Source organism: Rhodococcus sp. DMU2021 (assembly GCF_019641445.1).
In the GTDB taxonomy this organism is placed as follows: Bacteria; Actinomycetota; Actinomycetes; order Mycobacteriales; family Mycobacteriaceae; genus Rhodococcus; species Rhodococcus pyridinivorans.
In genome coordinates this window covers 115,343-172,856 of record NZ_JAIFKB010000005.1, presented here as the reverse complement: position 1 = coordinate 172,856, position 57,514 = coordinate 115,343, and the positions used below count along the sequence as shown (strand labels likewise).

The following is a 57,514-nucleotide window of genomic DNA, read 5'->3' as shown; positions in this document are numbered from 1 at the left end:
AGTGGTCGACGTACTAGCGGTAGTTGACGAACTGCAGGGCGATGTCGAGGTCGGCGTTCTTGAGCAGCGAGATGACGGCCTGCAGGTCGTCGCGCTTCTTGCTGCTCACGCGCAGCTCCTCGCCCTGGATCTGCGCCTTGACGCCCTTCGGGCCCTCGTCACGGATGAGCTTGGAGATCTTCTTGGCATTCTCCTGGCTGATGCCCTGCACCAGCGTGCCGGTGATCTTGTAGACCTTGCCGGACTGCGTCGGCTCGCCGGCGTCGAAGGACTTGAGGGACAGGTCGCGGCGGATCAGCTTCTCCTTGAAGACCTCGAGCGCGGCGAGCGCGCGGTCCTCGGTCTCGGCCGAGATCGTGATGGCCTCGTCGCCCGACCACTCGATGTGCGCCCCGGTGTTCCGGAAATCGAAGCGGTTGGCGATCTCCTTCGCCGCCTGGTTCAGCGCGTTGTCCACTTCCTGGCGGTCGACCTTGCTCACCACATCGAACGACGAATCAGCCACGTCTCACTCCACTTCGGGGTCGGTCTGTAAGGGTTCTGTCCACCCGACGCTATCGGGTCGCGCGGAGCTGTGACCACTCGGTTTGCGTTTCGGGGGGGTATGCGTTGTATTCTTCCAAACGCATCGAGGACGCGGTCCCGATCGCACCCCGGCAGGTTGCCCGAGCGGCCAATGGGAGCGGACTGTAAATCCGTCGGCTTACGCCTACGTAGGTTCGAATCCTACACCTGCCACCGGAACGGCCCCGGTTCTTCGGAACCGGGGCTTTTCTGCATTCCGGGGCCCTTCGGTGCGGGCTCCGGAGTGTGGGTCCTGCTCTCCCCGAGGTTCCGGGCGGCTCGGCACGCGGTGCCGTTCCGCCTCGCGCCCGATGCCTCCCGCCGGCCCGCCGCGCGCGTATGTGTGGGCACGGGTGGGTGCGGGTGGGCAGAGCTCGGAGAGGAGCGGCGTTTATGCGCCTCTACCAGCGGATTTTGCACCAGGACCGAGTGTGTGTAATCTTTTGGAGGCCGCAGCGAGCAGAGATGCTCCGGAGGCCACGCCCCCTTAGCTCAGTCGGCAGAGCGTTTCCATGGTAAGGAAAAGGTCGACGGTTCGATTCCGTCAGGGGGCTCGCTGGATTGAGGTGCCGCCTTCGTAGCGACACTCGGCACCGAGGCGGTGTAGCTCAGTTGGTAGAGCAAACGACTCATAATCGTTGCGTCGCCGGTTCAAGTCCGGTCACCGCTACCAAAAGTTCATTGATCCACCCTGATCGATACTGATCGGATTGACGCGAAAGAAGGCATCCCGTGGCCTCCTCTACTGACGTTCGGCCGAAGATCACCTTGGCCTGCGAGGTGTGCAAGCACCGCAACTACATCACGAAGAAGAACCGTCGCAACGACCCCGACCGGCTCGAGCTGAAGAAGTTCTGCCCGAACTGCGGTACGCACCAGTCGCACCGCGAGTCCAAGTAGCCGGTCGCAACGACGTCGACGCATAAGGTCTCCGCAATACCGACCGTGCCAGTTGGCGTCGTCGGAATTGCGGAGGTTTTGCGTATGACGAACATACTCGAGAACCAGGAATCGGTGGACGCGACCGAACAGGCCGGGATCCCGTTCGATGCCGCCGCGCACGCCAAGTCCATGGTCGGTCACAACTACCGGGTGGGCGACTACTACGAGGTCGGTCGCGAGAAGATCCGCGAGTACGCCCGTGCCGTGCGCGATTCGCATCCGGCCCATCACGACGACGACGCAGCCCGGGGGCTGGGATATGACGGAGTGATCGCGCCGCTGACCTTCGTCTCGATCGTCGGCATGATCGCGCAGCGCAAGCTGTTCGAAGAGGTCGTCACCGGCTACGACCTGAGCCAGATCATGCAGACCGACCAGCGGATGGTCTACCACCGCCCGATCCAGGCCGGCGACAGGCTGTTCTGCGACGTCTACCTCGACGATTTCCGGCAAGCTGCCGGCAGCGACATCATCACCACCAAGAACGTGATCACGGATCAGTACGACAATCTCGTGCTCACCTCCTGGACGACGCTCGTCGCCCGTTCCGGTGGCGAGGTCGACGACAACATCGCGCACGCGGTCAAGGATGTGGTGATGCACAGTGACACTCCGTAGCTTCGCGGATGTCGCGGTAGGGGACGAGCTTCCGTCGAAGGTCGTCACGCTCACGCGCGGAAATCTGGTCAACTATGCAGGTGTGTCGGGTGATCCCAACCCGATCCACTGGAGCGACAAGGTGGCCGAACTGGCCGGCTTGCGCGACGTCGTCGGGCACGGCATGCTCTCGATGGGCATCGCGGCCGGCTTCGTCACGGAGTGGCTGGGAGACCCCGGCGCGGTGACCGAATACAATGTTCGGTTCACCAGTCCGGTATATGTGGAGGCCGACAAGGCCGCCGAGATCGAGTTCACCGGCAAGATCAAGTCGGTGGACGCGGAGAGCAAGACAGCAGTGGTCGCTATCGTGGCGAAGTCCGACGGTCGTAAGATCTTCGGTCGCGCTACGGCAACGGTCCGTTTGGCCTGACGGCCGAGCGGATTGGGTTTGTCCCGGGGCAATGCAGTACACTTAGGCTTCTGGGATCGCATAGCAGCGCGCTGCTCTACGAAGGCCGTAACGGCCCGACGGGGTAGCGCGCGTGTCATGTGGTCGCAGATGGGTCGGTTCCGGACACTCGCTTCGTACGAGTGTGGATGTCCGACCAGAGGGGCGTAGCTCAATTGGCAGAGCAGCGGTCTCCAAAACCGCAGGTTGCAGGTTCAAGTCCTGTCGCCCCTGCCCCCGGACTGCCAGCGACCGAGAGGAACGATGTGAGCGAGGAGCGCGGTCAGCGCCACAGCGGCACCGCAGGGAACATTCCCGGCGACGCTGGAACGGCTACCGGCGCGACCCCCGACGGTTCTTCCGCGGCTGCTCGGCCGACCGGCAAGCGGGCCACCCGTCGTGGTGCAGCCGATCCCTCGGCATCCACGACGAGTGCGGTGTCCATGAAGAAGACGTCGCGTTCGGCCACGGCCGTGAGCGATCGTCCCGCCGCGAAGTCCGAGAACATCTTCAAGCGACTCGTGCGCTTCTTCCGTGAGGTCATCGCCGAGCTCCGCAAGGTGATCTGGCCCAACCGCAAGCAGTTGACCACCTACACGCTCGTGGTCCTTGCGTTCGTGACCGTCATGACGGCGTTCATCTTCGGATTGGATCTGGCGTTCGTACAGGGCGTCAGCTGGTTGTTCGGTTAGCGCCTGTCCGCGCGAGACGAAAAATGTGATCGACGAGAGGAAAGTGCCCGGTGAGCACCCCCGAGAACGACTCGTACGAGGCTTCGGCCGAGGAGCACGTTTCGGACGAGGCCTTGGTTGACGACGTGACGGCCGAGTCGGCGGATGCGGACACCGAGGTCTCCGAGTCCGACGCTGCTGTCGAGTCCGGCACCGATGCCGAGACCGATGTCGAGGTCTCCGACGCAGCGGAGGGCACCGACGACGCCGCCGCCGAAGAGGACGAGGTCGACCCGGCCGAGGCCCTCGAGAAGCAACTGCGGCGCGAGCCCGGCGACTGGTACGTCGTGCACTCCTACGCCGGCTACGAGAACAAGGTCAAGACCAACCTCGAAACCCGCGTCCAGAACCTCGACCTCACCGAGTACATCTTCCAGGTCGAGGTGCCGACCGAAGAGGTCACCGAGATCAAGAACGGTCAGCGCAAGCAGGTCAACCGCAAGGTCCTGCCCGGCTACATCCTCGTCCGGATGGAACTCAACGACGAGTCGTGGGGCGCCGTCCGGAACACCCCCGGCGTGACCGGCTTCGTCGGAGCCACGTCGCGTCCGTCGCCGCTGACGATCAAGGAGGTCGTGAAGTTCCTCCTCCCGCAGCAGGCGAAGAAGAAGCCGGCGGCCGGTGCTTCGACCGCAGGCGAGCAGGCTCCCGCCGCCGCTGCGAAGCCCGCCATCGAGGTGGACTTCGAGGTCGGCGAGTCGGTCACCGTGATGGACGGCCCGTTCGCGACGCTGCCCGCCTCCATCAGTGAGGTCAACGCCGAGCAGCAGAAGCTCAAGGTCCTGGTGTCGATCTTCGGCCGTGAGACTCCCGTGGAGTTGTCGTTCAACCAGGTGTCGAAGATCTGACGATCCCCAGGATCCGACGGCGCCGGCATCCGGCGCGCACAAGCTTGCAGTAGCAGTACGCAAGAACCACACCGAGCACGAAACTAGGAATAGAGATGCCCCCCAAGAAGAAGAAGATCGCCGGGCTCATCAAGCTCCAGATCCAGGCCGGCCAGGCCAACCCGGCTCCGCCGGTCGGCCCCGCGCTGGGTCAGCACGGCGTCAACATCATGGAGTTCTGCAAGGCGTACAACGCGGCGACCGAGTCGCAGCGTGGCAACGTCGTGCCGGTCGAGATCACGGTCTACGAGGACCGTTCGTTCGACTTCAAGCTGAAGACTCCGCCGGCCGCGAAGCTCCTGCTCAAGGCCGCAGGCGTGCAGAAGGGCTCCGGCGAGCCGCACAAGACCAAGGTCGCCAAGGTGACCATGGATCAGGTGCGCGAGATCGCCAAGACCAAGCAGGAAGACCTGAACGCCAACGACATCGAGGCTGCCGCGAAGATCATCGCCGGCACCGCTCGGTCGATGGGCATCACGGTCGAGGGCTGAGCCCCTCGCTGTTCCGGGGCTCCGTCCCCGGGCTTGCATAGCACTCGTGGGAGGGCCGGCCAGGCCCGCTACCACGCCCGAACCATTCACCTGCCGGTGAGAAGTTAGGAAAGAACATGGCAAAGCGCAGCAAGGCATACCTCGCCGCGGCCGAGAAGATCGACTCGGACAACCTGTACAGCCCCCTCGCAGCTGCGAAGCTCGCGAAGGAGACCAGCTCGAAGAACTACGACGCCACCGTCGAGGTCGCCATGCGACTCGGTGTGGATCCCCGCAAGGCGGACCAGATGGTGCGCGGCACGGTCAACCTGCCGCACGGCACGGGTAAGACCGCTCGCGTCATCGTCTTCGCGGTGGGCGAGAAGGCTGCCGAGGCCGAGGCCGCAGGTGCCGACGTCGTGGGCGCCGAGGATCTGATCGAGCGCATCCAGGGCGGCTGGCTGGACTTCGACGCCGCGATCGCGACCCCCGACCAGATGGCGAAGGTCGGTCGTATCGCCCGCATCCTCGGTCCCCGTGGTCTGATGCCGAACCCGAAGACGGGCACGGTCACCCCGGACGTCGCGAAGGCCGTCACCGACATCAAGGGTGGCAAGATCAGCTTCCGCGTCGACAAGAACGCCAACCTGCACTTCGTGATCGGCAAGGCCTCGTTCGACGAGACCAAGCTGGTCGAGAACTACGCTGCTGCTCTGGACGAGGTGCTCCGCGCCAAGCCGTCCAGCGCGAAGGGCCGCTACATCAAGAAGGTCACGATCGCTACGACCACCGGCCCGGGCATCCCGGTGGATCCGCAGCGCACCCGCAACCTCCTCGAGACCGCGGAGTAATTCGCACTGCACGCAGTGGATGTGCGTCCTGAAGCGGCCGGTACAGCATCGCTGTGCCGGCCGTTTTGCATCTCGTGCACATCGTCCGCTACAGTGGTGGGGTAGTTCGGCGTGCGCCGATCTTCACCCCGATCATGTTCTACCCAAGACCGTTGGTCACCGAATCCGCGTGCGGATCGGTTGAAGGTCCGGAGTTGTCCGGCGGCCCACGCAGGAGGACGAGGTTAGGGGAGATACGAACCGCGATGTGCCTTCCGGGTGCATTCGAGTTCCTCCTCCTTGTATGCCCCGTGTGCCCTGCGCCGGGGCGTTCGTCGTTTTCCGGTCCCGGCGGTCGTCCGGTGGGGCGTCCCACTCGGGACACCGGGAAAACGACTGTTACTGAGAGGAGGCGAAGTATGGCAAAGCCCGAGAAGGTTTCCGCAGTTGCGGAGATCACCGAGCAGTTCAAGACCTCCACCGCTGCCGTGATCACGGAATATCGTGGTCTGTCGGTGGGAAGTCTGACCGAGCTGCGTCGCGCTCTCGGAGAGGGTGCCACCTACTCCGTCGCCAAGAACACCCTGGTCAAGCGTGCCGCCGCTGAGGCGGGCGTCGAGGGTCTCGACGATCTGTTCGTCGGTCCGACCGCCATCGCGTTCGTCAAGGGCGAAGCGGTGGATGCTGCGAAGGCTCTGAAGAACTTCGCGAAGGACAACAAGGCTCTCGTCATCAAGGGCGGCTACATGGACGGCGCTGCGCTGTCCGTGGAGCAGGTCAACCAGATCGCGGACCTCGAGTCCCGCGAGGTGCTGTTGGCCAAGCTCGCCGGCGCGATGAAGGGCAACTTGGCAAAGGCCGCAGGCCTGTTCAACGCCCCCGCTTCGCAGGTGGCCCGCCTCGCGGCCGCTCTGCAGGAGAAGAAGGCGGGCGAAGAAGCCGCCTGACGCTGATCCGCATCACTGCGAATCTGCATCACCGCGAAAGATACATCCACGCGTGCTCCGGCACGCACCATCCCATCCGGTCGCGGATCAGCGACATGGGACTTATCAGGAAGGACCGCCACCATGGCGAAGCTCACCACCGAAGAGCTGCTCGACGCGTTCAAGGAACTGACCCTGCTCGAGCTCTCGGAGTTCGTCAAGGCATTCGAGGAGACCTTCGAGGTCACCGCTGCTGCTCCGGTTGCCGTCGCTGCCGCCGGTGCTCCGGCCGCTGCTGCCGAGGCCGAGTCCGAGCAGGACGAGTTCGACGTCATCCTCGAGGGTGCCGGCGAGAAGAAGATCCAGGTCATCAAGGTCGTTCGCGAGATCGTCTCCGGCCTGGGCCTGAAGGAAGCCAAGGACCTCGTCGAGGGTGCTCCGAAGCCGATCCTCGAGAAGGTCGCCAAGGATGCTGCCGACGCTGCCAAGGCCAAGCTCGAAGAGGCCGGCGCCAAGGTCACCGTCAAGTAAGACGGTTTCCGAACTTTCCGTCGAGCGTTCCGACGCTCTCCGGAACGGTTCCGCACAGGGCCGTTTCCGCGAATTCATTTCGCGGAAACGGCCCTTCTGCATCTCGGGCATGAATGCCGAGTGATATGTCCGTTATCGGCAGAAATCGACATCTACGCCGTGTTCATGCAGGTCATGGCGTAAGTCGAGATACGCGTACCCCCTTGTACAACGTCCTTACTCATGAGTAGGATCGCGTGTCACAGGTACCACTATCCATGCGATAGAGTGGCCCAACCCACACGGGGGCGACGGTATCGGACAGCGGAGGTGATCGTGGGAGTCGAGGTTTCCGTCGAGGGACTGACCAAGTCCTTCGGCTCGCAACGTATCTGGCAGGACGTGACGTTGACGTTGCCGGCCGGTGAGGTGTCCGCGTTGCTCGGGCCGTCGGGTACCGGTAAGTCGGTGTTCCTCAAGTCGTTGATCGGTCTGCTGCGCCCGGAGGAGGGCTCGATCGTCATCGACGGCACCGACATCCTGCAGTGCTCCTCGAAGGAGCTCTACGAGATCCGCAAGTTGTTCGGGGTGCTGTTCCAGGACGGTGCGTTGTTCGGGTCGATGAACCTCTACGACAATGTCGCCTTCCCGTTGCGTGAGCACACCCGCAAGTCCGAGTCGGAGATCCGGCAGATCGTGATGAGCAAGCTCGAGCTCGTCGGTCTGCTCGGCGCCGAGGACAAGTTGCCCGGGGAGATCTCCGGGGGGATGCGGAAGCGCGCCGGTCTGGCGCGGGCGTTGGTGTTGGATCCGGAGATCATTCTGGTGGACGAGCCGGATTCGGGTCTCGATCCGGTGCGCACGACCTATATTTCGCAGACGTTGATCGATATCAATGCGGAGATCGATGCGACGATCCTGATCGTGTCGCACAACATCAATCTGGCGCGCACGGTGCCGGACAACATCGGGATGTTGTTCCGCCGGCAGTTGGTGATGTTCGGTCCGCGTGAGGTGTTGCTGACTTCGGATGAGCCGGTGGTCAAGCAGTTCCTCAACGGCACGATGATCGGTCCGATCGGGATGTCGGAGGAGAAGGACGAGGCGACGATGGCGCACGAGCAGGCGCTCGTCGAGGCGGGTCATCATGCCGGTGGTGTGGACGACGTCGAGGGGATCGTGCCGCAGATGCAGGCGACTCCGGGGATGCCGGAGCGGCAGGCGGTGGCGCGTCGGCAGGAGCGGGTGCGGTCGATCCTGCACAACCTGCCCCCGGCCGCCCAGAGCGCCATCCTCGAGTCGCTCGATCACAACGGCGCGCCCCACACAGCCCGGGGCTATGCCGACGACGACACCCAGATCATTCCCGCCTATACCGGAGAGAGATACGAGCAGCAGGCCCAGCAGTAGCACCAGCCGCAGCAGTGGTACAGCGTCAGCAGTGGTACAGCCGCAGGCTGGAGAAGTAGGAGAGTAGATGGGGGCGGGCAGCTCGCTCGTGCGGCCGGTTCACGGCGCACTCACCCAGGCCGGCAACATCGTCGAACTGTTCGTCGACGTCGTGCGGAACACCTTCCGCCGACCGTTCCAGTTCCGGGAATTCATCGAACAGGCGTGGTTCATCGCCAGTGTCACGATTCTTCCGACGGCGCTCGTCGCGATCCCGTTCGGCGCCGTCGTGTCGCTGCAGACCGGCTCGCTGATCAAGCAGCTCGGCGCCGAATCGTTCACCGGTGCCGCGAGCGTCCTGGCGGTCATCCAGCAGGGCAGTCCGATCGTGACGGCTCTGCTGATCGCCGGTGCCGCCGGCTCCGCGGTCACCGCCGACCTCGGATCGCGGACGATCCGCGAGGAGATCGACGCGATGGAGGTGCTGGGCATCAATCCCATCCAGCGCCTCGTCGTCCCGCGAGTACTGGCGATGGTGCTCGTCGCGCTCCTGCTCAACGGTCTCGTCTCCGTGATCGGCATCGCCGGCGGCTACTTCTTCAACGTGGTGCTGCAGGGCGGTACCCCCGGCGCCTACCTCGCCTCCTTCTCCGCCCTGGCGCAGCTACCCGACCTCTACGTCGCCGAGCTCAAGGCTGCGATCTTCGGGTTGATCGCCGGCGTCGTCGCGTCCTACAAGGGGCTGCACCCCGGTGCAGGCCCGAAGGGCGTGGGGGAGGCCGTGAACCAGACTGTCGTCATCACGTTCCTGCTGCTCTTCTTCGCGAACCTGATCCTGACGATGGTGTACCTGCAGATCGTTCCTGCGAAGGGATCCTGACCAGATGACAGTCTCCAGAGGCCGCGGAGATCTCGTTCTTCTCCGGGGTCGCCGAGCGGTGCGCGCACCGCTGAACGTGCTCGACCGCGCGGGGGACCAGATGTCCTTCTACGCGCGCGCCGTCGCGTGGACCCCGCGAACCCTCACCCACTACCGCAAGGAAGTCCTGCGGTTGCTCGCCGAGGTCACCTTCGGCAGCGGTGCACTCGCCGTGATCGGTGGCACCATCGGCGTCATCGCGATGATGTCCGGCTTCACCGGCGTCGTCGTGGGTCTGCAGGGTTACGCCGCGCTCGAGCAGCTCGGCTCGTCGGTGCTCACCGGCTTCCTCTCGGCCTACGTCAACACCCGTGAACTGGCCCCGATCGTCGCGGCGCTCGCGTTGTCGGCGACCGTGGGCTGCGGCTTCACGGCACAGCTCGGTGCCATGAGGATCAGCGAGGAGATCGACGCCCTCGAGGTGATGGCCGTGCCGTCGCTGCCGTTCCTGGTGACCTCCCGGATGATCGCCGGCTTCGTCGCCGTGATCCCGCTGTACATCATCGGTCTCCTCGCGGCCTATCTCGCGACCCGCACGATCAGCACGCTGTTCAACGGCCAGTCGAGCGGATCGTACGACCACTACTTCTATCTGTTCCTCCCACCGGAGGATGTGTTGTATTCGTTCGCGAAAGTGCTGGTCTTCGCGTTCGTGGTCATCCTCATCCACTGCTACTACGGTTTCCACGCCAGCGGCGGTCCCGCCGGCGTCGGGGTGGCCGTGGGCCGCGCGGTGCGTACCGCGATCGTGACGATCGCGATCCTCGACTTCTTCCTCAGCCTCGCGATCTGGGGCACGACGACCACGGTGAGGGTGGCCGGATGAGCGACACGACCACTTCGCCCTTGCGTCGCCGCACCCTGGGATTGATCTTCTTCGTGGTGCTGGCGCTGTTCCTGTACGTCACGATCGCGATGTACAACAAGACGTTCACGAAGGTCGTGAAGGTCGACCTCCGCACCGACAGCATCGGCAACGCCCTGCCGCTCAACGCCGACGTCAAGGCACGCGGTGTGCTCGTCGGCGAGGTCCGCGGAACGAGCGCGGAAGGCGGCGACGTCACCGCGCATCTTGCGCTCGACCCCGACAAGGCCGAACTGATCCCGGTCAACGCCACCGCACAGCTGCTGCCGAAGACCCTCTTCGGTGAGCGCTACGTCTCGCTGATCATCCCCGACGATCCGGGGCGTCCCGTCACGAACGGCGATGTGCTGGTGCAGGACACGAGCGAGCGCACCGTCGAACTCGGCGACGTGCTCGACGGGCTGCTCCCGCTCCTCGAGGCCGTCCCGCCGCAGGACCTCGCCAACACGCTCGGCGCCCTGGCCCAGGGACTGAGCGGACGCGGCGAGAAGCTGGGACAGACGGTCGACGACCTCGAACAGATCTTCCGCGAGGTGAACGGCGAACTGCCCACACTGCAGGAGGATCTGCGCGGACTCGCCGATTTCTCGCAGACCTACTCCGAGGCCGCACCGGATCTCGTCGAGGCGCTGAACAACCTGCGCACGACGGGTGGCACGGTCGTCGAACAGCAGAACCAGATCCGCACGCTGCTTGCGAGCGCGACGGGAGCGTCGTCGCAGACGGCCGATTTCATCGAGCAGAACTCGAACTCGATCATCACGCTGTCCGCCGATTCGAAGGAGGCGCTGCAGCTGCTCGCCCGTTACTCGCCGTCCTTCCCGTGCACCTTCGAGGGATTCGCCGACGCGAAGCCGGCCGCCGTCGATCTGCTCGCGGCCGACGATCCGTTCCCGGGTGTGCGCGCGAACATCCAGTTCACGAACCCGAAGGGCCGCTACCTGCCGAACCAGGACGAACCGCGTCTGCTCGACGATCGCGGACCGGCCTGCTACGACGACGTGACCGCGCCCGGCCGCAACTTCCCGCAGTATCCGGGCGGTTCGATCAACGACGGTTCGTACCAGGTGCCGTCGCGTAATCCCGGCCCCGAGACCATCGATTTCTTCCCTGCCCCGGCAGGATCCGGCGTCCCCGACGACGTCGGTGAGATCATCGGCACCTCGGACGGCGGCGCGACTCCCGTCTCGTACGCCGGCTCGCGTCTGGAACAGGACACGCTCGACGTCATCTACGGACAGGCCACCGGTGTCGACCCCGAGGAGGTCCCGTCCTGGACCACCCGGCTCGGCGCTCCGGCGATCCGCGGTACGGAGGTGAGCTTCCAGTGAGAGGTCTCGCAGCACCCCTGATCAAACTCATCGTGTTCGCCGTGGTCACCGTCCTCGCGACCGGTGTCCTCGCCGCGACCATCGCCAATGTCGGCGGTGGGGGAGGAACGAAGTTCCACGCGATCTTTTCCGACGTCACCTCACTCAACAAGGGCGACGACATCCGCATCGCGGGTGTCCGCGTGGGGCAGGTCGAGGAGATCTCGGTCTTCGACGAACGGCAGGCGCGGGTCACCTTCTCGCTCGAGGAGCGCGACTGGCTCCCGGCCGGTGCCACCGCGACCATCCGGTTCCGCAATCTCGTCGGCCAGCGTTACATCGCGCTCGGTCAGGGTGAGGGCGCGCAGGGCGAGAAGATCACGGGCGGCGATACGATCCCGATCGAGCGTACGAAGCCGGCGGTGAACCTCACGACGCTCTTCGACGGCTTCCGGCCGTTGTTCCAGACGCTGAGCGCCGACGACGTCAACAAGCTCTCGTTCCAGATCATCCAGGTCTTCCAGGGTGAGGCCGGAACGATCGACGATCTGGTGCGCAGCACCGCGTCGCTGACCAACACCATCGCCGACAAGGACCGCGTGATCGGTGCGGTGATCGACAACCTCAACACCGTCCTGGCCACGATCGACCAGCGCGACGAGCAGCTCGATTCGCTGCTGGTCAACACGCAGGCACTCGTCAGCGGGTTGTCGGCCGACCGGGCGACCGTCGGTTCGGCCGTGGCGTCGATGGCGGGGCTGACCGACGCGGTCTCCGACGTCCTCGAGCCCACCCGCCCGTCGATCGCACAGTCGATCACGGCGCTCGAACAGGTCACTTCGAATCTCAACGCGAACCGCGACGAGGTCGACCGCGTCCTCGAGACGTTGCCGGTCAAGCTCGACAAGCTCGGGCGCGTGGCCAGCTCCGGTTCGTGGTTCCAGTTCTACCTGTGCGGTATCGACATCATCGCAGGTCCCGGTTCGGTCCCGTATCTGAATCTGCCGACGGGGCTGCCCACCGTGAACCAACCCATCTACACGAATGCGGCGAAGCGTTGCTCGCAAGAGGGGATGCAGGAGTTGCAGGGACGATGAGCAAACGTCGCAGTCCGGCCGCCGCCGGTGCCCTGGGCATCGTCGTGGTGCTGCTGGGGACACTGTCCGCCTTTTTCCTCGACGAACTGCCCATTATCGGGGCGGGCGCGACCTACGAGGCCGAGTTCAGCGAGGCCGCGGGTCTCAAACCCACCAACGAGGTGCGTATCGCCGGCGTGAAGGTCGGCAAGGTCACCGGAGTCGACCTCGAGGGCGACCGCGTGATCGTCTCGTTCAAGGTCCAGGACGCATGGGTCGGGAACGACACGGCGGCCTCCATCCAGATCAAGACGATCCTCGGACAGAAGTATCTGGCACTCGAGCCGCGGGGTACGGAGGTGCTCGACCCGGACGACCGGATCCCGCTCGACCGGACGGTCGCGCCGTACGACGTGATCGAAGCGTTCTCGTCGGCGGCCACGACCCTCGGCGAGATCGATTCCGAGCAGCTCGCGACCGGCTTCCAGACCCTGTCGGAGGCGTTCTCGGAGACACCCGACGACATCCGGGCCTCGCTCGACGGCATCAGCCGCCTGTCCGAGACCGTCGCGAGTCGTGACCAGGAGCTGGAGAAGCTCCTCGACGCGACCGGCAATGTCTCGAAGGTGCTCGCCGACCGCAACGCCGAGTTCAACCGGTTGCTCTCCGACGGTGCGCTGCTCGTCGCGGAACTGAACAATCGGCAGGAGGCGATCTCCCAGTTGCTCGATGGCACCAAGCGGTTGTCGGCCGAGCTCTCCGGGCTCGTCGAGGAGAACCGCGAGACCATCGGTCCCGCCCTGCAGCAGTTGCGCGGCGTCGTCGACGTCCTCCAGGAAAACAACGACAACCTCGATCGGGCCATGGAGCTGTACGAGCCGTTCGTGCGTGTCTACACCAACGTCGTCGGCAACGGCCGGTGGTTCGACCAGGTCGTCGTGAACCTGACCCCGCCGGGCCTGCCGGAGATCCCCGGTTACCGCGAGCCCGGTCGCCGCCTGGAAGGGGGCAACTGATGGCACACGCCGAGAACGGCGAGTCCCGCAGCAATCGCGGGCGCATCGCGCTGATCGCGGCCGTCGTGGCGGTCGCAGTGGCCCTGGCCGGAGCGGGCTGGTGGCTGTTCGCCCGACTGGGCACCACCGAGATCACCGCTTACTTCGACAATGCCGTCGGCATCTACGAGGGCTCCGACGTGCGGGTGCTCGGCGTCGAGGTGGGGAAGGTGACCTCCGTCGAACCGCAGGGCGACCTCGTGAAGGTCGGTCTGCGGGTGAACCGCGGCGTCGACATCCCGGCCGACGCCCGCGCCGTGCAGATCACCCCGTCGGTCGTCGCCGACCGTTACGTACAGCTCACCCCTGCCTACACCGGTGGCGACACGATGAGCAGCGGTGCGGTGATCGACCGCGAGCGCACCGCCACCCCTGTGGAGGTCGACGAGCTCTACGCGAGCATCGACGAGCTCTCCCGCGCGCTCGGTCCCGACGGCGCGAACCGCGAGGGCGCGCTGACCGACTTCGTCGAAGTCGGTGCGGAGAACCTCGCCGGCAACGGTGAGGCCCTCGGGCAGAGCATCGAGAACCTGTCGGCCGCCGCGCGCACGCTCGACCAGTCGCGCGACGACCTCTACGGCACGATCGAGAACCTGCAGGTGTTCGTCAGTGCTCTCGCGGCCAACGACGAGCAGGTGCGCCAGTTCAATGCGCAGCTCTCGGACCTGTCGGGATTCCTGGCGGGGGAGCGGCAGAACCTCGGTGAGGCGCTGAACACGCTGTCGGTCACGCTCGGCGACGTCGCGACGTTCGTGCGCGACAACCAGGCGGCCGTGAAGGACAACGTCGACGCACTCGTGCCGATCACGGAGACCCTGGCTAACCGCCGGCAGGAACTCGTGAATTCGCTGACGCTGCTCCCGCTCGCGGTGAGCAACCTCGTCAACTCGTACGACGCCGAAGCAGGTGTGCTCGCATCGCGGCTCGTGCTGCCCGACCTGCAGGACCCTGCGGGAGCGGTGTGCAAGCTCATCGATCTCGGCAATCTCGTGCCCGGCGACGAGCGTTTCGAGCAGCTCGGCCGGCAGATGCAGCCGCTGATCGACCGGTGCCGCGACGTCGCCACGCAGATCACCGAGGACCAGCGGTCCCCGGATCTGATCCTGCCGTTCGGTGTCCTGAGCGGTGAGAACATCCAGCGGCAGGTCACCCCGGGCACGGTGCCCGGCGTGGTCTCGCCTCGGCTCGACCTCCGGGGAGGAGATCGGTGAGCGGCGCGAAGAGGATGGGCCGCACAGGTGTCTTCGGAGCGGCCGCGTGCGTGGTCGCGGTGACGGTCACGGGGTGCGGAGGTCTGTCCGACGTCCCGTTGCCCGGCGGCGCCGACGTGGGTAGCGATCCGATCCGTCTGTCCATCCAGTTCGACGACGTGCTCGACCTGGTTCCGCAGTCGAGCGTGAAGGTCGACGGTGTGCCGGTCGGGCGCGTCGAATCGATCTCGGTCGCATCCGATTTCGGATGGACCGCCGACGTCGGCATCGTGCTCGACTCGAGCGTCGACCTGCCGGCGAACGCGCTCGCGAGCGTCGAACAGTCGAGTCTGCTCGGTGAGAAGTTCGTGCAGCTCACGCCTCCGGAGGACGAGCCCCCGACGGGCCGGCTCGCCGACGGCGACGTGATCCCGCTCGACCGCACCCGGCACGCCACCGAACTCGAACCGGTGCTCGGCGCGCTGTCGCTGCTGCTCAACGGTGGCGGTGTCGGCCAGCTCGCGCCGATCGTCAACGAATTGTCGACGGCCTTCGACGGCCGCGAGGGAACCACGCGCAGCCTCATCGAGCAGGCCGAGACCCTGATAACCGGTCTCGAACAGCAACGCGACGACATCACCCGGGCGCTCGACGGACTCGACGAGCTCACGGTGCGGGTCGCGGAGCAGAACGACAAGATCGCCGCCGTGCTCGACGAACTGCCGGTCGCGACCGAGGTGCTCGAGCAACAGCGGCCGCAGCTGACCCAGCTGCTCGGCCAGCTCGACCGGCTCGGCACCGCAGGTGTCGACGTCCTCGATCAGTCCAAGGAGGATCTGATCGCCGATCTCCTGGCGCTGCGCCCGACCCTCCAGGCACTCGCGGCGTCGGGCGACGATCTCGTCGAGGCGCTCTCCTTCGTGCCCACGGTGCCGTTCCCGGACGGTGTCGAGAAGGTCGCGCTGGGCAACTCGGTGAACCTCTTCCTCCTCGTCGACCTGCAGATCGGCGATGCGCTGGCCGCGCTCGGTGTGGGCCAGGGCGACCCGGTCTACCGCCAGCCGAAGTTCGGCAATCCGAAGCCGCTCGTCGACCCGTCCAACCCGTACTACGACGGGAACGGACCTGCCCCGGGCTGGCCCACCGTGTCGTTGCTGCCGGTGCTTCCTACTCCGCGTCTGCCCGGTGTGACCCTGCCCGAAGGGGTGTCGCTGCCCGACGGCATCGAGATCCCGGGGGTCACCGAGGCCGGTACGGACACCGATACCGGCACCGGCACCGACGGTGACGAGGCCCCGCCGCCGGGGCCGCTGGAAGGTTTGCTGAATCAGCTCGGACTCGGGGGTGGGCAGTGAGATCGCGCCTGGTGAAAGTGCAGCTCGCGCTGTTCGTGGTCATCGCTCTGCTCGGCATCGTGTTCGTCGGTGCCCGGTACGTGCGGCTCGACAACCTCATGGGCTTCGGCCAGTACACCGTCGACGCGCGGTTCCCCACCGGCGGTGGCATCTTCCCGAACGCCGAGGTCACCTATCGTGGGGTGCCCGTCGGTCGAGTCGGGGCGCTCAGCCTCACGGACGACGGAATCAACGTCGAACTGCGCCTCGACAACGGCGGACCGCAGATCCCGGCGTCGGCGCGTCCCGTCGTGGCGAACCGGTCGGCGATCGGTGAGCAGTACGTCGATCTGCAGCCGCCGAACGACGAGGGCCCCTATCTCGAACAGGGCTCCGTCATCGAGGGCACCGAGGACGATCTGCCCACGCCGGTCGAAGACCTGCTGTTGAGCACGAACGACCTCGTGTACTCGGTTCCGCTCGAGCCGCTGCGCACCGTCGTCACCGAGCTCGGCGCGGCCTTCGACGGCCGCGGCGACGACCTGCAGGTGCTCGTCGACGCGCTCGCCGGTCTCAGCGAGAAGGGCACCGAATACCTGCCGCAGACCGTTACGCTCATCCGCGACAGCCTCACGGTGCTCGACACGCAGTCCGCCCAGTCGTCGGCGATCCAGCAGTTCAGCTCGGATCTGGATCTGGTGACCGCGCAGCTCCGCGACAGCGACCCCGACCTGCGGCGCCTGATCGACACCGGCACCGACGCGAGCGACCAGCTCTCCCAGCTGATCGAGGGCTCCGGCCCGGGCCTGACCACCGACCTCGCCAACCTCGCGGCGGTGGCGGAAGCGGCAGCCCCGCAGTCGATCGCTCTGCAGCCGCTGCTGGCCTTCCTTCCCGCCGTCGCGGGCAGCGCGAGTACGGTCGCTCCGGGCGACGGCGCGGTGCGTCAGGGCATCGTGCTCGAGACCAACAATCCGCCTTCGTGCACCATCGGGTACGAGGGGACGCAGGAGATCCTCGCGCAGATGCGCGCGCAGGATCCGAACTTCGACGAGACCCAGCAGGACTTCCCGTTCAACACGAACGCCTCGTGCGAGGTGCCGCAGGGCAGTGTCACCGGCGTGCGCAGCGCGAACCGCATCGTCTTCGCCGATCCGAACACGATCCAGCCCTGGGATTTCAAGCCGAAGAAGGACCCCGACAAGCTCAACCTGAATCCGATCGCGACGCAGCTCGCGCCGTTGCTCGGAGTCACCCCGAAGTGAGCAGTTAGTAGGTTTGTGGAGTGAGTGCACCAATTTCCTCCGACGCTCCGCCCACCCCGCCCCCCTCCGCCGACGGCAACTCGTCCGCGGACGGGCGGGGGCCGGGCGGGGCACGCAGGGCGGCCCTCGCCGTCGTCTCGGTGCTCGCCGTCGTCGCCCTCGCGGCGGCGGTGTGGTTCGGCTACGGCTGGGGGCGCGCGCTCCTGGTGGACCGTTCGGCTGCCGAGGCGCGCGACGCCGCGCTCTCGGGAGCCATGCAGGCGGCCGTCAACCTGAACAGCGTCGACGCGAACGACGTCGACCTGTCGATCGAGAACATGCGGTCGTCGATCACCGGCGACGCCCTGCGCAACGATCTCGCGGCGACCGAAGAGGACATCCGGGCCCGGGTCGCGGAGACCGGCACCAGCATGTCGGCCGAGGTGCTGTTCGGAACGCTCACCGAACTCAACACCGACGACGACCTGGGCAAGGCGCTCGTCGTCCTGGCCGTGCGCACCCAGACTCCCGAGTACTTCGTGACCAACAAGGTCCCGGTGCTCGTGTCGCTGCGCAAGGACGGTGACGTGTGGAAGGCCGAGACCATCGAACCGCTCGCCTCCGTCGAGATGGAGTCGGGACCGGTCCCCGGTGCTCCGGCTCCCGATCCCGGCGCGCAGCCCGCACCGGACGGGGCGCCCGCGCCCGAGGGTTCCGGGGCGCTCGCGCCCGAGGGCGAGGCGGGCCCGTGATGTTCGGCAAGTCGACGAAGGAGAACGTGTAGTGCCCCCGCAGCGACGGAAGACCGGCCCCAGTGGGCCCCCGCGCCGTCGGCCGAAGGTCGCCGGCACGTCCCGACCGCCTCGAGCGACCCCTGCAGAGGACGAACGCCCGACCCGGGCAGAGCAAAACTCTGCCGAGGAAACTTCTGCCGAGCAGTCACGACCCTCCGAGGTGACGCTCGACAAGCAGGACGAGAAGCAGGAGAAGCCGGCCCCGGCGGCCGGCGACGGAACTCCCGCAGAGCACCCGACGGAGTCTCCGGCCGAGCCGGTTGATCCGCCCGCGCCTCCCGCCGGTGACGCCGGCAGGTCGCGTGCCTCCGGTGGGTGGCGTCCGGTGATCGTCGTCGGTGCGGTGGCGGTGGTGCTCGCGGTGATCGCCGCGGTCGCAGCCTTCCGCCCCGGCGCCGAGATCTCGAACGTCGCGTGGGTCGACACCGCGGAGACACGCGAGGTCACCGAGGCCGCGAAGGTCGCGATCGAGACCATGCACGGCTACGACTACCGCACCATCGACGAGGACTTCGGCCGGATCCGGGAGTTGCTGACCCCGGAGCGGCTCGAGGAGTTCGACTCGACCGCGGACGTCACCAAGAAGGCCGCGATCGACACCCGCACGGTCACCGAGGTGATGGTCGAGCACATCGGCGTGACGATGATCGACGACACCCGCGCCGAGGTCGCCGCCTACATCAACGTCAGCGCCACCGGCGACGGGATCGCCCAGGGAAGTGCGGCCGCACCGCTGCTGGTGAGGATGGAGAAGTCGGACGGACGATGGCTGGTCTCGGAGATCCGCGACCGGTGACGACGGCTGCGGATCGCCCCCTCACCGGGGGCGTCCGCGGCCGCGACGCGCGGATCGTTCCGGACGCGCAGTCTTGACGCAGGCGACGCGAGCGGTCACTCTATCGGTACGCCTGTTCGACTGAAGGCTTCCTCGTGAGCCGCTCGAGGTCGTTTGCCAGGTTTCTTTGAGGCACCCCTGTGGACATTTCGCCTACTCAGGTGTAGGTTAGTTCTTTGCGCTGGCTGCCTCCTGTTCACCTTCTGATCGTCGAGTCGGAATTCGCTCTTTCGAGCGAGACCGTTTCGATGCGTCGGTGGGGTTCTCGTTCGGGTTGCGACCAGCGAAAACGCCCCACATGAAGAAGCAGGTACAGCGGCGGTCGCACCGGTTGGAGCGGCCCGCGTGAGGTGCTGGAAGGACGCATCTTGGCAGTCTCTAGCCAGACCAAGGCAGTAGCCGGAATCCCCGGAGCCCCGACGAGGGTGTCGTTCGCGAAGATTCGCGAACCCCTCGAAGTTCCCGGGCTCCTCGATCTACAGACCGATTCGTTCGAATGGTTGATCGGCTCGGAGCGCTGGCGCGCGAAGGCTGCCGAGCGCGGCGACGGTCACGTCGTCGGTGGCCTGGAAGAAATCCTCGACGAGCTCTCGCCCATCGAGGACTTCTCGGGTTCGATGTCCCTGTCCTTCTCCGATCCGCGCTTCGACGAGGTCAAGGCCTCCGTCGAGGAGTGCAAGGACAAGGACATGACGTACGCGGCTCCGCTGTTCGTCACCGCCGAGTTCATCAACAACAACACCGGTGAGATCAAGAGCCAGACGGTCTTCATGGGTGATTTCCCGATGATGACCGACAAGGGCACCTTCATCATCAACGGCACCGAGCGTGTCGTGGTGTCGCAGCTCGTGCGTTCGCCCGGTGTGTACTTCGACAAGAACGTCGACAAGAGCACCGAGAAGGACCTGCACAGCGTCAAGGTCATCCCGGGCCGCGGTGCCTGGCTCGAGTTCGACGTCGACAAGCGCGACACCGTCGGCGTGCGTATCGACCGCAAGCGTCGTCAGCCGGTCACCGTGCTGCTCAAGGCGCTGGGCTGGTCCACCGAGCAGATCGTCGAGCGTTTCGGGTTCTCCGAGATCATGATGTCGACGCTCGAGAAGGACAACACGGCGGGCACCGACGAGGCGCTCCTCGACATCTACCGCAAGCTCCGTCCGGGCGAGCCGCCGACCAAGGAGAGCGCGCAGACCCTGCTGGAGAACCTCTTCTTCAAGGACAAGCGCTACGACCTGGCGCGCGTGGGCCGTTACAAGATCAACAAGAAGCTCGGCCTGAACACGGGCCAGCCGATCGAGGCGTCCACCCTCACCGAGGAAGACATCGTCGCCACGATCGAGTACCTCGTGCGCCTGCACGCGGGCGAGAACAAGATGACCGTCCCCGGCGGCGTCGAGGTTCCCGTCGAGGTCGACGACATCGACCACTTCGGCAACCGTCGTCTGCGCACGGTCGGCGAGCTCATCCAGAACCAGATCCGCGTGGGCCTGTCCCGCATGGAGCGCGTGGTCCGTGAGCGCATGACCACCCAGGACGTCGAGGCGATCACGCCGCAGACCCTGATCAATATCCGTCCGGTCGTGGCCGCGATCAAGGAGTTCTTCGGAACCTCCCAGCTGTCGCAGTTCATGGACCAGAACAACCCGCTCTCGGGCCTGACCCACAAGCGTCGCCTGTCGGCGCTGGGCCCCGGCGGTCTGTCGCGTGAGCGCGCCGGCCTCGAGGTCCGCGATGTCCACCCGTCCCACTACGGCCGCATGTGCCCGATCGAGACCCCGGAAGGTCCGAACATCGGCCTGATCGGCTCGCTGTCGGTGTACGCGCGGGTCAACCCGTTCGGCTTCATCGAGACGCCCTACCGCAAGGTCGTCGACGGTGTCGTCACCGATGAGGTCGAGTACCTCACCGCCGACGAGGAGGACCGCTACCTCATCGCGCAGGCCAACTCGCCGATCGGTTCCGACAACCGCTTCTCGGACGAGCGTGTGCTCGTCCGTAAGAAGGGCGCGGAGATCGAGTACGTCTCCGCCGACCAGGTCGAGTACATGGACGTCTCGCCGCGCCAGATGGTGTCGGTCGCGACCGCCATGATCCCGTTCCTCGAGCACGACGACGCCAACCGTGCCCTCATGGGCGCGAACATGCAGCGTCAGGCCGTGCCGCTGGTGCGCAGCGAGTCGCCGATCGTCGGTACCGGCATGGAGCTGCGTGCCGCCGTCGACGCCGGCGACGTCATCGTCACCGAGAAGAGCGGCGTGATCGAAGAGGTCTCCGCCGACTTCATCACCGTCATGGCCGACGATGGAACCCGCAAGACCTACCGTCTGCGCAAGTTCGACCGTTCGAACCAGGGCACCTGCTCGAACCAGCGTCCGATCGTGGACGAAGGACAGCGCGTGGAGTCCGGCCAGGTCCTCGCCGACGGCCCCTGCACCGAGAACGGTGAGATGGCGCTCGGCAAGAACCTGCTCGTGGCGATCATGCCGTGGGAAGGCCACAACTACGAGGACGCGATCATCCTGTCGCAGCGCCTCGTGGAGGAGGACGTGCTCACCTCGATCCACATCGAGGAGCACGAGATCGACGCTCGCGACACCAAGCTCGGTGCCGAGGAGATCACCCGCGACATCCCGAACGTCTCCGACGAGGTCCTCGCCGACCTCGACGAGCGTGGCATCGTCCGCATCGGCGCCGAGGTCCGCGACGGCGACATCCTCGTCGGCAAGGTCACGCCGAAGGGCGAGACCGAGCTGACCCCCGAGGAGCGCCTGCTCCGCGCGATCTTCGGTGAGAAGGCGCGCGAGGTCCGCGACACCTCGCTGAAGGTGCCCCACGGCGAGAACGGCAAGGTCATCGGTGTTCGCGTGTTCTCGCGCGAGGACGACGACGATCTGCCTCCGGGTGTCAACGAGCTCGTCCGCGTGTATGTGGCGCAGAAGCGCAAGATCCAGGACGGCGACAAGCTCGCCGGCCGCCACGGCAACAAGGGCGTCATCGGCAAGATCCTCCCGCAGGAGGACATGCCGTTCCTGCCCGACGGCACCCCGGTCGACATCATCCTGAACACCCACGGTGTTCCGCGTCGTATGAACATCGGCCAGGTCCTCGAGACTCACCTGGGCTGGATCGGCAAGGCCGGCTGGCAGATCCAGGTGGCCGACGACGGCAGCCGTCCCGAGTGGGCGCAGAACCTCTCCGATGAGATGCTCGCCGCCGAGCCCGACACCAACATCGCCACGCCGGTGTTCGACGGTGCCCGCGAGGAGGAGCTGACGGGTCTGCTGTCCTCGACGCTGCCGAACCGCGACGGCGAGGTCATGGTCGGCCCCGACGGCAAGGCGACGCTGTTCGACGGTCGCTCCGGCGAGCCGTTCCCGTACCCGGTGTCGGTCGGCTACATGTACATCATCAAGCTGCACCACTTGGTCGACGACAAGATTCACGCGCGTTCGACCGGTCCGTACTCGATGATCACGCAGCAGCCGCTCGGTGGTAAGGCCCAGTTCGGTGGTCAGCGCTTCGGTGAGATGGAGTGCTGGGCCATGCAGGCCTACGGCGCCGCCTACACCCTCCAGGAGCTGCTCACGATCAAGTCCGACGACGTGGTCGGTCGCGTCAAGGTCTACGAGGCGATCGTCAAGGGCGAGAACATCCCCGAGCCGGGTATCCCCGAGTCGTTCAAGGTGCTCCTCAAGGAACTCCAGTCGCTGTGCCTGAACGTGGAGGTCCTCTCCAGCGACGGCGCGGCCATCGCGATGGCCGACGGCGACGACGAGGACCTCGAGCGGGCGGCCGCCAACCTGGGCATCAACCTTTCCCGCAACGAGTCGGCCACGGTCGACGACCTCGCGAACTAGGAGCCGAGCCGACGCGGTACGCACCCCGACACCACTGGGCGCGTACCGCGTCGGGCCCCGGCAGCGATAGCGACAACTAGCAGCAATACAACCCGCACAGGGGAAAGGAAGTTACGTGCTCGACGTCAACTTCTTCGATGAACTCCGGATCGGCCTGGCCACCGCCGAGGACATCCGTAACTGGTCGTACGGCGAGGTCAAGAAGCCCGAGACCATCAACTACCGCACGCTCAAGCCCGAGAAGGACGGCTTGTTCTGCGAGAAGATCTTCGGTCCCACCCGGGACTGGGAGTGCTACTGCGGCAAGTACAAGCGTGTCCGCTTCAAGGGCATCATCTGCGAGCGCTGCGGCGTCGAGGTGACCCGCGCCAAGGTCCGCCGTGAGCGTATGGGCCACATCGAGCTCGCCGCTCCGGTGACGCACATCTGGTACTTCAAGGGTGTGCCGAGCCGCCTCGGCTACCTGCTCGACCTCGCGCCGAAGGATCTCGAGAAGATCATCTACTTCGCCGCGTACGTCATCACGTCGGTCGATGACGAGCTGCGCCACAACGAGCTCTCCACTCTCGAAGCCGAGATGGAGGTCGAGAAGAAGTCGGTCGCCGACCAGCGCGACGCCGACCTCGAGGCCCGTGCACAGAAGCTCGAAGCCGACCTCGCCGAACTCGAGGCCGAGGGCGCCAAGTCCGACGTCCGCCGCAAGGTCAAGGACGGCGGCGAGCGCGAGATGCGTCAGCTCCGCGACCGTGCGCAGCGCGAGCTCGACCGCCTCGACGAGATCTGGACGACCTTCACGAAGCTGAAGCCGAAGGACCTGATCGTCGACGAGATGATCTACCGCGAGCTCCAGGACCGCTACGGCGAGTACTTCACCGGTGCCATGGGTGCCGAGGCGATCCAGAAGCTCATCGAGAACTTCGACATCGATGCCGAGGCCGAGTCGCTGCGCGAGACCATCCGCAGCGGCAAGGGCCAGAAGAAGCTCCGTGCTCTCAAGCGCCTGAAGGTCGTGGCGGCGTTCCAGCAGTCCGGCAACTCGCCCATGGGCATGGTGCTCGACGCCGTGCCGGTGATCCCGCCGGAACTGCGTCCGATGGTGCAGCTCGACGGTGGCCGCTTCGCGACCTCCGACCTCAACGACCTGTACCGCCGCGTCATCAACCGCAACAACCGCCTCAAGCGACTGATCGACCTCGGTGCCCCCGAGATCATCGTCAACAACGAGAAGCGGATGCTGCAGGAGTCGGTCGACGCCCTGTTCGACAACGGCCGTCGTGGCCGGCCGGTCACCGGTCCCGGTAACCGGCCGCTCAAGTCGCTGTCCGATCTGCTCAAGGGCAAGCAGGGCCGCTTCCGTCAGAACCTGCTCGGTAAGCGCGTCGACTACTCGGGCCGTTCGGTCATCGTCGTCGGTCCGCAGCTCAAGCTGCACCAGTGCGGTCTGCCGAAGCTGATGGCGCTCGAGCTGTTCAAGCCGTTCGTGATGAAGCGTCTCGTCGACCTCAACCACGCGCAGAACATCAAGTCCGCCAAGCGCATGGTCGAGCGTCAGCGCCCGCAGGTGTGGGACGTCCTCGAAGAGGTCATCAACGAGCACCCGGTTCTGCTGAACCGTGCTCCCACGCTGCACCGCCTCGGTATCCAGGCGTTCGAGCCGCAGCTCGTCGAGGGCAAGGCCATTCAGCTGCACCCCCTCGTGTGTGAGGCCTTCAACGCCGACTTCGACGGCGACCAGATGGCCGTGCACCTCCCGCTGTCCGCGGAGGCGCAGGCCGAGGCCCGCATCCTGATGCTGTCGTCGAACAACATCCTGTCGCCGGCATCGGGCCGCCCGCTCGCCATGCCGCGTCTGGACATGGTGACGGGTCTGTTCCACCTGACCCGTCTGGTCGAGGACGCCCCCGGCGCCTACACGGCCGCGACCGCCGACGAGCCCGAGCAGGGCGTCTACTCGTCGCCGGCCGAGGCCCAGATGGCCGTCGACCGTGGCGTGCTGTCGGTCCAGGCTCCGATCAAGGTGCGCCTGACCCAGCTGCGTCCGCCGCGCGACGTCGAGAACGAGCTGTTCCCGGAGGGTTGGAAGTTCGGTGAGCCGTGGACCACGCAGACCACCCTCGGTCGCGTGCTGTTCAACGAGCTGCTGCCGACGAACTACGCGTTCGTCAACGACATCATGCCGAAGAAGCGCCAGGCCGCGATCATCAACGACCTGGCCGAGCGGTACCCGATGATCGTTGTCGCGCAGACCGTCGACAAGCTCAAGGACGCCGGCTTCTACTGGGCCACGCGGTCGGGTGTCACCATCTCGATGGCGGACGTGCTCGTTCCGCCGGAGAAGAAGGACATCCTCGAGCGGTACGAGACCCAGGCCGACGCCATCCAGCGGCAGTACGACCGAGGCAAGCTCTCGGAGGACGAGCGTCGCGACTCGCTCGTCAAGCTGTGGCAGGAAGCGACCGAAGAGGTCGGTCAGGTCATGGAGGCGCACTACCCGGACGACAACCCGATCCCCACGATCGTCAAGTCCGGTGCTGCGGGCAACATGACCCAGATCCGTTCGCTGGCGGGCATGAAGGGTCTGGTGACGAACCCGAAGGGCGAGTTCATCCCGCGCCCGATCAAGTCCTCGTTCCGTGAGGGCCTGACCGTCGCCGAGTACTTCATCAACACGCACGGCGCGCGTAAGGGTCTGGCCGACACCGCTCTCCGTACCGCCGACTCGGGTTACCTGACCCGTCGTCTGGTCGACGTCTCGCAGGACGTCATCGTCCGCGAGGTCGACTGCGGCACGCCGCGCGGCATCGAGATGACCATCGCCGAGCTCGCACGCGACGCGACCGGTCAGCCGACCGGTGAGCTCGTGCGCGACGCTCACATCGAGACCAGCACCTACGCTCGCACGCTGGCGACGGACGCGGTCGACGCGAACGGCAACGTCGTCGTCGAGCGTGGTTCCGACCTCGGCGACCCGGCGATCGAGGCGCTGCTCGAGGCCGGTATCCAGAAGGTCAAGGTCCGCTCGGTCCTGACCTGCGACACCGGCACCGGCGTGTGCGCGACCTGCTACGGCCGTTCGATGGCGACGGGCAAGCTCGTCGACATCGGCGAGGCCGTCGGTATCGTCGCCGCCCAGTCGATCGGTGAGCCCGGTACGCAGCTGACGATGCGTACCTTCCACCAGGGTGGCGTCGGTGAGGACATCACCGGTGGTCTGCCCCGCGTCCAGGAGCTGTTCGAGGCTCGCGTCCCCAAGGGCAAGGCCCCGATCGCCGACGTCTCCGGTCGCATCCGTCTCGAGGACGACGATCGTTTCTACAAGATCACGATCATCCCCGACGACGGTGGCGAGGAGGTCGTGTACGACAAGCTGTCCAAGCGTCAGCGTCTGCACGTCATCCGCAAGGCCGACGGCACCGAGGGCGTGCTCGCGGACGGCGATCACGTGGAGGTCGGTCAGCAGCTCCTCGAGGGCTCTGCCGATCCGCACGAGGTGCTGCGCGTGATGGGCCCGCGTCAGGTTCAGGTCCACCTGGTCCACGAGGTCCAGGAGGTCTACCGGAGCCAGGGCGTGTCGATCCACGACAAGCACATCGAGGTCATCGTGCGTCAGATGCTGCGTCGCGTGACGATCATCGACTCGGGCTCGACGGAGTTCCTGCCCGGTTCGCTCGTCGAGCGCAGCGAGTTCGAGGCTGCGAACCGTCGTGTGGTTCAGGAGGGTGGCGAGCCGGCTGCCGGCCGTCCGGTCCTCATGGGTATCACGAAGGCGTCGCTGGCCACCGACTCGTGGCTGTCGGCGGCGTCCTTCCAGGAGACCACTCGCGTGCTCACCGACGCGGCGATCAACTGCCGCTCGGACAAGCTGATCGGTCTCAAGGAGAACGTGATCATCGGTAAGCTGATCCCCGCCGGTACCGGTATCAACAAGTACCGGAACATCGAGGTCCAGCCGACCGAGGAGGCCCGTGCGGCCGCGTACGCCATCCCGGCGTACGACGACCAGTACTACTCGCCGGACGGCTTCGGCCAGAACACCGGCGCTGCAGTGCCGCTGGATGACTACGGTTACTCCAACGACTACCGGTAGTTCGCTGCCGTAGTAGACGACGAAGGTCCCGCCCTCTTCTCTTCGGGGGCGGGACCTTCGTCATTTGTTCTCGACGGTGACGCCGTCACGGCGTGCGTGCGAGCGTCCCGTGGCAGTTCCGCTCGGGGTGGGTCGCTCGGGACGCGGGTCAGCGCGGGATGTGGAAGTCCACGAGTTCGGCGGTGCCTCGCGACAGTTCGGACCAGGATCCGCTCACCGTGAGGACCGCGATCGCGGAGGTGGGGAACTTCTCGGCCACCTGATGGGCAGCGTCGGTGCTGTGATCCGTGATGAGCCCGAGGACGGTCGCGGAAAGGGTCGGCTCGTGCCCGATGACGAGCAGGGTGTGCACGTCGTCGGCCGTTCTTCGGATCTCGGCGACCAGGGATTCCGGATCGGCGTGGTACAGGCTGTCGCGGTACTCGACGGGAGCCTCCACGGCTGCTTCGGCGAGTGTCTTGCGCGTCCGGGTCGCGGTGGAGCACAGAACGGCGTCCACTTCGGGCAGGTTCGCCCGGATCCAGCGACCGGCGAGTCCGGCCTCGCGGCGTCCGCGGGGGGAGAGGGGACGCTCGTGATCGTCCACGTCGTCCGGGTACGCGGACTTGCCGTGGCGCAGCAAGATCAGGGTACGGGTCATGGGGTCCACCGTAGAGCGTCCGTTTTCCGGCCGATCCACGCGACCGCGCGAGTGTGATCCTCGACCGTGAACCAGACCGTCAGTCCGTCCTCTCGCAGGGTCGTCCGCAGTGTGAGGGTCTCGCCGGCGGCGACGGGGCGCAGGTGTTCGATCACCGCCCGGTACGGCGCGTCCGGGATGTCCGGCCGGAGGGGCAGGAGCTCCTCGAGGCCGTGCCAGTAGACGGCGTTGTTGACGTGCCCGAACGGGTCGAGGTCGGTGGCGCGTAGGGGAAAGACGCGTTCGTCGTCGACCTCGTCGGGTGCGCGAGCGGGCAGCCACGCCGTCCACTTCAGGCGTGTGTCGTGCGCGTAGCGGGCCATGTGCTCGAACAGGCCGTCGCTGATCCGGGTGGGGGCGCCGGTGGTGGGACCGATGTCGATCCAGAACGCCGCGGTCTCGATCAGCGGGCCGTCCGGGGCGTCGCCGGGGTCATCGAAGCGGACCCGCACGTTCGCCCACCGCGTCGACAGGGCGTCGCACCAACGTCGCAGCCGGAGCGTGCGGCCGTACTCGGCGGGGCGGTGCACGTCGACGATCGTGCGCCGGACGATCCAGAGCGGGTCGGTCTCGGACGCGCCGACGGCGGCGAGGTTGTCGGTGCCGATGTCCTGGAGATAGCGGGCGATGCCGTCGAGCCGCAGTCGCTTACCGGTGTCGACGTCGCCGGTGTGGACGGTGCGCTCGGTGGAGAAGGGGTTCGCTTGCTCGGGCAGTTCCGTCAGCGGTCGCGTCCGAGGCAGATCGGTGCTCGGCGTCGACGTGGCCATGTGTCCCCCCGGGTCGGATGTCCGATCGTGCGATTCTCGCAGTTTCGGTAGGCGGTCGCAGGTTCTCTTGCGAACCCATGGCGACAGCCGCTACAGTCGAATTAACTGTTACGGATCGTTACATGAAATTCGCGGACGCTCCGCCCGGCTGCCGAGGACCCTTCCCATGGCCTATGTGATCACCCAGACCTGCTGCAACGACGCGAGCTGCGTCGCAGTCTGCCCCGTGAACTGCATCCACCCCTCGCCGGACGAGCCCGAGTTCGCCACCGCCGAGATGCTGCACATCGATCCGAAGACCTGCATCGACTGCGGCGCCTGCGCCGACGCGTGCCCGGTCGAGGCGATCCTGCCCGACGACAAGCTCGATCCCTCCCAGATGCGGTTCGCCGAGATCAACGCGGCCTGGTACGAGGACCACCCGGCGCCGGAGGGGTGGAAGCCCCTCGTGCCCACCCCGGCGCCTCCGCGCGATCGTGGAACGCTGCGGGTCGCGATCGTCGGCGCCGGCCCCGCGGCCTGCTACGCCGCCCAGGAACTGCTCGAACGTTCCGAAGTCGAGGTCGAGATGTTCGACCGGCTCCCGACTCCCTTCGGCCTCGTGCGCGCCGGTGTCGCCCCCGATCATCCGGGGACCAAGGCGGTCACGGAATCGTTCGAATGGTCGTTCCGGCGCGAGGAGTTCGCCCTGCACCTTGCCACCGAGGTCGGTCGCGACATCACCCACGCCGAACTGCTCGAGCACCACCACGCCGTGATCTACGCGACCGGTGCGTCGTCCGACCGCCGCCTCGGGGTCGCCGGTGAGGACCTGCCCGGCAGCCACGCTGCCACCGAGTTCGTCGCCTGGTACAACGGCCACCCCGACTACGCCGACCGCACTTTCGATCTGTCCGGCGAACGCGCCGTCATCGTCGGCAACGGCAACGTCGCCCTCGACGTCGCGCGGATACTCACCATGGACGTCGACGAACTCGCGCGCACCGACATCGCCGACCACGCCCTGACGGCGTTGCGGAAGAGCAACATCCGCGAGGTCGTCCTGCTCGGCCGGCGCGGCCCGGCCCAGGCCGCGTACAGCAATCCGGAGTTCCTCGCCCTCGGCGACCTCACCGGGGTCGACGTCGTCGTCGACGACGCCGACCTCGAACTCGATCCGGTGAGCGCCCGGGCCGTGGAGGAGGACGCGGCGACCGCGCTGCGCGTCCGTCTCGCCAGCGAGTACGCCGGCCGGCCCGTCCGTCCCGGGCACCGCCGCATCGTCTTCCGGTACCTCGCCGCGCCGAGCGAACTGCTCGGCGACGACCACGTGACCGGCGTGCGGATCGAACGCACCGAACTCGTCGACGATAGTGGTCGTCTCTCCGCCCGACCCACCGGCCGTTTCGAGGACCTGCCCGCCACGCTCGTACTCCGGTCGATCGGCTATCGCGGCGTTCCCCTGCCGGGTGTGCCCTTCGACGACGTCCGCGGGGTCGTTCCCAACACCGGCGGTCGTGTGGACGCCGGCGTCTACGTCACCGGGTGGGCCAAGCGCGGCCCGAGCGGCGTCATCGGCACCAACAAGGGATGCGCGAAGGAGACCGTCGCCGCGCTGCTGGCCGACTTCGACTCCGGTGCACTCGCCGCTCCCCGCGGCGACCGTCGTGCGCTGAACTGGTTGCTCGCACAGCGCAGGCCCGATCGGGTGGACCTGGACGGCTGGAAGACCATCGACGCGGCCGAGCGGCAGGCCGGACGAGCCCAGGGTCGGCCGCGCGTCAAGATCACCGACCGCGAGAGCCTCGTCGAACTCGGTCGTCGCCGACGCCGTCTTCCGCTGCTCGCCTCGTTGCGTCGTTGACACAGCCGCGGGTGACGCAGGTCGCGGCCTGCCCGGACGTTCGTCGATAGGCTCGGGAGAACCGAATCCCGACCCGAACGGACATGTGCATGAGCAGCGACAACCTCGACCGCACGGCGCTCACGCGCCGCACCCTCATCGGCGGCGCCGGTGTGGTGGCGGCCGGCGCGGCCCTTACAGCCTGCGGATCGTCCGGCGACACCGGCGAGGCGCGATCGGCGGTGCCCGCACCGACCACGACGGCGCCTCCCGGACCCGATGCGGAGGTCGTCGCCGCCGTCGCGGACGTGCCGGTCGGCGGAGGCGTCATGCTCGAATCGAAGAGGCTCGTCGTCACCCAGCCCGCAGAGGGCGACTTCCGCGCGTTCATCGCGATCTGCACCCATCAGGGCTGCAATCTCAGCGGTGTCGAGGACGATCGCATCATCTGCCCGTGCCACGGCAGCCGGTACGACCTCGACGGCGCGCCGGTCGAAGGACCGGCGAAGCGGCCGCTGAAGACCCGTCCCGTGGCGGCCCGCGGGTCCGATCTCGTCGTGGGCTGATCGGTCCGGGGATAGAGTCCGCTCCGTGGAGACCAGCGGAGGCCGGCGACCGAAGGCGCTGCACGGTTGGCGCCCGAAGGCGCTGCGTGACGGTACGGACCCGGACCCTCGTTTCACGCTGGCCAACGAGCGCACCTTCCTCGCGTGGGTGCGGACCGCGCTCGGCGTCATCGCCGCGGCGGTCGCGCTGGAGACCTTCGCGGGCGGCATCGTGTCGGAGGGGCTCCGCACGGTGCTGGCGTGCGTGTTGCTCGGATTCGCCGCTGTGCTCACGGTGTTCGCGCTGATCCGCTGGCACCGCGTCGAGCACGCGATGCGCACCGGACGGGCACTCCCGGTGCCGTGGGTGGCCTATCTGCTCGCCGTGGCCCTCGGGGTCTCGGGGGTCGTGCTCGCCGTCGCGATCGCCCGGTGAGACGAGCCGCACCGTGAGCCGGGACGATCTGCGGCACGGCGACGTCGGTCTGCAGCCCGAACGGACGAGTCTGGCGTGGCTGCGCACCGCCTCGGTGCTCGGTGCGGTGGTGCTCGGATTCATGCGGTTCGTGCCGGGTCCGGGTGCCGTGGTCGCGTCGATCGGCCTGATCTGCCTCGTGCCCGTGCTGGCGGTGCTGCTCGCCTCCCGGATCGGTCACCGCGCGCGAGTGCGCGGTCTGGTCGCGGGTCGCGCGCCCTATTTCTGGTGGCGCAACGTCGCGGTCTCCGCCACGGTCGTGGTGCTCGCGATCTCGTCGGCCGTCCTGATCGTCACCGCCCGCTGAGTGACAACACGCCGATCAGGGCTATCGCCGCGACCCAGACGGTCGCCGCTGCCGCGAGCGCGATCGGACGCCATCCGACGCCGCGGAGCACTTCCCGGCGCACCCCCGCGCCCAGGGCGAACATCGCGACGGTCAGCAGCGTGCGCTGCACCGTCCCCGCAGCCTCCACCACGATCGGATCGAGCAGTCCGGTCGAGCGCAGTGCGACGCACGCGAGGAAACCCAGCAGGAAGACCGGCACGATCGGGGGAGTGCGCTCGTCGCGGCGGTCCTCACCGCGCCGCCGAGCGACGACCCCGACGACCGCCACGACCGGGGCCAGCAGTGCCACCCGCGCGAGCTTGACCGTCACCGCCGCGGCGAGCACCCCACCGGCGGTGGCCTCGAGGGCGGTGCCGGTCGCGACCACCTGGGCGACCTCGTGGATCGCCGCACCCGCCCACAGGCCGGCGGTCCCGGGAGTCAGCCCGAGCATCCCGGCGGCGAGCGGAACGAGCGGGATCATCGCGGTGCCGAAGACGACCACCAATGCGACGGTGGTGACGAGTTCGCGTTTGCGCGAATCGATCACACCGTCGACCGCCGCCGCGGCCGCGGCTCCGCAGATCGAGAAACCGCACGCGATGAGCAGGCGCTGGGTCCAGCCCACCCCGAGCCACCGGCCGAAGGCGAGCGACCCGCCGATACCCGCGACGACGACGGTCGCCGCGACGACCGCTGTGCCCCACCCGAGGTCGACGAGATCGGAGACCGCGAGCTGCACGCCGAGAAGAGCGACGCCCACTCGGAGGAGACGCTTCGACGCCGTACCCAGGCCCGGCTCCAGAAGGCCGACCACCGGTGCGGGCAGACCGATATTCGCCACGACCACACCCAGGACGATCGCGACGAGCAACGGGCTCGTCCCGGGGATCAGGTGCGCCGCTCCCAGTGCGACGACCGCGCCCGCCGCGGCCACGAGGAGACCCGGGACGACGGTGGGCCGGGACACGGGCGCGTGGACGGTGAGCATGCCTCGACTCTTCCGCCGCAGCGGTGTCCGCACCAGCCGTCGATCGGACATGAGCTCATATCGAATGGATATGAGTGGCGAGTGCGGCATATCGTTCGTGCATGACCAGCTGGCCGGATCTCGTCGCTCTGGAACTGCTCGTCGGGGTCGACGACCGGGGCGGGCTCGGCGCCGCGGCCCGCGCGGCCGGTCTCGCCCAACCCAACGCGACCCGCATGCTGCGCCGACTCGAACGGCAACTCGGCGCGGTCCTCGTGCGGCGGGGCCGCACGGGTTCGGTGCTCACCCCGGAGGGCACGGTGGTCGCGCACTGGGCGCGGGAGGTCCTGGCCGACGCGGAACGCCTCCTCGACGCCGCTGCAGCACTGCGCGTCGAACAGCAACCCGAACTGGTGGTCGCGGCGTCGATGACGGTCGCCGAACACCTCATCCCGCGGTGGCTCGGCGCCTTCCGCACGCTCCGCGACGACGTCCAGATCCAGTTGCAGGTCCACAACTCGATGCGGGTGTGTGACGTCGTCGCCGAGGGCGGATGCGACGTCGGGTTCGTCGAGGGGCCGACGGTTCCGGAGGGACTGCACAGTGTCGCGGTGGCACGCGACCGCCTGGTCGTGGTCGTCCCGCCGCAGCATCCGTGGGCACGGCGGCGGCGCCCGCTCACCGTGGCCGAATTCGCGGCGACACCACTGGTCGTCCGCGAGGAGGGGTCCGGTACCCGCCGCACCCTCGACCTCGCGTTGCAGGAGTACGACCGGGCCGCACCGCTGCTCGAACTCGGGAGCGGAGCCGCGGTCCGCACGAGTGTGCTCGGGGGCACGGGCCCGGCGGTGCTGAGCACCCTGGCGGTGGAGGAGTATCTGGACTCCGGCCGGCTCGTCGCGGTCGCGGTGGACGGACTCGACCTGCAGCGTGTGCTCCGCGCGGTCTGGAGGCCGCCGCGGGTGTTGTCCGGTCCGGCGGGGGAGTTGGTCCGACTGATCACCCGTACCCGCTGACCTGGCTTACATCCGGCGCCGGGTCACGCGCGCGAGTGCTGCAACGCACCAGCCCCCGCGACCACCACGAGTGCGATACCCGCGAGGGCGAGAGGTTCGACGACCTGCCCCAGCACCAGAGCGCCGGCGAGCGCTGCGGCGGCGGGTTCGAGCGCGATGAGGATCGCGAACACCTTCTTCGGCAGGTCGCGCAGGGCACGGATCTCGAGGGTGTACGGGATCGCCGACGACAGCAGCGCCACGGCGAGTCCTGCGAGCACGAGGCCGGGCCGGAGGAGCTCGGTGCCGGCCGTCGCCGCGCCGAACGGCAGGACGACGACGGCCGCGATCGTCGTCGCCCCGGCCAGCCCCGCCGATCCGGGCAGGGTCGTCGCCACACGTGAGCCCGCCACGATGTACCAGGCCCACCCCGATGCGGCGACCAGCGCGAAGGCGACTCCGAGCGGATCGGGACCGGTGGACAGCCCGGCACCGTCGCCGACGCCGAGCAGGACCACCCCGCCCAGCGCGAGCACCACCCACAGGGCGTCGCGCATACGTCGGGACAGGATCGCGGCCAGCCCGAGAGGGCCGAGGAACTCGATGGTGACGGTCGCGGCGAGCGGCAGTCGCGTCAACGCTCCGTAGAACGCCGTGTTCATCAGCGCGAGACTCGCGCCCAGTGTCACCACCGCCCGCCACTGTTCCGGTGTCCACGTCCACGGCCGGGGCCGGGTGAACGCGCAGAGGATCACGGCGGCGAACAGCAGGCGCAGGGTCACCGTGCCGAGAGCACCAGCCCGGTCGAACAGGGTCGCGGCGAAGGCCGCCCCGAACTGCATCGACAGCACCGCGGTGAGGACCGCGACGACAGGGCCGACGGTGTGCGTGCGGGAATCGTCGGCCATCTCGTCAGTCTGTCCGACGAGCACGAACGACGCCTGCCGCAAAAAACAATCACACGTGCTTGATTTTGGGGCTGTGGCGTGTGACGCTTGCCGCATGTCCGATCTGTACATCGTGCTCGACGATCTCCGCGCGGAGGGCGACGATCTCGACGCTCTCGTCGCGACCCTGCCCGACGAGAGTTGGGCACTGCCCACCCCGGCGGAGGGCTGGACCATCGCTCACCAGATCGGTCACCTGTTGTGGACCGACCGGGCGGCGCTCACCGCCGTGCGCGACCCGGACGCCTTCGTGGAGATGGTCGAAGCGGCATTCGGCGACCCGCTGGGATTCGTCGACGTCGGTGCCGAGGAACAGGCGGGGCGGCCGCCCGCGGAGTTGCTCGCCGACTGGCGCGACACCCGCCGCGAACTCGCCGACGCGCTCGCCGAACTCCCGCGGGGTACGAAGATCCTGTGGTTCGGACCGCCGATGTCGCCGGCGTCGATGGCGACCGCGCGGCTCATGGAGACCTGGGCGCACGGGGGTGACGTCGCCGACGCCCTCGGTGTCACCCGCACGCCCACCGCGCGCCTGAAGAACGTCGCGCACCTGGGGGTGCGGACGCGCGACTTCGCGTACGTCATCCGCGACCGGAAGCCCCCGGCCGAGCCGTTCCGCGTCGTGCTTACCGCCCCCGACGGGGACAGCTGGGAATGGGGTCCGGAGGACGCCGCGCAGTCGGTCACCGGCCCGGCCCTGGACTTCTGCCTGCTCGTCACCCAGCGCATCCACCGCGACGACACCGCCCTCGTCGCCGATGGCCCGGACGCGGAGGAATGGCTCGGCCTCGCGCAGGCCTTCGCCGGTGCCCCCGGCGCCGGGCGCGAGCCCGGCTCGTCCGCCACCTGAGACCGCCCGCCCCACAGTCGAGACACCTCCGGCCGAGACATCTTCGACCGAAACACCATCCTCGACCGAAACACCATCCTCGACCGAAACACCATCCTCGACCGAAAACACCATCGGAGACATCGTGAGCATGTGGACCACCCCCGAGCGTCTCGCCCTCCGCGAGACCGTCACCGGTTTCGTGAAGCGTGAGATCCTGCCCCACCTCGACGACTGGGAGCGCGCCGGCGAACTGCCCCGCGAACTGCACGTCGAGGCCGCGAAGATCGGCCTGCTCGGCGCCGGATTCCCCGAGGAGGTCGGCGGTTCCGGTGGCGACGGCGCCGACACGCTCACCGTGTGCGAGGCGTTCCACGAGGCGGGGGCCTCGGGCGGCGCGTTCGCATCACTGTTCACGTGCGGCATCGCCCTGCCGCACCTCATCGCGGCCGGCGATCCCGATCAGATCGACAAGTGGGTACGGCCCACTCTCGCAGGCGAACTCGTCGGGTCCCTCGCGATCACCGAACCGGGCGGCGGATCGGACGTCGGTCATCTGACCACCACCGCGGTGCGCGATGGCGACCACTACGTCGTCAACGGCGCGAAGACCTACATCACCTCGGGATGCCGCGCCGACTTCGTGGTCACCGCCGTCCGCACCGGAGGTCCCGGCGCCGGGGGAGTCTCGTTGCTCGTGATCGAGAAGGGCACACCGGGTTTCACCGTCTCCCGCAAGCTCGACAAGATGGGATGGCGCGCGTCGGACACCGCCGAGTTGTCCTTCGCCGACGTCCGCGTACCGGTCACCAACCTCGTCGGCGCGGAGAACACCGGATTCTGGCAGATCGCACAGGGTTTCGTCTCCGAGCGGATCGCCCTCGCCGCCCAGGCCTATTCGGGTGCGCAGCGGTGCCTGGACCTGACCGTCGCGTGGTGCCGCGACCGCGAGACCTTCGGCCGGCCGCTGATCACCCGCCAGGCCGTGCAGCGCACCCTGTCCGAGATGGCGCGTCGCGTCGACGTCGCGCGCGTCTACACGCGGCACGTCACCGAGCGCGCCGTGGCGGGAGAGACCGACCTGATCGCCGAGGTGTGTTTCGCGAAGAACACCGCGGTCGAGGCCGGCGAATGGGTCGCCGACCAGGCGGTTCAGTTGTTCGGCGGCCTCGGGTACATGGCCGAATCGGAGGTCGAACGGCAGTACCGCGACATGCGCATCCTCGGCATCGGTGGTGGCACCACAGAGATCCTCACCGAACTCGCCGCCAAGCGGCTGGGTTACGGCGCCTGACCCACCTGTTCCCTCATGCGACCGTCCACGGCCGCGCGTCCTCTCACCCGACCCGGAAGGCATCCCATGAGCATCATCGAGACCGAAGAACAGAAGGAACTACGCGCTGCGGTGGCGGCTCTGGCCGAGCGCTACAACTACGTCGACTACGTACTTCCCAAGTCGCGCGCGCACGAGCCGCTCACCGAATTGTGGGCGGAGGCGGCCAAGCTCGGCTTCCTCGGCGTGAACCTTCCGGAGCAGTACGGAGGCGGCGGCGCCGGCATCTACGAACTCGCGCTGGTGCAGGAGGAGCTCTCCGCGAAGGGCGCCGGGCTGCTGCTCGTCGTGGTTTCACCGGCGATCTGCGGCACCATCATCTCCAAGTACGGCACCGACGCTCAGAAGCAGGAATGGCTGCCCGGCCTCGCCGACGGCTCTTGCATCATGGCCTTCGGCATCACCGAGGCCGACGCCGGATCCAACTCGCACAACATCACCACGATCGCGCGCCGCGACGGTGACGACTGGATCCTCTCCGGCAGCAAGGTCTACATCTCCGGTGTCGACCAGGCCGACGCCGTGCTCGTCGTCTCCCGCACCGAGGACGCGAAGACCGGCAAGCTCCGTCCGGCCCTGTTCATCGTGCCGACCGATGCCCCGGGCTTCACGAAGACGCCCATGGAGATGGACATCCTCGAGCCGGACTACCAGTTCTCCCTGTTCTTCGACGACGTCCGACTTCCCGCCGACGCACTCGTCGGTGAGCCGGAGGCCGCGCTCATGCAGCTGTTCGCCGGACTGAACCCCGAACGGATCATGGGCGCGGCGATGGCAGTGGGTATGGGCCGGTACGCCCTCGACGCCGCGGTGCGCTACGCCAACGAGCGGACCGTCTGGAAGCAGCCCATCGGTGCGCACCAGGGCATCGCGCACCCGCTGGCGCAGCGCCGGATCGAGCTCGAACTCGCCAAGCTCATGATGCAGAAGGCCGCCGTCCTCTACGACAGCGGCGACGACTTCGGGGCCGCCGAAGCCGCGAACATGGCCAAGTACGCCGCGGGTGAGGCTGCGATCGCCTCGCTGGACCAGGCGATCCAGACCCACGGCGGTGCCGGCCTCACTCGGGAGTACGGCCTCGCGGCGATGCTCGGCGCCGCGCGCATCGCACGCGTGGCGCCGGTCAGCCGGGAGATGATCCTCAACTTCGTGGCCCAGCACTCGCTGGGCCTGCCGAAGTCGTACTAGGCCGACGCTTCCGAGTCGGATGTTTCCGGGTTCGAGGTTTCGGGGTTCGACACCTCGAACCCGGAGGTTCCGATGTTCGGCGGGAAGGAATCCGGCGGGAAGAAACCGGTCGCCTCCTCCGCTGGGAGCAGCGTCCCCAGCAGATAGGCGAGGGACCACCGCAACGAGCTCACGTCCTGCAGCGGCACGGTCTGCTGGTAGCCCACGAGCGTGTACAGGGCCAGCCGCGCGAACCGCTCGGCCTGGTCCCTCGAACCGAGGTACTGGGCCACCGCTTCGGCCACCACCGCGTACCGCAGGTCGTCGACCTCGCTCTGCACCTCGTGGACGCCGGAGTCGCTGTGCGACCAACCGCGGATGGCGGACTCGGCGGAGTGGGGGAGGCTGCACGCGAATTCGACGAGCAACCGGAGCCGCCGGGTCATCGAACCCTCGAGGCGCGCCGCGGCGGCGAGCTGGAGCGTCTGGCTCTCGAGCCAGTGCTGGAGGAATTCGGTCTTGAACTGCGCCCAGCTCTCGAAATAGTTGTAGAACGAGCCGGTCGTCACCTCGAGGTGACTGCACAACCGTGCCTGCTTGAGTCCGGCATGGTCGTTGGTGGCCAGGATGGCCAGCGCGGCGTCGAAGTAGTCCTCGCGCCTGACGGTGGTCGCCACGTGGTGCTCCCCTTTCCCCCCGACCTGTTATACGAGTGTACGGATGATGACCTTTGCGTACGGTCTCGGGGTCGCACGAATACCCGTTCGGCGGAAGATCAGTCGTGACGGAACGGTCGTGACCACGGGGTCGTGACAGGACAGGCAGGAACAGGAGTCCCGATGGCGCGAGAACCGAAGCAGGACCGCAGCCGCGCCACGCGGCGGCGACTGCTCGAGGCGACGATCGACTGCCTCGTCGAATCCGGTTGGGCCGCAACCGCGGTGAGTGTGGTCGCCGAGCGGGCAGGAGTGTCGCGCGGGGCCGCCCAGCATCACTTCCCGACCCGGGAGGATCTCATCACCGCATCGCTCGAGTTCATGTTCGACAGTCGCATCGAGCGGGTCCGCACCGAACCGTTCGACGTGCCCGAGGGCGTCGGCCGCACGGAGGCGGTGGTCGAGCGCATCGTCGACCAATGCACCGGCAACATGTTCAAGGCCGCCCTGCAGGTGTGGACGGCCGCGGCGGCCGATCCGGCTCTGCGCGAGATGCTCCTGCCGCTCGAGGAGAAGTTCGGCCGTGTCTCGCACGCGGTGGCCGTCGAGCAGCTCGGTGCCGACGACACCGACCCGGTCGTGCACCGGACGGTGCAGGCGACCCTGGATCTCGCGCGCGGCCTCGGCCTGGCCGACGTGCTGACCGACGACTCGGCCCGCCGGCGGGAGATCGTCCGTCACTGGGCCGCGCAGCTCGACGAGGTGCTCCGGGAGTCCTCGAGTCGTCGCACACAGGTGGGCCCGGCTCGGTAGTCTTCCCGCCATGCCTCTCCCGCGCATCGGAAGGACGGCGGCTGCCGTGGCGACGGTCGGTCTCATGGGTCTCGGTGCGGCGGCGTGCGGGAACTCCGACGACGCCGGACAGGTCGAGACCTCGCCGACCGCGTCCGTCACCGACCCCGGCCCGCTGTTCGACGAGTGCGGCGCGATGTCCGACGACGAGGTGGCGGCGGCTTTCGGTCTCGGCAGTTTCACGACGGTGACGCGCAACTCGGTGGGCTGCGAGTGGGAGATCTACGTCGGCGGCCCCAGCGTGAGCTTCTCGTGGTACCGGGGAAGTCCCATCGGCCGCGAACGCGCCGGCTCCGATCTCATCGGCCGGCCCGCCGCCGACGTCGAGATCGGGGGACGGTCGGGTTTCATGGGGTCTTATCAGAACGAGCTGGGGCAGACGACGCTGTGCGAGATCGGCGTGGAGTTCGGCGGCGACTTCGTCCACTGGTCGGTCTCGTACTCGAACCTCACGCCCGTCGCCGACGCCTGCGTCGTCGCTCGCGGCCTGGCCACCACGAGTGTGGAAAGGGTGCAGAAGTGAACGCCCGCCGCTGGTGCGCCGCATTCGCGACCGTCCTCACGACGGGTGCTCTGCTCACCGGATGTACCCGCACCATCGAGGGGCGGGCCGTCCCGGAGGGGATCGGCGGCGGCACGGGCGCCGAGTTCACCCGGCTGCTCACCGAGTGCGATGCCGTCGCCGACGAGAAGATCGCCGAGGCCGTGGGCGCGGACTACGTCTATCGCGGATTCTTCGGTGCGATCTGCCGCTGGGACGGTGAGGGACCCACGGGAGTAGTGAAGGTCACCTTCAACTGGTTCGAGACCGGTTCCCTCGACCACGAACGCGCCGCCGCCGAGGGACTCGGTTACGAGATCGAGAACACGACCATCGAGGGCCGGCGGGCACTGCAGATGCGCCGACCCGGCGATCCGCTGTCGTGCGGGGTCAGTTCCGGGGCGTCGACGACCGGCATCTTCGGCTGGTGGGTGCAGTACACCTCCGGGGGAGCGGACCCGTGTGAAGCTGCTGCTACGTTGGCCCGGCTCACACTGAACCTCAGCAGTTGACGGTGTGTGCGGATCCTCGGGAGGGTGCGCGCTTCTCACTTTGACCTCATGCGCGCACGCCGGGTATCGTTGTGGGTCGTGTCCGGCATGCCCGGGCCGGTCTGTGTGCCTATGCGAGGTAGTGCCGTGCGCGCGGTCTGTGGATATCTGCAGGAGCGAGCCCCCGGCTGCCTGTGTGGGGGTACGCGACACACCCGACCTCGTGTGCACACGAGGGGCGAGTGCGGGGCAGCAGCTTTCTTGCCCCAACCGATGGATCCCTAATTTCAGAACAGCCGAGGTTGCTCGAAGTGAGCAGCTTCAGACAACGAAGAAAGCCGGTTAATGCCAACCATCAATCAGCTGGTCCGCAAGGGCCGCCGCGACAAGGCCGCCAAGGTCAAGAGCGCGGCGCTCAAGGGCAGCCCCCAGCGTCGCGGTGTGTGCACTCGCGTGTACACCACCACCCCGAAGAAGCCGAACTCGGCTCTCCGTAAGGTCGCCCGTGTGCGCCTGACCTCCCAGGTCGAGGTCACCGCCTACATCCCCGGTGAGGGCCACAACCTCCAGGAGCACTCGATGGTGCTCGTGCGTGGCGGTCGTGTGAAGGACCTCCCGGGTGTGCGCTACAAGATCATCCGCGGCTCGCTCGACACCCAGGGTGTCAAGAACCGCAAGCAGGCCCGCAGCCGCTACGGAGCGAAGAAGGAGAAGGGCTGATGCCACGTAAGGGTCCCGCTCCCAAGCGCCCGCTGATCGCCGATCCGGTCTACGGTTCGCCGCTGGTCACCCAGCTGGTCAACAAGATCCTGCTGGACGGCAAGAAGTCCACCGCCGAGCGCATCGTCTACCAGGCGCTCGAGCAGGCTCGCGAGAAGACCGGTACCGATCCGGTCGTCACCCTCAAGCGCGCGCTCGACAATGTCAAGCCCGCCCTCGAGGTCCGCAGCCGTCGCGTCGGTGGTGCCACCTACCAGGTGCCGGTCGAGGTTCGCCCCGGTCGTTCCACCACGCTCGCACTGCGCTGGCTGGTGACGTTCTCGCGTCAGCGTCGCGAGAAGACCATGGTCGAGCGGCTCGCCAACGAGCTCCTCGACGCGAGCAACGGCCTCGGCGCCTCCGTGAAGCGCCGCGAGGACACGCACAAGATGGCTGAAGCCAACAAGGCGTTCGCGCACTACCGCTGGTGAGTCGTCGCCGACCGGGAGATGCCGTCATCGCGGACCTCCCGGTCGGCTGCTCGCACAACTGTGTCGGTCCCGTAAAGGCCGGCTGACAACACAAGAACATGTGGTCCGCACCCAAGGACCGACACGAGCTACGAGCGGGGTTACCTGTGGCACAGGAAGTGCTGACCGACCTGAACAAGGTCCGCAACATCGGCATCATGGCGCACATCGATGCCGGCAAGACCACCACCACCGAGCGCATCCTCTTCTACACCGGTGTCAACTACAAGATCGGTGAGACGCACGACGGTGCCTCGACCACCGACTGGATGGAGCAGGAGAAGGAGCGTGGTATCACCATCACCTCCGCTGCTGTGACCTGCTTCTGGAACAAGAACCAGATCAACATCATCGACACCCCCGGCCACGTCGACTTCACGGTCGAGGTCGAGCGGTCGCTGCGCGTGCTCGACGGCGCGGTTGCCGTGTTCGACGGCAAGGAGGGTGTCGAGCCCCAGTCCGAGCAGGTCTGGCGGCAGGCGGCCAAGTACGACGTGCCGCGCATCTGCTTCGTCAACAAGATGGACAAGATGGGCGCGGACTTCTTCTTCACCGTGCAGACGATCATCGATCGCCTGGGCGCGAAGCCGCTGGTCCTGCAGCTCCCCATCGGTGCCGAGGATGCCTTCGACGGCGTCGTCGACCTCGTCGAGATGAAGGCGCTCACCTGGCGTGGCACCACCGACATCGGCACCGAGGCCACGGTCGAGGAGATCCCGGCGGAGCTCGCCGACAAGGCTGCCGAGTACCGCGAGAAGCTGCTCGAGACGGTCGCCGAGTCCGACGAAGAGCTCATGGAGAAGTACTTCGGCGGCGAGGAGCTCACCGTCGCCGAGATCAAGGCGGCCATCCGCAAGATGACCGTCAACTCCGAGCTCTACCCGGTGCTGTGCGGCTCCGCCTTCAAGAACAAGGGCATCCAGCCCATGCTCGACGCGGTCATCGACTACCTGCCGAACCCGCTCGACATCGGCGACGTCATCGGCCACCAGGTCGGTAACGAAGAAGAGGAACTGCGTCGTAAGCCCTCGAAGGAGGAGCCCTTCTCGGCTCTCGCCTTCAAGATCGCTGCGCACCCCTTCTTCGGCAAGCTGACCTTCGTCCGCGTGTACTCCGGCCGGATCGACTCGGGCACCCAGGTGCTCAACTCGACCAAGGGCAAGAAGGAGCGCGTCGGCAAGCTGTTCCAGATGCACGCCAACAAGGAGAACCCGGTCGACGAGGCGGTCGCTGGCCACATCTACGCGATGATCGGCCTGAAGGACACCACGACCGGCGACACCCTGTGCGCGCAGGACGCCCCGATCGTCCTCGAGTCGATGACCTTCCCGGACCCGGTCATCCAGGTCTCCATCGAGCCGAAGTCGAAGGCCGACCAGGAGAAGCTGTCGACGGCCATCCAGAAGCTCGCCGAAGAGGACCCGACCTTCTCCGTGGAACTCGACGACGAGACCGGCCAGACCGTCATCGGCGGCATGGGCGAGCTCCACCTCGATATCCTCGTCGACCGCATGAAGCGCGAGTTCAAGGTCGAGGCCAACGTCGGCAAGCCGCAGGTCGCGTACCGCGAGACGATCACCAAGCCGGTCGAGAAGCTCGAGTTCACGCACAAGAAGCAGACCGGTGGCTCGGGCCAGTTCGCAAAGGTCATCATCGGCCTCTCGCCGTTCGTCGGCGAGGACGGCGCGACCTACGAGTTCGAGAACAAGGTCACCGGCGGTCGCATCCCGCGCGAGTACATCCCGTCGGTCGACGCGGGTGCCCAGGACGCCATGCAGTACGGCGTGCTCGCCGGCTACCCGCTGGTGAACCTGAAGGTCACCCTCATCGACGGTGCGTACCACGACGTCGACTCGTCCGAAATGGCGTTCAAGATCGCCGGTTCGCAGGCACTGAAGGAAGCGGCCCGCAAGGCCGCCCCGGTGATCCTCGAGCCCCTCATGGCGGTCGAGGTCACCACGCCCGAGGACTACATGGGTGAAGTGATCGGCGACCTGAACTCCCGCCGTGGCCAGATCCAGGCCATGGAGGAACGCAGTGGTGCCCGTGTCGTGAAGGCGCTGGTTCCGCTCTCGGAGATGTTCGGTTACATCGGCGATCTGCGGTCGAAGACCCAGGGTCGTGCGAACTTCTCCATGGTGTTCGATTCCTACGCAGAGGTTCCCTCGAACGTCGCGAAGGAAATCATCGCCAAGGCGACCGGCGAGTAGCCTCCGGGTTATCCCTCGGTCACCTGCACGACCAAGTAATACAAACCGCACTGCTGCATACAGCAAGCAACAACAGTCCAGGAGGACATCCAGTGGCGAAGGCGAAGTTCGAGCGGACCAAGCCGCACGTGAACATCGGCACCATCGGTCACGTCGACCACGGCAAGACCACCACCACGGCTGCGATCACCAAGGTGCTTGCCGACAAGTTCCCCGACCTGAACGAGAGCTTCGCTTTCGATCAGATCGACAAGGCACCTGAGGAGAAGGCTCGTGGTATCACGATCAACATCTCCCACGTCGAGTACCAGACCGACAAGCGCCACTACGCGCACGTCGACGCCCCGGGTCACGCGGACTACATCAAGAACATGATCACCGGTGCCGCCCAGATGGACGGCGCGATCCTGGTCGTGGCGGCCACCGACGGCCCGATGCCCCAGACGCGTGAGCACGTGCTGCTCGCTCGCCAGGTCGGCGTTCCCTACATCCTCGTCGCCCTGAACAAGGCCGACATGGTCGACGACGAGGAAATCCTCGAGCTCGTCGAGATGGAGGTGCGCGAGCTCCTCGCTTCGCAGGAGTTCGACGAGAACGCTCCGGTCGTCCCGATCTCCGCTCTCAAGGCTCTCGAGGGTGACGAGAAGTGGGTCCAGTCGATCGTCGACCTCATGCAGGCCGTCGACGACTCCATCCCGGACCCGGTCCGTGAGACCGACAAGCCGTTCCTCATGCCCGTCGAGGACGTCTTCACCATCACGGGTCGTGGCACTGTCGTCACCGGCCGTATCGAGCGTGGCGTGATCAACGTCAACGAAGAGGTCGAGATCGTCGGCATCCGCCCCGATTCGACCAAGACCACGGTCACCGGCATCGAGATGTTCCGCAAGCTGCTCGACCAGGGCCAGGCCGGCGACAACGTCGGTCTCCTCGTCCGCGGCATCAAGCGCGAGGACGTCGAGCGTGGCCAGGTCGTCGTCAAGCCGGGCACCACGACTCCCCACACGGAGTTCGAGGGCCAGGCCTACATCCTCAACAAGGAGGAGGGCGGCCGCCACACGCCGTTCTTCAACAACTACCGCCCGCAGTTCTACTTCCGTACCACGGACGTGACGGGCGTTGTGACCCTCCCCGAGGGCACCGAGATGGTCATGCCCGGTGACAACACCGAGATGTCCGTCAAGCTGATCCAGCCGGTCGCCATGGACGAGGGCCTCCGCTTCGCGATCCGCGAGGGTGGCCGCACCGTCGGCGCCGGTCGCGTCACGAAGATCATCAAGTAGGCACCGCCTACGGGATCATCAAGTAGGCACCGCCTACGGGATCATCAAGTGAGCTAGTCCTCACTGACGCTCGAACGGCGTCCACCCTCCGGGTGGGCGCCGTTCGGCGTTTCTGGATCACAAGCGATCAGCCGACGATCTCCTTCAGCTGGTTTGCCACGGGGGTCACCGGTTCCTCCCCGTCGGCCGTCGGGATGTCGCTGTTCACGGCGGCGACGACCACGGCCCGGCGCTCGGGCAGATATCCCACGTAGGTGTTGAAACCGGGGAGTTCGCCCGTGTGGCCGAGCCAGCCGTTCTCGATACCGAGCCCGAGGCCGTAGGCGCGCGTGTCGGTCGCACCGGGGACGTCGAACAGGAACGAGTCGAGACGGAGCTGCTGCATCTCGGGGGAGAGGATGCCCTCGCCCGTCCCGAGGGCCGTGCCCCACAGTTCGAGGTCGTCGACGGTGGAGATCACCGCGCCGGCCGACCATCCCCACGACGGGTTCCAACCGGTCGCATCGGCCGTCTGCCCGTCCGGCTGTCCCTGTTCGGTGATCCCGTACAGGTGCGGTGACGCGATGGCCGCGTCGGTGGGCATCACGGTGTCGGCCATGCCCAGGGGCTCGAAGATGTTCGCCCGGAAGTACTCGTGCAGGCTCTGCCCGGAAACCTGCTCGACGACCAGCCCGAGCGCGATCGTGTTGGTGTTGGAGTACTCGAACCGCTCCCCGGGAGCGAAGTTCGGTGCGTCACCGCGTACGTAGTCGAGGAGTTCGTCCGGGGTCCACGGTGCCTCCGGATCGTCGAAGAGTTGCTGCTGGAATTCCTCGTCGAAGGTGTAGCTGGGGATGCCGCTCACCATCGAGGCCAGCTGACCTAGGGTGGCGACGTCGCCGTTCGGCAGGCCCGGCACATAGCGGCCGATCGGATCCTCCAGCGACAGGCGGTCGTCCTCCGCCAGTTGCAGTAGAGCGGTGATCGTCATCGTCTTCGTGATGCTGCCGATGCGGGTGTGGTCGTCCGGGCCGGGTTCCTCCGATCGATCCGCACCGATCGTGCCGGACGAACCGGTCCACTCGTAGTCCGGGGTGACCACGCGCGCAACGACTCCCGGAAAGCCGACTTCCTCGCGGACGCGGTCGAGCACGTCCTGGAACTCGTCGGCGGGCGCCGCGCCGGTAGCGGTCGCATCGGTCGCAGTCGCTTCGGACGTTGCGGCGAGCGGTGATTCGCTCGAGGTGTCGTTGCCGCAGGCGGCCGCGACGGTGAGGATCACGGCGGACAACACGATCGGTAGTCGACGCACAGCACTCTCCTCGGTCGAGACGACGGTGTGAGAACGACAGTGATCAGTATGTGCCGTTCGGCAGGACGTCGGGTCTGTTTTCGAACCCGGAGATGAGCGCGCCGTACACGATGCGCCGTGCGTCAGGCGCTCTCGATCGCGGCGAGGAGCATCCGCGCCGTCACCGCGATCATCCGGGTCCGATCGGATCTCCGGGGCCGCAAGAGGGCGATCCGTGAACACAGGCTCGCCGTCGCTCCCATCACGATGAACACGAGATCGTCGAGTGCTGCGTCGTCGAGATCGGGTCGCAGCCGCGCCGGGATGATGCGTCCGAGCGGCCGCAGCGGACCTTCGACCTCGGCCCACGCGAGTCCGAACTCGATCTCCTCGGAGGTGTACGACACCCGGAGCACCGCGGCGTGTTTCTCGAACGCGGCGGTGAGGCTTTCCACGACCGTCGCCATGGCGTCCTCCGGCTGCTGGTCCATCGCCCGCCCGATGGCGGTGGACAGCGAGGTGGTGATCGCGTGGACGGCGGTCATGCGGAGTTCGTCGAGCACGGCGTCGACGTCGGGGAAGTATCGGTAGACCGTCCCGATGCTCACGTGGGCGTGCTCGGCGAGTGCCGTGGTGCTGATCCGCGCGGTGGGGCTGCGCTCGAGCAACTCGTACGCAGAGATGAGGAGCAACTTGCGGGTGTCGTGACTTCGCTGCTGCACAGGACGCTTCCGAGGGATTCTGCCTGCGGTTCTGTTGCCGCGCGGGGAGCTCATGAAAAGTGAATAGTAAGTGAGGATTCCTCGTGTTTCCATGGATGCATGGAGCGACACATCCCACGTGATCTCGTCAACGCCGACCTTGCGGTGCGCCGATACGCAGATCTCGGCGAGCGCTGGCTCGACGGCATGTGGCAGGCCGACCCGCCGGCCGACGCCGTGGTGAACGACGACTTCGGTCCGAACTCCGCGACGGCTGCCGTGCGCGTCGCACTCACCCACGGTGTCGAGGCGGTCCCCGACGCACCCGAATCCCTGCGAGAGCTGTTCGCCTTCCTCGACGACGAACCCGCCTGGGTAGACCACGACCGCATCGACAACGCCGCCGACGCGCTCGTTCGGCACACGCCGATCCTCGGCATGGTGCTCGGTGCTGCCTCGCTGCTGCGCGGTGCCGGAAACTTCATCGCCGGAAAGCCTCTCGCACTGACGGGCCGCTATGTGAGTCAGCCGGCCGTGCGGTCGGTCGAGGTCGGGGAGTGGTTACGGCACGTCCTCACTCGCGGCGGAATGCGCCGCGACGGAGGCGGATTCGCGTTCACGGTGCGGGTGCGCCTGATCCACGCCCACGTGCGCAAGGGCATTCTCGCGAGCGGGGTGTGGGACGAGGACGCCTGGGGAGTGCCGATCCCGCAGTCGTACATGGCGCTCACGATGGCCGAGTTCGGGCACATCGCGGTCGAGGCGATGCAGATCCTCGGGGTGCGCTTCACCGATCGCGAACTCGACGACATCTACCACCTGTGGCGCTACGTCGGGCACGTGATCGGGATGGGCGAGGAACTGGGCCTGCGCACCGAACGCGATCACATCGCGGTCGAGGACCTGTACCGGCTCACCTCGCCCGGCCCCAGCGACGAGGACCGGGATTTCGTCACCGCGCTGACCGAGCAGTATCTCGTCCCGGAGCTGGCCAACCTGCTGCCGGGCACCGCACCGATCCGGACGACGGTCGCCCGCACGGTGATGCACTCGCTGCAGCGGGTGTTCATCGGTGACGCCGACGCCGACGCCCTGCACATCCCCGACAGCCCGCTCAAGCACGTCCTCGGACGCGTCGGGCCGCTGCTCGCGCTCGTCGACCGCGTCCAGGAATTCCGCTATCCGGACCTCGAACGCACCACGCAGCGGGCGTACAAGGTGCGCGACGTGGCGATGGACCGGATGCGCGTGGACTACAGCGTCGAGCACGACCTCGTGGACGCGGCCCGAAGCTGAGCCACCCCGGGCCGGATGGGTTCCGGCCCGGGGTGGGTGGGCTCAGTGGACATCCACAGCCGGGTCGAGATGTACCAGGACCTGCGTCGCCACGTGCGCCCCGCCGAGAGCGCGCGCGACCCGCTGGGCGGCATCCTCCGCGGCTTCCGTCAGCTCGGTGACATCGATGGTCGGGTCGGCGTGCACCACCACCGAGAGCGTCGGCAGGTGGCGTTCGACGACCGCGCGTCCGCGCACGGCCCGCACGCCCGGCAGGGCGGCGAGTTCGGCTGCCACACCGTCGACGACGGGACCGAGTTCGACACCGAGGGTCGCGTCGGTGACCTGGTCGTAGAGCTGCACGGTCGACGTGCGCCGGCGCGACAGGTTGACAGCGAGCAACGCGATGCCGAGCACGAGTCCGCCCGCGAAGACCGACCACAGGGCCGGTGTCCACCACGACTGGTCCGGGACGTCGGTCACGCGGGGACGGTCGAGACGCGAGAGTTGCTCTCGAGCTAGGGGAACCTGCCACACCCACGCCAGGGCGAATGCGCCGGCACCGGCGAGGGCGAGGCCCGCCAGGAAGGTGACGAGCCGATTCGCCAGCACGGTACGGAGTTTCACCGCGCCACCTCCACCACGAGTTCGACGGGGTCGGCGAGCGCCGCGAGGTTCGGGGCGACCGCGCCGCGCACGGACGCGGTGATCTCGTCGACCGGTGTCTCGTCCTCGATCGAGATGCGCACCACGGCACGGCGACGGTCGACGACCGTGCGGGCCGTGCGCACGCCGGTGAGCGCGGACGCGTGGGCGCTGCACATGCGTGCGACGTCCGTGCGCCGCATCCACACCGTGGGCACCGGCCCCGCGACCTGCAGCGGCACATGCGTCCGGCGGCGGGGTTTGAGGGCGACGACGATCAGGACGATCCCGAGGACGAGGCAGACGCCCGCGACGGGTGCGAGCCAGGTGTGCCAGTGCAGACGGCCGAACCACTCGAAGGAGTTGCGCAGCCACGGGGCACCGCCGTACGTCCCGTTGACGATGAGCAGTTCCCGGGCGGCGACGAACGACAGGGCGAGCGCCGCGATCGCCACGATCGCGGCGGCGGGTGCGGCCGCGGGCGGCGCCAGCGGTGGCAGGGGAGCGACGGTGGGGATGTCGGGATGCGGAGTGGTCCGCGCCGCGACGATGTCGGATTCCAGGTACTCGACGGGTGGCTGCGCCTCGTCGGTCTCGCCGTCCTCGACGAGCGCGGTCGCGACGATGAGCACGTTGAGTTCGCTGATCCGCATGCCCGTCAGGTCGTTCAGCTGGCGTTCGACCGCGTCGTGGACCCGGCGGGTGAGCATCGCCGCGTCGTACGGCCATTCGGCGGCGATGTAGAGATTCACCGCGACGGCCTTCGCGCCGGTGGTGACGTCGGCCCGGGGCAGGTCGCGGCCGGTGAGACGCAGGATCCCACCTCCGCTGTGCCGCACCACACCGGGAACGCCGAGCGCGGCAGCCGCGGCGATGCGTTCGATCGCACGGTCCTTGACGACAAGGCTGCCGCGTTCGCCCGGGGGAACGACCCCGGTCCCGGTGTCGTCGGATGTCCCGACGTCGGACGCGGTGGGATCAGCCACGGCCCCGACTCCTCAACAGGGCGCCGAGGTCGAGGTGGCCGTCGCGATGGGCGCCGATCGCGGCACCGAGCGCGCCGAGCAGCACGGCGAACAGCAGACCGCTGAACCCGCCGATGATGCCGGCGAGGGCCAGGAGCAGCCCCGCGAGGAGTCCGACGACGGTGTTGCTGACGGGTGTGTGGTTCACGATGGGGCTCCTTCTCGTTCACCGGCGTGGACATCTTCGATGGTCACTTGGACGGGGACGTCCACCAGCGGGGACACCCGGACGCGGACGGCGTCGGCGACGGCCGGGAGATCGGCGGGGATCCGCACGACGATGTGCACCGCGCACAGCTGATCGGTCAGCCGCACACCTTCGACCCGTCGGCCGGGCAGATAGGTGGCGACCTCCCCGAATGCGCCGCGGTGCAGACCCACGACGCCGGGAACGGACAGCGCAGCGTCCGCCACCAGGTCGGCCGCATTCGCCTGCGCTGCTGATCCGGGGTTCACTGCACGCGGGGTTTGGCGTCGTCGGTGAGGGCCGCGGCCTCTTCGTGGAGCATCACGTCGAAGACCGTGATGTTGACCTCGGTGACCTCGAGTCCCGTCATGCGTTCGACCGCAGCGATGACGTTGTGCCGGATGGCGACGGCGAGTTCGTGCAGCGCGACGCCGTATTCGGCGACGATGCCGATGTCGATCGCGGCCTGACGTTCACCGACCTCGACGGCGACACCCTGTCCGTGGTTGATGCGCGCACCGGGGATGCGGTCGCGCAGTGCGCCCACGACGCGGGCGGTGCCGGCGCCCACCTCGATGACGCCGCTGATCTCGCGGGTCGCGAGCCCCGCGATCTTGGCCACCACCGCGTCCGCGATGATCGTGCGGCCCTGCGGGTCGGCGGATCCGGAGGAGGTTCCGGCGCCGAACTGTATGCGGCTGATACCTGCGCCGCTGTCGCTGGTCATGAGGGGCTCCCAGGTAGGTGTACCGGTCGTGTTCCGTGCTCGATCCTGTGCTGGATCCCATTGTCCTCACGGTGCCTCGAACTCTAACGGCCGACGTAGGTCTGTCGCCCGTCGTCGCTGTTTGGTAAGAACGTGGGACGCGGAGTGGGATGCATCACTACCGCGCGGCACGCGCATGCGTGTCACAACAGACGAAGCGAAGGATGGGCCGAGGGTGTCGAACGAGCGGGAGACCGAGAGTACGCCGGAGCGCGTCGTGGTCGTGGGCGCCGGCCTGGCGGCGGTGCGTACCGCCGAAGAGCTGCGCCGGGCCGGATACGAGGGCGAACTCGTGCTCGTCGGCGACGAGACGCACCTGCCCTACGACCGCCCGCCCCTGTCGAAGGAGGTCCTGCGCGGCGACCGCGACGACACGACTCTTCGGCCGAGCGAGTTCTTCGGCGACAACCGCATCGAGTTGATGCTCGGTGCCGCGGCTCGCTCGGTCGACACCGCGTCGCGCATCCTCACGCTCAGCGACGGCACCGAACTCGGCTACGACGAACTCGTCGTCGCCACGGGTCTGCGGCCCCGCCGCATCCCCGGTCTGCCGGATCTGGCGGGGGTCCACGTCCTGCGGTCGCTCGAGGACAGCCGCGCCCTGCGCGAGGCGATCGTTCCGGGTGCCCGCGCGCTCGTCGTCGGTGCCGGGTTCATCGGGTGCGAGGTCGCGGCGAGCCTGCGGGCGCGCGAGGTGGAGGTCGTGCTGGTCGAACCGCAGCCCACCCCGCTCGCATCGGTGCTCGGTGCCGAGGTCGGTGCTCTGGTCACCCGCCTGCACACCGCCGAGGGCGTCGACGTGCGTGCCGGCGTCGGATTGTCGGAGATCCGCGGCGACGGCCGTGTCACCTCCGCCGTCCTCGGCGACGGCCGTGTCACCTCCGCCGTCCTCGGCGACGGCAGCGAGATCGACGTCGACCTCGTCGTGCTGGGCATCGGTTCGATCCCGGCCACCGAGTGGCTCGAGGGATCGGGTGTCGAAGTCGAGAACGGTGTCGTGTGCGACGGCACGGGCCGCACCTCCACCCCGCACGTGTGGGCCGTCGGCGATGTCGCGTCCTGGCAGGTACCGGCTGGTGGGCGCAGGCGCATCGAGCACTGGACGAACGCCGGCGAGCAGGCATCCGTCCTGGCGAAGACCATCATGGGCGTCGAGGCCGGGGCCGCCGCACAGGTGCCCTACTTCTGGAGCGACCAGTACGACATCAAGATCCAGGGCCTCGGTGCGGTCACCGCCGACGACACGGTGCACGTCGTGCGCGACGACGGCCGCAAGTTCCTCGCGTACTACGAGCGCGACGGCAGGTTCGTCGGCGCTGTGGGCGGCGGCCTGCCCGCGCTGGTCATGAAGTCGCGCGCGAAGATCGCTGCGGGCGCCCCGATCGACGAGCTGCTCACGGCGGCGGTCTAGGGGAGTGAGCTGCGCGCCGGAACGACCGCCGTCGGGCCGGCCGTGCGCGACCCGCTAGATTCGTAGGGTGATCGTTGCGCTCATCGACTCGGGTCTCGGGCTGTTGCCGACGTCCGCGTGGCTGCGACGGTTGCGTCCCGATCTCGACCTCATGTTGTCGACGGATCCCGACGGTGCCCCGTGGGGCCCGAAGTCTCCGGACTGGGTGATCGACCGGGTCGTCACCACCGCCCGTCGCGCCGTCGCCCGGGGCGCCGAGGTGGTCGTGCTCCCATGCAACACCGCATCGGTGACCGCCCTCGAACACGTCCGGGCCGATCTCGGTCCGGCGGTGCCCGTGGTGGGCACGGTCCCCGCGGTCAAGCCCGCGGCCGCGGCGTGCGATTCGGTGGCGATCTGGGCCACCGCGGCGACCACCGCGAGCAGGTACCAGGCGAATCTGATCGACCAGTTCGCGAACGGGTCCGAGGTCGTCGGCGTGGCGTGTCACGGACTTGCCGACGCCATCGATGCGGGTGATCGGGTGGCCGTCGCCGCAGCGGTCGCCTCCGCGGCCGAGCGCACCCCTCGGGATGTCCAGGGTGTGGTTCTCGGTTGCACCCACTATCCGCTTGTCGCCGACACCATCATCGAACACCTGCCGGCCGGAGTGCGCCTGTTCGACAGCGCCGAGGCCGTCGCACGGCAGACGCTGCGCCGGATCGATGCGCTCGGGCGACCCGCCTCGGGTTCGGGCCGTGTCGAAGTCTTCCGCAGCGGTGTGCCCGGAGAGTTGCCGCTGGCAGCGACGGTCTTCGCTGCCGGTCGCGCCCTGCTCGCGGCGCCCGGCGACATGCGGGACGAGGACGTCGAGGACGCCACCTCCCTCTGAGTGTCCGAGCCGTCGGGTGGATGGCCGGAGGAATACTTCGTCGAGCGAAGTATGTTGGTGAAGGGGTGTTCACCAATTCGCGCGGAGGCGCTCGTTCGTTTCCGCGTGGGACACGCCGTTCGTCTCTCGCGTGGAACGCGCCGATCACCTTCTGGAGGTTCGATGACTGCTCCCGTCCAGCCCCGCGGCCGTATCCGCTCGTTCGGTTTCGCCGTGGTCGGCCTGGGAGCGTTCACCCTCACCGCGTCGTCGTCGGCACCGTCACCGCTGTATCCCGTCTACCAGCAGATGTGGGGGTTCTCCGCGGCGATGCTCACGGTGGTGTTCGCGGTCTACGTGCTCGCACTGCTCGCGGCGCTCGTGACGGTGGGGTCGCTGTCCGACCACGTCGGGCGCAGACCCGTGATCGTGACGGCCCTGCTGTTGCTCGCGGCGAGCATGGTGGTCTTCATCGCCTCCCCGGGGGTGGGGTGGCTGATCGTCGCGCGGATCCTGCAGGGTCTGGCGGTGGGCGCGGCGACGAGCGCGCTGGCGGCGGCCGTGATCGAGATGCAGCCGAACAGGCACATCGGTCCGCTGATCAACACCGCGGCGCCGTCGCTCGGCCTCGCGCTCGGCGCGGCGGGAGCCGGCGTACTCGTACAGTTCGCGCCGCTCCCCACGGTCCTGAGTTATGCGGTCGTCGGCGTTCTCGCCGTCGTGCTGGCGATCGCGCTGATCTTCGTGCCGGAGACCTCGCCGTCGGTGGGTTTCCCGTCGCGACGCGACGCCCTGCGGAGCCTGGTGCCGAGCGCGTCGGTGCCCCGTGAGGTCCGGGGCCGCTATCTGCTCATCCTGCCCAGTCTGATGTCGGCGTGGGCACTCGGCGGGCTGTACATGTCGCTGGGGCCCTCGATCGTCGACTCGGTGTTCGGTATCGACAACCGCCTCGCCGCGGGTCTGGCGATCGGCACGCTGTTCACGGCGGGCACGGTCGCGGCGACCACCACGGCCCGCCGCGACCCCCATCGCATCGTGATCCTCGGGGCCGTGTTGCTCGCGACGGGACTGGCCGCGGTGATCACCGCGCTCCTCACGGGATGGGTCGCGGCGTACTACGCGGGTACCGCGGTCGCCGGCTTCGGCTGGGGTTCGACCTTCGTCGCGGCCATGGGCGTGGTCGGCTCGCTCGGCCGACCCCACGAGCGCGGCCGGATATTCGCAACGACCTTCGTCGTCTGCTACTTCGCGTTCTCGGTGCCCGCGATGGCCGCCGGGGCGGCGGCCGGATCGTTCGGCCTGATGTCCACCGCCGTCGGCTACGGCGTGGTCGTCGCCGTGCTGGCGCTCGTGGCCGGGGTCGGCGTGCTCGTGCGAAAGCCGAAGCCCGACTCCGCCGGGATGCGGGAAGTGCCCGTCCCCGCCCGTTCGTAGGGGCCGGGCACTTCCGCAGAGAGCGGGATCAGCGGGGCGTGAACCCGCCGGCTCAGAACTCGATCTTGAGGTGGTCGGTCACCGGCCGGGCCTGGCAACCGAGGATGTAGCCCGCCTCGATGTCCTCGGGGTCGAGCACGTCGCAGTTCTCCATCTCGACCTTGCCCTCGAGCACGGTGCACGCGCACGATCCGCATTCGCCCTCCTGACACGAATACGGCACGTCGATGCCCTTCGCGAGCATGATGTCGACGAGGGTCTGCGTACGCGGCCACGAGAGCTTGTGGACCTCGCCGTCGAGTTCGACCTCGACGGTCGCGGCGTCGGCGGCGTCCTCGTCGCTGACCTCGACCGGCGCCTGGTCGGCGAACGGGTCGCCCGACAGCGAGTTGAAGACCTCGGCGTGCACGCGGGCGCGGGGCATGCCCACGGTGTTCAGTGCCTGGTGGACCGTGTCCATGAACGGTCCGGGGCCGCACATGAACGCCTCGTACGACTCGTAGGGCGTTGCGATCGCCGCGAGCTGGTCGGCGGTGGGCAGACCCTGGACGGACTCGAGCCAGTGCACGACGGTCAGGCGCGTCGGGTACTTCTCCGCGAGAGCCCGCAGCTCCTCGGCGAAGATGACGGACTTCTCGTCGCGGTTGGCGTAGACCAGCACCACCGTGCCGCCGCCCTGGGTGAGCGCGGACTTGAGGATCGAGATCACCGGGGTGATGCCGCTGCCGGCGCCGAACAGCAGGAAGTCGTGGTCGAGCGACTTCGGGGTGAAGACGCCCGCGGGAGGGAGCACCTCGAGGGTCTGTCCGGCCGCGATGTTGTCGCACAGCCAGTTGGATCCGTAGCCGTCGGAGGTGCGCTTGACGGTGACCTTGGGGGCGTCGTCGGTGAACGGCGAGCTCGCGAGCGAGTAGCAGCGGGCCACCGAGCCCGTCCGGTCGCTCGGGATGCGCAGGGTGAGGAACTGGCCGGGCCGGTAGGCGAATTTGTCGCGCAGCTCGTCCGGGACGGCGAACACGATCGACCGCGTGTCGGCGGTCTCCTCGACGACGGCGGACACGGTGAGGATCACCGAGCGTGAGCCGTGGGGCACCTCGACAGTCGTCATGGGTGGGTCTCGTCCTCTCCTGCAAAGATGGCCGCGCACGACCGAATCTAGAACGTGTTCTAATTCAGGTTACCAGCGCACATGGGATGAGGAAAACGGTACCGGCACTGCTCGGGCGGGTGCGGCGCCCACCCGGTCAGCGGGAGGTGCCCTACCCGAACGGGTGGTGCCCCCGCGGCGACCGGACGGTTTCGGCCGCTGCGTCTTTCACGCCTCGCAGCTCTGGTCGATGGTGAATCGCGGATGAGGTCCACATCACACTCCCGATCCGGTACACCCCCTCTGCGAGGAGATACACCATGGCAATCGAGCTCAATCAGATCTGGGACTTCCCGATCAAGGAATTCCACCCCTTCCCCCGCGCGCTGATGGGTGTCGGCGCCCACGACATCCTCGGCGTCGAGGCGAAGAACCTCGGCTTCAAGCGCGCCCTGCTGATGACCACCGGCCTGCGCGGATCGGGGATCATCGAGGAGCTCATCGGCAAGATCGAGTACCAGGGCGTCGAGGTCGTCCTCTACGACAAGGTCGAGTCCAACCCCAAGGACTACAACGTCATGGAGGCCGCGGCGCTCTACCAGAAGGAGAAGTGCGACTCGATCATCTCCGTCGGGGGCGGATCGAGCCACGACGCCGCGAAGGGCGCCCGCGTCGTGATCGCCCACGACGGCCGCAACATCAACGAGTTCGAGGGCTTCGCGAAGTCCACCAACAAGGAGAACCCGCCGCACATCGCCGTCTCCACGACCGCCGGTACCGGCTCCGAGACGTCTTGGGCCTACGTCATCACCGACACCTCCGACATGGACCACCCACACAAGTGGGTCGGCTTCGACGAGGCCACGATCGTCACCCTCGCGATCGACGACCCGCTGCTCTACTACAGCTGCCCCCAGCACTTCACCGCCTACTGCGGTTTCGACGTCCTCGCCCACGGCTCCGAGCCGTACGTCTCCCGGCTGGACTTCGCCCCGTCGCTCGGCAACGCCCTGTACTCGATCGAGCTCGTCGCGAAGCACCTGCGTGAAGCGGTCTTCGAGCCGCGCAACCTCAAGGCCCGCGAAGGCATGATGAACGCCCAGTACATCGCCGCGCAGGCCTTCAACTCCGGCGGCCTCGGCATCGTGCACTCCATCTCGCACGCCGTCTCGGCCTTCTTCGACAGCCACCACGGCCTCAACAACGCCATCGCCCTACCGCGCGTGTGGGAGTACAACCTGCCCTCCCGCTACGAGCATTACGCCCGCATCGCCACCGCGATGGGCGTGGACACCCGCAACATGACCACCGTCCAGGCCGCCGACGCGGCCGTCGAAGCGGCGATCCGGCTCGCGAAGGACGTCGGCATCCCCGACAACTTCGGGCAGGTGCGCACCGACTCGTACGAGAAGAACCAGATGAACACCAAGAAGTATGCGGGTCGCGGAGACGCGATCCGCGGCGACGAGAAGACCGTCCGGGCGATCTCCGAGCACATCCAGGACGACTGGTGCACCCCGGGCAACCCCCGCGAGGTCACCGTCGACTCGATGATCCCGGTCGTCGACCACTGCATCAACCGGTCCTACTGAGAACCCGCGCTCCCGGGGCGTCCCCTGCGCCCCGGGAGCGCCCTGCTCCGCTGCGACCACGCCACAGAAGGAGACCCCGGATGACCCCGTTCGCCTCGGGCGCCGAGTTGAAGGATGCGCTGCGCCGGCACGACTACATCGCCGACGACGAGTTCGCGACCGTCGTGCACCTCGCCACCGCACTCGAGCGGCCCCTACTGCTCGAAGGCCCCGCCGGGGTCGGCAAGACCGAACTGGCCAAGGCGCTCGCCGCGGTCGGCGGCCGGAAACTGGTTCGACTGCAGTG

General features: G+C 67.6%; 57 protein-coding genes and 4 tRNA genes (1 of these 61 only partly in view). 47 read left to right on the top strand and 14 right to left on the bottom strand.

Annotated elements, in window-relative coordinates; genetic code table 11:
* Positions 1-13: 13 nt before the first annotated feature.
* Positions 14-505, bottom strand: a complete 492-nt coding sequence (locus K3M35_RS10875) for a YajQ family cyclic di-GMP-binding protein (RefSeq protein ID WP_006552295.1) — start codon at positions 503-505, stop codon at positions 14-16.
* A 150-nt stretch (positions 506-655) separates the two neighbouring features.
* Here K3M35_RS10875 and K3M35_RS10870 point away from each other — a divergent pair.
* From K3M35_RS10870 to K3M35_RS10745, 26 genes are all read left to right on the top strand, one after another.
* Positions 656-738 (top strand) — tRNA-Tyr (locus tag K3M35_RS10870).
* A gap of 307 nt (positions 739-1,045) precedes the next feature.
* Positions 1,046-1,118, top strand: a tRNA-Thr gene (locus K3M35_RS10865).
* 43 nt (positions 1,119-1,161) lie between these two features.
* Positions 1,162-1,237 (top strand) — tRNA-Met (locus K3M35_RS10860).
* A gap of 59 nt (positions 1,238-1,296) precedes the next feature.
* Positions 1,297-1,464: a 50S ribosomal protein L33 gene (rpmG, locus tag K3M35_RS10855; RefSeq protein WP_003941903.1), complete on the top strand. Its 168-nt coding sequence runs from the start codon at positions 1,297-1,299 to the stop codon at positions 1,462-1,464.
* Between the two features lie 84 nt (positions 1,465-1,548).
* Entirely contained in the window at positions 1,549-2,124 is a 576-nt protein-coding gene (hadA, locus tag K3M35_RS10850; protein WP_220666404.1) for a (3R)-hydroxyacyl-ACP dehydratase subunit HadA, read from the top strand.
* Positions 2,111-2,536, top strand: coding sequence for a (3R)-hydroxyacyl-ACP dehydratase subunit HadB (hadB, locus tag K3M35_RS10845; protein WP_019291230.1), 426 nt, complete (start codon positions 2,111-2,113; stop codon positions 2,534-2,536). Before hadA ends, hadB begins: the two co-directional genes overlap by 14 nt.
* Before the next feature lie 179 nt (positions 2,537-2,715).
* Positions 2,716-2,788 (top strand) — tRNA-Trp (locus K3M35_RS10840).
* A 32-nt stretch (positions 2,789-2,820) separates the two neighbouring features.
* Positions 2,821-3,246 carry a preprotein translocase subunit SecE gene (gene secE, locus K3M35_RS26645; RefSeq protein WP_024101687.1) on the top strand — a complete coding sequence of 142 codons (426 nt, stop codon included), beginning with the start codon at positions 2,821-2,823 and terminating at the stop codon, positions 3,244-3,246.
* 50 nt (positions 3,247-3,296) lie between these two features.
* Complete coding sequence (gene nusG, locus K3M35_RS10830; RefSeq protein ID WP_006552291.1) at positions 3,297-4,133, top strand: transcription termination/antitermination protein NusG; 837 nt, start codon at positions 3,297-3,299, stop codon at positions 4,131-4,133.
* A gap of 95 nt (positions 4,134-4,228) precedes the next feature.
* Positions 4,229-4,663, top strand: coding sequence for a 50S ribosomal protein L11 (gene rplK, locus K3M35_RS10825; protein WP_006552290.1), 435 nt, complete (start codon positions 4,229-4,231; stop codon positions 4,661-4,663).
* Between the two features lie 116 nt (positions 4,664-4,779).
* A complete protein-coding gene (gene rplA / locus K3M35_RS10820; RefSeq protein ID WP_121208902.1) occupies positions 4,780-5,493 on the top strand; it encodes a 50S ribosomal protein L1 in 714 nt (237 codons plus the stop codon).
* 398 nt (positions 5,494-5,891) lie between these two features.
* A complete protein-coding gene (rplJ, locus tag K3M35_RS10815) occupies positions 5,892-6,419 on the top strand; it encodes a 50S ribosomal protein L10 (RefSeq protein WP_006552288.1) in 528 nt (175 codons plus the stop codon).
* A 123-nt stretch (positions 6,420-6,542) separates the two neighbouring features.
* On the top strand, positions 6,543-6,929 hold the full coding sequence (gene rplL, locus K3M35_RS10810; RefSeq protein ID WP_024101686.1) for a 50S ribosomal protein L7/L12: 387 nt from the start codon (positions 6,543-6,545) through the stop codon (positions 6,927-6,929).
* Between the two features lie 312 nt (positions 6,930-7,241).
* Positions 7,242-8,318, top strand: coding sequence for an ABC transporter ATP-binding protein (locus K3M35_RS10805; protein WP_041803793.1), 1,077 nt, complete (start codon positions 7,242-7,244; stop codon positions 8,316-8,318).
* Positions 8,319-8,385: 67 nt separating this feature from the next.
* A complete protein-coding gene (locus tag K3M35_RS10800) occupies positions 8,386-9,177 on the top strand; it encodes an ABC transporter permease (RefSeq protein WP_006552286.1) in 792 nt (263 codons plus the stop codon).
* Between the two features lie 4 nt (positions 9,178-9,181).
* Entirely contained in the window at positions 9,182-10,042 is an 861-nt protein-coding gene (locus K3M35_RS10795) for an ABC transporter permease (protein ID WP_024101684.1), read from the top strand.
* Positions 10,039-11,412, top strand: a complete 1,374-nt coding sequence (locus K3M35_RS10790; protein ID WP_006552284.1) for an MCE family protein — start codon at positions 10,039-10,041, stop codon at positions 11,410-11,412. The genes K3M35_RS10795 and K3M35_RS10790 overlap by 4 nt, the downstream gene beginning before the upstream one ends.
* The gene (locus K3M35_RS10785) at positions 11,409-12,488 is read left to right on the top strand and encodes an MCE family protein (RefSeq protein ID WP_024101683.1); all 1,080 of its coding nucleotides are present in this window, start codon (positions 11,409-11,411) and stop codon (positions 12,486-12,488) included. The genes K3M35_RS10790 and K3M35_RS10785 overlap by 4 nt, the downstream gene beginning before the upstream one ends.
* Positions 12,485-13,483 (top strand): MCE family protein, encoded by a 999-nt coding sequence (locus K3M35_RS10780; protein WP_217579568.1) that lies wholly within the window; start codon positions 12,485-12,487, stop codon positions 13,481-13,483. The genes K3M35_RS10785 and K3M35_RS10780 overlap by 4 nt, the downstream gene beginning before the upstream one ends.
* Positions 13,483-14,733, top strand: coding sequence for an MCE family protein (locus K3M35_RS10775; protein WP_006552281.1), 1,251 nt, complete (start codon positions 13,483-13,485; stop codon positions 14,731-14,733). Before K3M35_RS10780 ends, K3M35_RS10775 begins: the two co-directional genes overlap by 1 nt.
* Before the next feature lie 14 nt (positions 14,734-14,747).
* Complete coding sequence (locus tag K3M35_RS10770; protein ID WP_217580292.1) at positions 14,748-16,067, top strand: MCE family protein; 1,320 nt, start codon at positions 14,748-14,750, stop codon at positions 16,065-16,067.
* Positions 16,064-17,311, top strand: coding sequence for an MCE family protein (locus tag K3M35_RS10765; RefSeq protein WP_039958116.1), 1,248 nt, complete (start codon positions 16,064-16,066; stop codon positions 17,309-17,311). The genes K3M35_RS10770 and K3M35_RS10765 overlap by 4 nt, the downstream gene beginning before the upstream one ends.
* 140 nt (positions 17,312-17,451) lie before the next feature.
* Positions 17,452-18,042, top strand: coding sequence for a hypothetical protein (locus K3M35_RS10760; RefSeq protein WP_220666432.1), 591 nt, complete (start codon positions 17,452-17,454; stop codon positions 18,040-18,042).
* 202 nt (positions 18,043-18,244) lie between these two features.
* Positions 18,245-18,880, top strand: coding sequence for a hypothetical protein (locus tag K3M35_RS10755; RefSeq protein WP_220666403.1), 636 nt, complete (start codon positions 18,245-18,247; stop codon positions 18,878-18,880).
* A 389-nt stretch (positions 18,881-19,269) separates the two neighbouring features.
* Positions 19,270-22,776 (top strand): DNA-directed RNA polymerase subunit beta, encoded by a 3,507-nt coding sequence (locus K3M35_RS10750; RefSeq protein WP_006552276.1) that lies wholly within the window; start codon positions 19,270-19,272, stop codon positions 22,774-22,776.
* Positions 22,777-22,891: 115 nt separating this feature from the next.
* Positions 22,892-26,863: a DNA-directed RNA polymerase subunit beta' gene (locus K3M35_RS10745; RefSeq protein WP_006552275.1), complete on the top strand. Its 3,972-nt coding sequence runs from the start codon at positions 22,892-22,894 to the stop codon at positions 26,861-26,863.
* Between the two features lie 148 nt (positions 26,864-27,011).
* On the opposite strand, the gene K3M35_RS10740 is transcribed toward K3M35_RS10745, so the two are convergent.
* Complete coding sequence (locus K3M35_RS10740; protein ID WP_006552274.1) at positions 27,012-27,503, bottom strand: histidine phosphatase family protein; 492 nt, start codon at positions 27,501-27,503, stop codon at positions 27,012-27,014.
* On the bottom strand, positions 27,500-28,312 hold the full coding sequence (locus tag K3M35_RS10735; RefSeq protein ID WP_220666402.1) for an acyl-[acyl-carrier-protein] thioesterase: 813 nt from the start codon (positions 28,310-28,312) through the stop codon (positions 27,500-27,502). The genes K3M35_RS10740 and K3M35_RS10735 overlap by 4 nt, the downstream gene beginning before the upstream one ends.
* Positions 28,313-28,478: 166 nt before the next feature.
* Here K3M35_RS10735 and K3M35_RS10730 point away from each other — a divergent pair, with 166 nt between their 5' ends.
* The 4 genes from K3M35_RS10730 (at position 28,479) to K3M35_RS10715 (ending at position 31,461) form a co-directional block, all read left to right on the top strand.
* Entirely contained in the window at positions 28,479-30,155 is a 1,677-nt protein-coding gene (locus K3M35_RS10730) for an FAD-dependent oxidoreductase (protein WP_220666401.1), read from the top strand.
* Positions 30,156-30,244: 89 nt separating this feature from the next.
* Positions 30,245-30,700 carry a Rieske (2Fe-2S) protein gene (locus K3M35_RS10725; RefSeq protein ID WP_006552271.1) on the top strand — a complete coding sequence of 152 codons (456 nt, stop codon included), beginning with the start codon at positions 30,245-30,247 and terminating at the stop codon, positions 30,698-30,700.
* Between the two features lie 25 nt (positions 30,701-30,725).
* Positions 30,726-31,115 (top strand): YidH family protein, encoded by a 390-nt coding sequence (locus K3M35_RS10720; protein ID WP_174556260.1) that lies wholly within the window; start codon positions 30,726-30,728, stop codon positions 31,113-31,115.
* A 13-nt stretch (positions 31,116-31,128) separates the two neighbouring features.
* The gene (locus K3M35_RS10715; protein ID WP_006552269.1) at positions 31,129-31,461 is read left to right on the top strand and encodes a DUF202 domain-containing protein; all 333 of its coding nucleotides are present in this window, start codon (positions 31,129-31,131) and stop codon (positions 31,459-31,461) included.
* Here the strand turns inward: K3M35_RS10715 and K3M35_RS10710 are convergent.
* Positions 31,448-32,473 carry a YeiH family protein gene (locus tag K3M35_RS10710; RefSeq protein ID WP_006552268.1) on the bottom strand — a complete coding sequence of 342 codons (1,026 nt, stop codon included), beginning with the start codon at positions 32,471-32,473 and terminating at the stop codon, positions 31,448-31,450. The genes K3M35_RS10715 and K3M35_RS10710 overlap by 14 nt on opposite strands.
* 101 nt (positions 32,474-32,574) lie before the next feature.
* Here K3M35_RS10710 and K3M35_RS10705 point away from each other — a divergent pair, with 101 nt between their 5' ends.
* Positions 32,575-33,468, top strand: coding sequence for a LysR family transcriptional regulator (locus tag K3M35_RS10705; protein ID WP_019291245.1), 894 nt, complete (start codon positions 32,575-32,577; stop codon positions 33,466-33,468).
* Positions 33,469-33,491: 23 nt separating this feature from the next.
* Here K3M35_RS10705 and K3M35_RS10700 read toward each other — a convergent pair whose 3' ends face one another.
* On the bottom strand, positions 33,492-34,355 hold the full coding sequence (locus K3M35_RS10700) for a DMT family transporter (protein WP_037218093.1): 864 nt from the start codon (positions 34,353-34,355) through the stop codon (positions 33,492-33,494).
* Positions 34,356-34,449: 94 nt separating this feature from the next.
* Between K3M35_RS10700 and K3M35_RS10695 the strand changes: the two genes are divergently transcribed.
* From K3M35_RS10695 to K3M35_RS10685, 3 genes are all read left to right on the top strand, one after another.
* Positions 34,450-35,244, top strand: coding sequence for a TIGR03084 family metal-binding protein (locus K3M35_RS10695; protein WP_220666400.1), 795 nt, complete (start codon positions 34,450-34,452; stop codon positions 35,242-35,244).
* A gap of 124 nt (positions 35,245-35,368) precedes the next feature.
* Positions 35,369-36,517 (top strand): acyl-CoA dehydrogenase family protein, encoded by a 1,149-nt coding sequence (locus K3M35_RS10690; RefSeq protein ID WP_024101667.1) that lies wholly within the window; start codon positions 35,369-35,371, stop codon positions 36,515-36,517.
* Positions 36,518-36,583: 66 nt separating this feature from the next.
* Complete coding sequence (locus K3M35_RS10685; protein ID WP_006552263.1) at positions 36,584-37,744, top strand: acyl-CoA dehydrogenase family protein; 1,161 nt, start codon at positions 36,584-36,586, stop codon at positions 37,742-37,744.
* Here K3M35_RS10685 and K3M35_RS10680 read toward each other — a convergent pair.
* A complete protein-coding gene (locus tag K3M35_RS10680) occupies positions 37,741-38,400 on the bottom strand; it encodes a TetR/AcrR family transcriptional regulator (RefSeq protein WP_121208906.1) in 660 nt (219 codons plus the stop codon). The two genes, K3M35_RS10685 and K3M35_RS10680, sit on opposite strands and share 4 nt — an antisense overlap.
* A gap of 162 nt (positions 38,401-38,562) precedes the next feature.
* Between K3M35_RS10680 and K3M35_RS10675 the strand changes: the two genes are divergently transcribed.
* The 7 genes from K3M35_RS10675 (at position 38,563) to tuf (ending at position 44,985) form a co-directional block, all read left to right on the top strand.
* The gene (locus K3M35_RS10675) at positions 38,563-39,192 is read left to right on the top strand and encodes a TetR/AcrR family transcriptional regulator (RefSeq protein WP_220666399.1); all 630 of its coding nucleotides are present in this window, start codon (positions 38,563-38,565) and stop codon (positions 39,190-39,192) included.
* A 10-nt stretch (positions 39,193-39,202) separates the two neighbouring features.
* Positions 39,203-39,754 carry a DUF3558 domain-containing protein gene (locus K3M35_RS10670; RefSeq protein WP_051121622.1) on the top strand — a complete coding sequence of 184 codons (552 nt, stop codon included), beginning with the start codon at positions 39,203-39,205 and terminating at the stop codon, positions 39,752-39,754.
* A complete protein-coding gene (locus K3M35_RS10665) occupies positions 39,751-40,284 on the top strand; it encodes a DUF3558 domain-containing protein (protein WP_064060460.1) in 534 nt (177 codons plus the stop codon). Before K3M35_RS10670 ends, K3M35_RS10665 begins: the two co-directional genes overlap by 4 nt.
* Before the next feature lie 324 nt (positions 40,285-40,608).
* The gene (gene rpsL / locus K3M35_RS10660; RefSeq protein ID WP_006552258.1) at positions 40,609-40,983 is read left to right on the top strand and encodes a 30S ribosomal protein S12; all 375 of its coding nucleotides are present in this window, start codon (positions 40,609-40,611) and stop codon (positions 40,981-40,983) included.
* Positions 40,983-41,453, top strand: coding sequence for a 30S ribosomal protein S7 (gene rpsG / locus K3M35_RS10655; protein WP_006552257.1), 471 nt, complete (start codon positions 40,983-40,985; stop codon positions 41,451-41,453). Before rpsL ends, rpsG begins: the two co-directional genes overlap by 1 nt.
* 146 nt (positions 41,454-41,599) lie before the next feature.
* Positions 41,600-43,702 (top strand): elongation factor G, encoded by a 2,103-nt coding sequence (fusA, locus tag K3M35_RS10650; protein ID WP_220666398.1) that lies wholly within the window; start codon positions 41,600-41,602, stop codon positions 43,700-43,702.
* 92 nt (positions 43,703-43,794) lie between these two features.
* On the top strand, positions 43,795-44,985 hold the full coding sequence (tuf, locus tag K3M35_RS10645; RefSeq protein ID WP_064060461.1) for an elongation factor Tu: 1,191 nt from the start codon (positions 43,795-43,797) through the stop codon (positions 44,983-44,985).
* Between the two features lie 127 nt (positions 44,986-45,112).
* Here tuf and K3M35_RS10640 read toward each other — a convergent pair whose 3' ends face one another.
* Positions 45,113-46,276, bottom strand: a complete 1,164-nt coding sequence (locus K3M35_RS10640; protein ID WP_121208909.1) for a serine hydrolase — start codon at positions 46,274-46,276, stop codon at positions 45,113-45,115.
* A gap of 122 nt (positions 46,277-46,398) precedes the next feature.
* Entirely contained in the window at positions 46,399-46,977 is a 579-nt protein-coding gene (locus K3M35_RS10635) for a TetR/AcrR family transcriptional regulator (RefSeq protein ID WP_006552253.1), read from the bottom strand.
* Between the two features lie 99 nt (positions 46,978-47,076).
* Between K3M35_RS10635 and K3M35_RS10630 the strand changes: the two genes are divergently transcribed.
* Positions 47,077-48,252 carry an oxygenase MpaB family protein gene (locus K3M35_RS10630; RefSeq protein ID WP_039585351.1) on the top strand — a complete coding sequence of 392 codons (1,176 nt, stop codon included), beginning with the start codon at positions 47,077-47,079 and terminating at the stop codon, positions 48,250-48,252.
* 42 nt (positions 48,253-48,294) lie between these two features.
* Here K3M35_RS10630 and K3M35_RS10625 read toward each other — a convergent pair whose 3' ends face one another.
* The 5 genes from K3M35_RS10625 to K3M35_RS10605 are packed head-to-tail and all read right to left on the bottom strand — an operon-like array spanning position 48,295 to position 50,815.
* A complete protein-coding gene (locus K3M35_RS10625; protein ID WP_006552251.1) occupies positions 48,295-48,858 on the bottom strand; it encodes a hypothetical protein in 564 nt (187 codons plus the stop codon).
* Positions 48,855-49,862, bottom strand: a complete 1,008-nt coding sequence (locus K3M35_RS10620; RefSeq protein ID WP_006552249.1) for a DUF6286 domain-containing Asp23/Gls24 family envelope stress response protein — start codon at positions 49,860-49,862, stop codon at positions 48,855-48,857. Before K3M35_RS10620 ends, K3M35_RS10625 begins: the two co-directional genes overlap by 4 nt.
* Positions 49,855-50,049, bottom strand: a complete 195-nt coding sequence (locus tag K3M35_RS10615) for a hypothetical protein (RefSeq protein ID WP_006552248.1) — start codon at positions 50,047-50,049, stop codon at positions 49,855-49,857. Before K3M35_RS10615 ends, K3M35_RS10620 begins: the two co-directional genes overlap by 8 nt.
* Positions 50,046-50,357, bottom strand: coding sequence for a hypothetical protein (locus K3M35_RS10610; RefSeq protein ID WP_006552247.1), 312 nt, complete (start codon positions 50,355-50,357; stop codon positions 50,046-50,048). Before K3M35_RS10610 ends, K3M35_RS10615 begins: the two co-directional genes overlap by 4 nt.
* Entirely contained in the window at positions 50,354-50,815 is a 462-nt protein-coding gene (locus K3M35_RS10605) for an Asp23/Gls24 family envelope stress response protein (protein ID WP_006552246.1), read from the bottom strand. Before K3M35_RS10605 ends, K3M35_RS10610 begins: the two co-directional genes overlap by 4 nt.
* A 214-nt stretch (positions 50,816-51,029) precedes the next feature.
* Here K3M35_RS10605 and K3M35_RS10600 point away from each other — a divergent pair, with 214 nt between their 5' ends.
* The 3 genes from K3M35_RS10600 to K3M35_RS10590 all read left to right on the top strand — a co-directional run bounded on the left by K3M35_RS10600 (position 51,030) and on the right by K3M35_RS10590 (position 54,549).
* The gene (locus K3M35_RS10600; protein WP_039585347.1) at positions 51,030-52,265 is read left to right on the top strand and encodes an NAD(P)/FAD-dependent oxidoreductase; all 1,236 of its coding nucleotides are present in this window, start codon (positions 51,030-51,032) and stop codon (positions 52,263-52,265) included.
* A 67-nt stretch (positions 52,266-52,332) separates the two neighbouring features.
* Positions 52,333-53,136 (top strand): glutamate racemase, encoded by an 804-nt coding sequence (locus K3M35_RS10595; RefSeq protein ID WP_006552244.1) that lies wholly within the window; start codon positions 52,333-52,335, stop codon positions 53,134-53,136.
* A 162-nt stretch (positions 53,137-53,298) separates the two neighbouring features.
* The gene (locus K3M35_RS10590; RefSeq protein ID WP_024101657.1) at positions 53,299-54,549 is read left to right on the top strand and encodes an MFS transporter; all 1,251 of its coding nucleotides are present in this window, start codon (positions 53,299-53,301) and stop codon (positions 54,547-54,549) included.
* A gap of 52 nt (positions 54,550-54,601) precedes the next feature.
* On the opposite strand, the gene K3M35_RS10585 is transcribed toward K3M35_RS10590, so the two are convergent.
* Positions 54,602-55,657: a ferredoxin--NADP reductase gene (locus K3M35_RS10585; RefSeq protein WP_019291258.1), complete on the bottom strand. Its 1,056-nt coding sequence runs from the start codon at positions 55,655-55,657 to the stop codon at positions 54,602-54,604.
* Positions 55,658-55,956: 299 nt separating this feature from the next.
* Between K3M35_RS10585 and mdo the strand changes: the two genes are divergently transcribed.
* Together mdo and K3M35_RS10575 are read left to right on the top strand one after the other, a co-directional pair.
* Positions 55,957-57,228, top strand: a complete 1,272-nt coding sequence (mdo, locus tag K3M35_RS10580) for an NDMA-dependent methanol dehydrogenase (RefSeq protein WP_024101655.1) — start codon at positions 55,957-55,959, stop codon at positions 57,226-57,228.
* Positions 57,229-57,308: 80 nt separating this feature from the next.
* Positions 57,309-57,514: the start of a MoxR family ATPase gene (locus tag K3M35_RS10575; protein ID WP_220666397.1), read on the top strand. The gene runs 898 nt beyond the window's last position; 206 of the gene's 1,104 nt are visible here — the first part of the coding sequence; its start codon is at positions 57,309-57,311; its stop codon lies off the right edge, out of view.

Coding starts and splice junctions, on each gene's coding strand:
- hadA (WP_220666404.1), top strand. CDS start 1,549: ATGACGAACATACTCGAGAACCAGGAATCGGTGGACGCGACCGAACAG.
- rplK (WP_006552290.1), top strand. CDS start 4,229: ATGCCCCCCAAGAAGAAGAAGATCGCCGGGCTCATCAAGCTCCAGATC.
- rplA (WP_121208902.1), top strand. CDS start 4,780: ATGGCAAAGCGCAGCAAGGCATACCTCGCCGCGGCCGAGAAGATCGAC.
- rplJ (WP_006552288.1), top strand. CDS start 5,892: ATGGCAAAGCCCGAGAAGGTTTCCGCAGTTGCGGAGATCACCGAGCAG.
- rplL (WP_024101686.1), top strand. CDS start 6,543: ATGGCGAAGCTCACCACCGAAGAGCTGCTCGACGCGTTCAAGGAACTG.
- K3M35_RS10800 (WP_006552286.1), top strand. CDS start 8,386: ATGGGGGCGGGCAGCTCGCTCGTGCGGCCGGTTCACGGCGCACTCACC.
- K3M35_RS10795 (WP_024101684.1), top strand. CDS start 9,182: ATGACAGTCTCCAGAGGCCGCGGAGATCTCGTTCTTCTCCGGGGTCGC.
- K3M35_RS10790 (WP_006552284.1), top strand. CDS start 10,039: ATGAGCGACACGACCACTTCGCCCTTGCGTCGCCGCACCCTGGGATTG.
- K3M35_RS10780 (WP_217579568.1), top strand. CDS start 12,485: ATGAGCAAACGTCGCAGTCCGGCCGCCGCCGGTGCCCTGGGCATCGTC.
- K3M35_RS10775 (WP_006552281.1), top strand. CDS start 13,483: ATGGCACACGCCGAGAACGGCGAGTCCCGCAGCAATCGCGGGCGCATC.
- K3M35_RS10770 (WP_217580292.1), top strand. CDS start 14,748: ATGGGCCGCACAGGTGTCTTCGGAGCGGCCGCGTGCGTGGTCGCGGTG.
- K3M35_RS10740 (WP_006552274.1), bottom strand. CDS start 27,503: ATGACCCGTACCCTGATCTTGCTGCGCCACGGCAAGTCCGCGTACCCG.
- K3M35_RS10735 (WP_220666402.1), bottom strand. CDS start 28,312: ATGGCCACGTCGACGCCGAGCACCGATCTGCCTCGGACGCGACCGCTG.
- K3M35_RS10730 (WP_220666401.1), top strand. CDS start 28,479: ATGGCCTATGTGATCACCCAGACCTGCTGCAACGACGCGAGCTGCGTC.
- K3M35_RS10725 (WP_006552271.1), top strand. CDS start 30,245: ATGAGCAGCGACAACCTCGACCGCACGGCGCTCACGCGCCGCACCCTC.
- K3M35_RS10710 (WP_006552268.1), bottom strand. CDS start 32,473: ATGCTCACCGTCCACGCGCCCGTGTCCCGGCCCACCGTCGTCCCGGGT.
- K3M35_RS10705 (WP_019291245.1), top strand. CDS start 32,575: ATGACCAGCTGGCCGGATCTCGTCGCTCTGGAACTGCTCGTCGGGGTC.
- K3M35_RS10700 (WP_037218093.1), bottom strand. CDS start 34,355: ATGGCCGACGATTCCCGCACGCACACCGTCGGCCCTGTCGTCGCGGTC.
- K3M35_RS10695 (WP_220666400.1), top strand. CDS start 34,450: ATGTCCGATCTGTACATCGTGCTCGACGATCTCCGCGCGGAGGGCGAC.
- K3M35_RS10685 (WP_006552263.1), top strand. CDS start 36,584: ATGAGCATCATCGAGACCGAAGAACAGAAGGAACTACGCGCTGCGGTG.
- K3M35_RS10675 (WP_220666399.1), top strand. CDS start 38,563: ATGGCGCGAGAACCGAAGCAGGACCGCAGCCGCGCCACGCGGCGGCGA.
- K3M35_RS10670 (WP_051121622.1), top strand. CDS start 39,203: ATGCCTCTCCCGCGCATCGGAAGGACGGCGGCTGCCGTGGCGACGGTC.
- rpsL (WP_006552258.1), top strand. CDS start 40,609: ATGCCAACCATCAATCAGCTGGTCCGCAAGGGCCGCCGCGACAAGGCC.
- rpsG (WP_006552257.1), top strand. CDS start 40,983: ATGCCACGTAAGGGTCCCGCTCCCAAGCGCCCGCTGATCGCCGATCCG.
- K3M35_RS10630 (WP_039585351.1), top strand. CDS start 47,077: ATGGAGCGACACATCCCACGTGATCTCGTCAACGCCGACCTTGCGGTG.
- K3M35_RS10605 (WP_006552246.1), bottom strand. CDS start 50,815: ATGACCAGCGACAGCGGCGCAGGTATCAGCCGCATACAGTTCGGCGCC.
- K3M35_RS10590 (WP_024101657.1), top strand. CDS start 53,299: ATGACTGCTCCCGTCCAGCCCCGCGGCCGTATCCGCTCGTTCGGTTTC.
- K3M35_RS10585 (WP_019291258.1), bottom strand. CDS start 55,657: ATGACGACTGTCGAGGTGCCCCACGGCTCACGCTCGGTGATCCTCACC.
- mdo (WP_024101655.1), top strand. CDS start 55,957: ATGGCAATCGAGCTCAATCAGATCTGGGACTTCCCGATCAAGGAATTC.